44 protein-coding genes (1 of these 44 running past the window's edge) are annotated in these 50,065 nt (G+C 40.7%); 25 read left to right on the top strand and 19 right to left on the bottom strand.

All coding sequences use genetic code 11. The features are described 5' to 3' along the window. The first annotated feature begins 192 nt into the window (after nt 1-192). From C8P65_RS06535 to C8P65_RS06500, 8 genes are all read left to right on the top strand, one after another. On the top strand, nt 193-522 hold the full coding sequence (locus tag C8P65_RS06535) for a hypothetical protein (protein WP_107782115.1): 330 nt from the start codon (nt 193-195) through the stop codon (nt 520-522). A gap of 127 nt (nt 523-649) precedes the next feature. Next, on the top strand, nt 650-2,071 hold the full coding sequence (locus tag C8P65_RS06530; RefSeq protein ID WP_107782114.1) for an L-serine ammonia-lyase: 1,422 nt from the start codon (nt 650-652) through the stop codon (nt 2,069-2,071). 43 nt (nt 2,072-2,114) lie between these two features. Next, nucleotides 2,115-2,933, top strand: a complete 819-nt coding sequence (gene folP, locus C8P65_RS06525; protein ID WP_107782113.1) for a dihydropteroate synthase — start codon at nt 2,115-2,117, stop codon at nt 2,931-2,933. Continuing rightward, a complete protein-coding gene (cdaA, locus tag C8P65_RS06520) occupies nt 2,930-3,706 on the top strand; it encodes a diadenylate cyclase CdaA (protein ID WP_009388915.1) in 777 nt (258 codons plus the stop codon). Before folP ends, cdaA begins: the two co-directional genes overlap by 4 nt. Before the next feature lie 19 nt (nt 3,707-3,725). Continuing rightward, the gene (locus tag C8P65_RS06515; RefSeq protein ID WP_107782112.1) at nt 3,726-4,865 is read left to right on the top strand and encodes an AAA family ATPase; all 1,140 of its coding nucleotides are present in this window, start codon (nt 3,726-3,728) and stop codon (nt 4,863-4,865) included. Next, nucleotides 4,862-5,950, top strand: a complete 1,089-nt coding sequence (locus C8P65_RS06510; RefSeq protein WP_107782111.1) for a CapA family protein — start codon at nt 4,862-4,864, stop codon at nt 5,948-5,950. The genes C8P65_RS06515 and C8P65_RS06510 overlap by 4 nt, the downstream gene beginning before the upstream one ends. 86 nt (nt 5,951-6,036) lie before the next feature. After that, entirely contained in the window at nt 6,037-8,121 is a 2,085-nt protein-coding gene (locus C8P65_RS06505) for an alpha-L-fucosidase (protein WP_107782110.1), read from the top strand. A 2-nt stretch (nt 8,122-8,123) separates the two neighbouring features. After that, complete coding sequence (locus C8P65_RS06500; RefSeq protein ID WP_107782109.1) at nt 8,124-9,002, top strand: CPBP family intramembrane glutamic endopeptidase; 879 nt, start codon at nt 8,124-8,126, stop codon at nt 9,000-9,002. A gap of 57 nt (nt 9,003-9,059) precedes the next feature. Here the strand turns inward: C8P65_RS06500 and C8P65_RS06495 are convergent, their stop codons facing one another. From C8P65_RS06495 to ffh, 6 genes are all read right to left on the bottom strand, one after another. Beyond that, nucleotides 9,060-9,653: a lipoprotein signal peptidase gene (locus C8P65_RS06495; RefSeq protein WP_107782108.1), complete on the bottom strand. Its 594-nt coding sequence runs from the start codon at nt 9,651-9,653 to the stop codon at nt 9,060-9,062. Between the two features lie 9 nt (nt 9,654-9,662). Beyond that, nucleotides 9,663-10,685 carry a uroporphyrinogen decarboxylase gene (gene hemE, locus C8P65_RS06490; protein WP_107782107.1) on the bottom strand — a complete coding sequence of 341 codons (1,023 nt, stop codon included), beginning with the start codon at nt 10,683-10,685 and terminating at the stop codon, nt 9,663-9,665. Nucleotides 10,686-10,756: 71 nt separating this feature from the next. Next, nucleotides 10,757-11,506, bottom strand: a complete 750-nt coding sequence (gene tpiA / locus C8P65_RS06485; RefSeq protein ID WP_009388922.1) for a triose-phosphate isomerase — start codon at nt 11,504-11,506, stop codon at nt 10,757-10,759. Nucleotides 11,507-11,598: 92 nt separating this feature from the next. Next, nucleotides 11,599-12,483: a bifunctional methylenetetrahydrofolate dehydrogenase/methenyltetrahydrofolate cyclohydrolase FolD gene (gene folD / locus C8P65_RS06480; RefSeq protein WP_107782106.1), complete on the bottom strand. Its 885-nt coding sequence runs from the start codon at nt 12,481-12,483 to the stop codon at nt 11,599-11,601. A gap of 27 nt (nt 12,484-12,510) precedes the next feature. After that, nucleotides 12,511-12,942 carry a DUF2750 domain-containing protein gene (locus tag C8P65_RS06475; protein ID WP_107782105.1) on the bottom strand — a complete coding sequence of 144 codons (432 nt, stop codon included), beginning with the start codon at nt 12,940-12,942 and terminating at the stop codon, nt 12,511-12,513. A gap of 26 nt (nt 12,943-12,968) precedes the next feature. After that, entirely contained in the window at nt 12,969-14,297 is a 1,329-nt protein-coding gene (gene ffh / locus C8P65_RS06470; RefSeq protein ID WP_107782104.1) for a signal recognition particle protein, read from the bottom strand. 224 nt (nt 14,298-14,521) lie between these two features. Between ffh and C8P65_RS06465 the strand changes: the two genes are divergently transcribed. The 4 genes from C8P65_RS06465 to C8P65_RS06450 are packed head-to-tail and all read left to right on the top strand — an operon-like array spanning nt 14,522 to nt 19,656. Continuing rightward, entirely contained in the window at nt 14,522-17,344 is a 2,823-nt protein-coding gene (locus C8P65_RS06465) for a TonB-dependent receptor plug domain-containing protein (RefSeq protein ID WP_107782103.1), read from the top strand. A gap of 5 nt (nt 17,345-17,349) precedes the next feature. Beyond that, complete coding sequence (locus C8P65_RS06460) at nt 17,350-18,477, top strand: BT_3987 domain-containing protein (protein ID WP_107782102.1); 1,128 nt, start codon at nt 17,350-17,352, stop codon at nt 18,475-18,477. Between the two features lie 8 nt (nt 18,478-18,485). Then, complete coding sequence (locus tag C8P65_RS06455; protein ID WP_107782101.1) at nt 18,486-18,854, top strand: ribosomal maturation YjgA family protein; 369 nt, start codon at nt 18,486-18,488, stop codon at nt 18,852-18,854. A gap of 10 nt (nt 18,855-18,864) precedes the next feature. Beyond that, nucleotides 18,865-19,656: a TatD family hydrolase gene (locus C8P65_RS06450; RefSeq protein WP_107782100.1), complete on the top strand. Its 792-nt coding sequence runs from the start codon at nt 18,865-18,867 to the stop codon at nt 19,654-19,656. A gap of 46 nt (nt 19,657-19,702) precedes the next feature. On the opposite strand, the gene C8P65_RS06445 is transcribed toward C8P65_RS06450, so the two are convergent. The 13 genes from C8P65_RS06445 to purE all read right to left on the bottom strand — a co-directional run bounded on the left by C8P65_RS06445 (nt 19,703) and on the right by purE (nt 34,116). After that, a complete protein-coding gene (locus tag C8P65_RS06445) occupies nt 19,703-19,948 on the bottom strand; it encodes a chaperone modulator CbpM (protein ID WP_107782099.1) in 246 nt (81 codons plus the stop codon). Nucleotides 19,949-19,950: 2 nt separating this feature from the next. Beyond that, complete coding sequence (locus tag C8P65_RS06440) at nt 19,951-20,835, bottom strand: DnaJ C-terminal domain-containing protein (RefSeq protein ID WP_107782098.1); 885 nt, start codon at nt 20,833-20,835, stop codon at nt 19,951-19,953. A gap of 393 nt (nt 20,836-21,228) precedes the next feature. Continuing rightward, entirely contained in the window at nt 21,229-21,867 is a 639-nt protein-coding gene (locus C8P65_RS06435) for a WbqC family protein (RefSeq protein ID WP_107782097.1), read from the bottom strand. Next, the gene (gene lepB / locus C8P65_RS06430) at nt 21,867-23,405 is read right to left on the bottom strand and encodes a signal peptidase I (RefSeq protein ID WP_107782096.1); all 1,539 of its coding nucleotides are present in this window, start codon (nt 23,403-23,405) and stop codon (nt 21,867-21,869) included. The genes C8P65_RS06435 and lepB overlap by 1 nt, the downstream gene beginning before the upstream one ends. A gap of 31 nt (nt 23,406-23,436) precedes the next feature. Then, nucleotides 23,437-24,243 (bottom strand): HAD family hydrolase, encoded by an 807-nt coding sequence (locus C8P65_RS06425; protein WP_107782095.1) that lies wholly within the window; start codon nt 24,241-24,243, stop codon nt 23,437-23,439. A gap of 74 nt (nt 24,244-24,317) precedes the next feature. After that, nucleotides 24,318-25,022: a 4-hydroxy-tetrahydrodipicolinate reductase gene (dapB, locus tag C8P65_RS06420; RefSeq protein WP_107782094.1), complete on the bottom strand. Its 705-nt coding sequence runs from the start codon at nt 25,020-25,022 to the stop codon at nt 24,318-24,320. Between the two features lie 18 nt (nt 25,023-25,040). Continuing rightward, nucleotides 25,041-25,829, bottom strand: a complete 789-nt coding sequence (locus C8P65_RS06415) for a C40 family peptidase (protein WP_107782093.1) — start codon at nt 25,827-25,829, stop codon at nt 25,041-25,043. A 64-nt stretch (nt 25,830-25,893) separates the two neighbouring features. After that, nucleotides 25,894-28,341 (bottom strand): replication restart helicase PriA, encoded by a 2,448-nt coding sequence (gene priA, locus C8P65_RS06410; RefSeq protein WP_107782092.1) that lies wholly within the window; start codon nt 28,339-28,341, stop codon nt 25,894-25,896. 14 nt (nt 28,342-28,355) lie between these two features. Next, nucleotides 28,356-29,255, bottom strand: coding sequence for a YihY/virulence factor BrkB family protein (locus tag C8P65_RS06405; protein ID WP_107782091.1), 900 nt, complete (start codon nt 29,253-29,255; stop codon nt 28,356-28,358). A gap of 190 nt (nt 29,256-29,445) precedes the next feature. Further along, entirely contained in the window at nt 29,446-30,111 is a 666-nt protein-coding gene (ung, locus tag C8P65_RS06395) for a uracil-DNA glycosylase (protein ID WP_107782089.1), read from the bottom strand. Then, nucleotides 30,108-32,033, bottom strand: coding sequence for an amino acid ABC transporter substrate-binding protein (locus tag C8P65_RS06390; protein WP_107782088.1), 1,926 nt, complete (start codon nt 32,031-32,033; stop codon nt 30,108-30,110). The genes ung and C8P65_RS06390 overlap by 4 nt, the downstream gene beginning before the upstream one ends. 54 nt (nt 32,034-32,087) lie before the next feature. Next, on the bottom strand, nt 32,088-33,638 hold the full coding sequence (gene guaA, locus C8P65_RS06385) for a glutamine-hydrolyzing GMP synthase (RefSeq protein WP_107782087.1): 1,551 nt from the start codon (nt 33,636-33,638) through the stop codon (nt 32,088-32,090). Continuing rightward, nucleotides 33,631-34,116, bottom strand: a complete 486-nt coding sequence (gene purE, locus C8P65_RS06380) for a 5-(carboxyamino)imidazole ribonucleotide mutase (protein ID WP_107782086.1) — start codon at nt 34,114-34,116, stop codon at nt 33,631-33,633. Before purE ends, guaA begins: the two co-directional genes overlap by 8 nt. Nucleotides 34,117-34,687: 571 nt before the next feature. On the opposite strand from purE, the gene C8P65_RS06370 reads away from it, so the two are divergent. From C8P65_RS06370 to C8P65_RS06310, 13 genes are all read left to right on the top strand, one after another. Continuing rightward, nucleotides 34,688-36,304 carry a CTP synthase gene (locus C8P65_RS06370; RefSeq protein ID WP_107782084.1) on the top strand — a complete coding sequence of 539 codons (1,617 nt, stop codon included), beginning with the start codon at nt 34,688-34,690 and terminating at the stop codon, nt 36,302-36,304. Between the two features lie 23 nt (nt 36,305-36,327). Then, on the top strand, nt 36,328-38,148 hold the full coding sequence (gene yidC, locus C8P65_RS06365; protein WP_107782083.1) for a membrane protein insertase YidC: 1,821 nt from the start codon (nt 36,328-36,330) through the stop codon (nt 38,146-38,148). 194 nt (nt 38,149-38,342) lie between these two features. Then, nucleotides 38,343-40,286 carry a glucosamine-6-phosphate deaminase gene (gene nagB / locus C8P65_RS06360; protein ID WP_107782082.1) on the top strand — a complete coding sequence of 648 codons (1,944 nt, stop codon included), beginning with the start codon at nt 38,343-38,345 and terminating at the stop codon, nt 40,284-40,286. Between the two features lie 184 nt (nt 40,287-40,470). Beyond that, nucleotides 40,471-42,228, top strand: a complete 1,758-nt coding sequence (locus C8P65_RS06355; protein ID WP_107782120.1) for a hypothetical protein — start codon at nt 40,471-40,473, stop codon at nt 42,226-42,228. Between the two features lie 2 nt (nt 42,229-42,230). Further along, nucleotides 42,231-43,325, top strand: a complete 1,095-nt coding sequence (locus tag C8P65_RS06350) for an OmpA family protein (protein WP_107782081.1) — start codon at nt 42,231-42,233, stop codon at nt 43,323-43,325. A 148-nt stretch (nt 43,326-43,473) separates the two neighbouring features. Continuing rightward, complete coding sequence (locus C8P65_RS06345; protein WP_107782080.1) at nt 43,474-44,124, top strand: phosphatidylserine decarboxylase family protein; 651 nt, start codon at nt 43,474-43,476, stop codon at nt 44,122-44,124. A gap of 8 nt (nt 44,125-44,132) precedes the next feature. Continuing rightward, nucleotides 44,133-45,200, top strand: coding sequence for a CapA family protein (locus C8P65_RS06340; protein ID WP_107782079.1), 1,068 nt, complete (start codon nt 44,133-44,135; stop codon nt 45,198-45,200). Nucleotides 45,201-45,296: 96 nt separating this feature from the next. Further along, nucleotides 45,297-46,016: a YebC/PmpR family DNA-binding transcriptional regulator gene (locus C8P65_RS06335; RefSeq protein WP_009388952.1), complete on the top strand. Its 720-nt coding sequence runs from the start codon at nt 45,297-45,299 to the stop codon at nt 46,014-46,016. A 159-nt stretch (nt 46,017-46,175) separates the two neighbouring features. Further along, on the top strand, nt 46,176-47,645 hold the full coding sequence (gene guaB / locus C8P65_RS06330) for an IMP dehydrogenase (protein ID WP_107782078.1): 1,470 nt from the start codon (nt 46,176-46,178) through the stop codon (nt 47,643-47,645). An 11-nt stretch (nt 47,646-47,656) separates the two neighbouring features. Further along, the gene (locus C8P65_RS06325) at nt 47,657-48,985 is read left to right on the top strand and encodes a TrkH family potassium uptake protein (protein ID WP_107782077.1); all 1,329 of its coding nucleotides are present in this window, start codon (nt 47,657-47,659) and stop codon (nt 48,983-48,985) included. 59 nt (nt 48,986-49,044) lie between these two features. Next, a complete protein-coding gene (locus tag C8P65_RS06320) occupies nt 49,045-49,701 on the top strand; it encodes a potassium channel family protein (protein ID WP_095914688.1) in 657 nt (218 codons plus the stop codon). A gap of 14 nt (nt 49,702-49,715) precedes the next feature. Further along, nucleotides 49,716-50,003 carry an ATP-dependent Clp protease adaptor ClpS gene (locus C8P65_RS06315; protein ID WP_009388956.1) on the top strand — a complete coding sequence of 96 codons (288 nt, stop codon included), beginning with the start codon at nt 49,716-49,718 and terminating at the stop codon, nt 50,001-50,003. A 28-nt stretch (nt 50,004-50,031) separates the two neighbouring features. After that, on the top strand, nt 50,032-50,065 hold the 5' portion of the coding sequence (locus tag C8P65_RS06310) for a 3'-5' exonuclease (RefSeq protein WP_009388957.1). It continues 743 nt past the right edge of the window; only the first 34 of its 777 coding nucleotides appear in the window; the start codon lies at nt 50,032-50,034; its stop codon lies beyond the right edge, outside the window.

Below are 50,065 nucleotides of genomic sequence, written 5' to 3'. Positions count from 1 at the left end.
TACTTAAGCCTTTTTTCTCTATTTCTTCTATGACAGCTCTCTTAAAGCAATCACTGTACCGAACTATCTCTGCTCGCCCTTTTGTCATATTTTTTTCCTATTTTAGTGTAAACCTATTTTAGGATATGACAAATTTTCCCTATATATTTATATCGCCCAAAAGGTAAAAAAGAATTAGAAGTTATAAGATAAATGAAAGGCACTTACTATAAAACTCCCATAGACTTCAAGGGACTGATAGAGAAGCGCGACCTTGCCAAGACCACCTTAGAGACCTCCATTGACCAGCAACTCTTCCTACTGGCTACCACAGCTTGGGGAGAGTGTAAGTTTGATGAAGGCTTTGGCACGGGCTTTTGGGAAGCAGATGTAGCTCGCTTTGATGAAAGGAATGCTTCAGAGCACCTGCAACATCTCTTAAGCCTTATCAGGGAGGAAACAGCTGCCTTTTCAGCTATTGGAAATGAATATGCTATAGAAGAAGAACTCAAACAAATAGGACAAAACTTAGCTTTTATCTAATAAAAGACAATCGCAATACTTAATAAAAATAAGTATTGCGATTTCTGCTGTAATAAACCGGATAACAAATTTGCTAATTCATAATTGTTTTGTACCTTTGCACGATTGATTTTTTTGACCATAGAAAATGGAACAGATAAGCGTTTTTGATATGCTAAAAATAGGTGTAGGCCCCTCGAGCTCGCATACCTTAGGGCCGTGGCGAGCGGCTGAAGCCTTCGTAAAAGAACTAAGAGAAAAAAACTACTTGCTCAATACTAAGAAGTTATCAGTAGACCTCTATGGGTCGCTTTCGCTTACAGGTAAAGGACACGCTACTGACCTCGCTGTGATGTTAGGGCTTAGCGGTGCCGACCCCGAGTATGTGCCTATAGAAAGTTTAGACGTTATCATTACGGCTATTACTAATAACCAAGAACTGTATTTGGGCAATGAGCTTATTGTAAAATTTAATCCTAAAGAGGATATAGTATTCAATAGAAATTTTCTGCCTTTTCACGCTAATGGGCTTACTTTTACGGCTTCGGGTGATGATTTTAGCTATCAATCGACTTTTTACTCGGTAGGAGGAGGCTTTATTGTTAAAGAAAATGCTTGTGAAGAGGAGCAAACCAATAAAAAGAATGTTCCTTTCCCTTTCCCTATAGATAAAGCAGAGGAATTGTTGCATTATTGCGGTTCAGAGGGTAAGAAAATATCGGAAATAGTATATGAAAATGAAAAAGCACTCCGCACTGAAGAGGAGATAGACCACGAACTATTGCGCATCTGGAATACGATGTTAGAATGTACCTACATAGGTTGCCATACTGAGGGGGTATTGCCAGGGGGATTGCACGTGCGTCGCCGCGCTTATGACATTCACAAAAACCTGATAGGGGTGGTGACTTACGACAGTCCGAAGAGTTGGATAAACTCCATTAAAAAAACGGATATTAAGTTTAGAGAAATACTGAAGTGGGTGAGTTGTTTTTCATTGGCAGTAAATGAGGTAAATGCGTCGTTAGGGCGGGTGGTAACAGCTCCGACCAATGGTAGTGCGGGGGTAATACCTGCAGTGTTATTGTACTACATCACTATTGAAAATCAGCAGGCTACAGAAGATGCTATCAAGCAGTTCTTATTAGTAGCGGGCGAGATAGGCAGTCTTTTCAAAAAAGGAGCTACCATTTCAGCAGCTATGGGAGGCTGTCAGGCAGAGATAGGCGTATCATCGGCTATGGCAGCAGGGGCTCTATGCGAGCTATTAGGCGGTACCCCAGAACAAGTGTTGATAGCTGCCGAGATAGCGATGGAGCACCATTTGGGACTGACCTGCGACCCTATAGGCGGCTTAGTACAGATACCCTGCATAGAGCGCAATGCTATGGGGGCTATAAAGGCTATTAACGCTGCCGAATTGGCGATGACAACTGACCCTAAAAACGCTAAAGTGCCTTTAGACAAGGTAATTAACACGATGTGGCAGACGGCTAAGGATATGAATTCTAAATACAAAGAAACTTCGGAAGGAGGCTTGGCCGTAGCGGTAAATATTGCGGATTGCTAGGCGAAAGACGAGAGACGAAAACATTAACTTTAACTAATAGAATATGACGATTAATTGCAAAGGTGAATTAGTGTCGCTTGCTTATCCACGTGTGATGGGTATTCTCAATCACACGCCCGATTCGTTTTTTGAGGGGAGCAGGGTAACTGAAAAGACGTTGCTAAATAGGGCAGAGGAGATGCTTATTCAGGGGGCTGACTTTATAGATGTTGGAGGGTATAGTACGCGCCCTAATGCAGCTGAGGTATCAGAAGAAGAAGAGTTAGCGCGTGTGATACCTGTAGTGCGTCAGCTAATAAAAGCTTTCCCTAATATACTGATTTCGGTAGATACTTTCCGAAGCGAGGTAGCTCGTCAGTCCGTTGCTGAAGGCGCAGCCATTATCAACGATATATCGGCAGGTGGATTAGACCCTCAGATGCTGAAAGTGGTAGCTGAAGCGCAAGTGCCCTATATAGCGATGCATATGAGAGGTACGCCCCAGACAATGCAACAGCACACGGATTACAATTATATCATTACCGATGTACTTTATTATTTTTCGGAGCGCAAGACTGCTATGATGGAAATGGGCATCAACGATGTGATAATAGATGTGGGGTTTGGTTTCTCGAAAACCTTAGATCAGAATTACGAAATTTTGAAGCATTTAGAGCGTTTTCAGATACTTAAAGCCCCTCTGTTAGTAGGGCTTTCGCGCAAATCGATGTTGTACAAACTACTTGATACTGACCCTGCTGGAGCCTTAAATGCTACCACTATAGCCAATACGATAGCCTTACTAAAAGGGGCGCACATCATACGCGTACACGATGTGAAAGAAGCCAAAGAGTGCGTGAAAATTATCAGTAAGATACGATGAAACTATTTGATATTTTAGACTTTACTATTGCCGATGCGATAGATATACTGCTGTTTGCGGCTTTTCTGTACTATGTATACCGACTTATCAGAGGTACGGTAGCTATCAATATTTTTATGGGTATCGTGATGATTTACCTATTATGGAAAATCACCGAAGCCTTGCAGATGCAATTGCTTAGCAGTATATTAGGGCAGTTTATAGGGGTGGGGGTATTTGCGCTGATAGTGGTATTTCAGCAGGAAATCCGCCGCTTTTTGCTCACTATAGGGTCTACTAATATCACGGCACGCAATAAGCTGCACCGCATATTTCACTTTTTTAAGCAGAAAGAGAGTCTGCTAAATGTAGAAGGTTTAGTAAGCGTATGCCATAAACTCGGCACAACCCATACAGGGGCATTGATAGTGATAGAGCGCAGTGTGCCTTTAGACTTTGTGATAGCTACAGGCGACAAGATGAACTTAGAGCTATCGGGGCCTATTATTGAGAGCATTTTTTATAAAAACAGTCCGCTGCACGATGGGGCTATCGTTATAAGGGGCAATACTATTGTGGCTACACGGGTTATTCTGCCCGTAGCAGCTGAAGATACGTTGCCCAAACACTACGGCTTGCGCCACCGTGCCGCAGTATCTATCACCGAAAAAACCGATGCTACTGCCTTGGTAGTATCAGAAGAAACGGGACATATATCGTACTTTAAGAATGGCAATTTTGTAAGATTTGCCAACGAAGAGGAACTTATAAAAATGATACAAGAAGACAATTAACTCTATTTTTTAATTTACTATGAAGATAAAAGAATCAAAATATTATCACCCTGTGAATGTGCTACAGGTAGATAGCGATGACCATATAGAGCTGTATGACAAGTACAAACTGCTTACTTTTACGAATCCTTATCGCGGACTATTAGACGACCTGATGGCACGTATTTACTTTGGAGGTGATGACCTTGTGATACATAGAGATAAACTAAAACACTTTGTAAAATGTACTGATTATTACACTTTTGAATACGCTTCTAAGCAAAATGAGCTTTACGAATCGGAGGAGTGTTATTTTCACCCTACTTTAGAGGTTTTTCTGTTGATAGACAAGAATTTATCGAATGAGTACGACAGTCAGATTTTTGAAGATGGGCTTTATAAAGTCAGTTCGGTGTATTACGAAAATACTAATCCTAAGACAAAAGAAAACCTCAATAAACTATTTGAGGATTATATAGAAAAATACGTTTCAAAAGAATCAAAAGTATCTATATTGTTGAAAACATCGCGGGGTATAGACATTAAAACGCATACTATTAAGCCTTATCGCATTGATTTTGAGACAATGTATAATGATGACTTTGCAGAGGTACATCACCACGTAAAGAATGCTCTTACGAATGAAGATAAGGGGGTGGTACTCTTTCACGGTATTGCAGGTTCGGGCAAAACCAATTACATCAAATGGCTTACGAGTCAGATACCCAATAAGAAATTTATTTTTGTACCTACCTCGATGATAGCCTCACTTACTGACCCTGCTTTTATAGGCTTGCTTATTGAGAACAAAAATTCGGTATTAGTGCTTGAAGATTGTGAGAACTACATAGCTGAGCGTACCTCCTTTAATAGCAATACCGATGTGGTATCGTCTATACTTAATATAGCTGATGGAATGCTTTCGGATGTGCTTGAATGTCAGCTTATTTGTACTTTTAACTCAGATATATCAAAAATAGATGCTGCCCTACTCAGAAAGGGTAGGCTTATAGCAGAATATAAGTTTAAAGAGCTGACCGTAGAGAAATGCAATAAGTATTTGCAATCAACAGACAGAGATTTAGTAGTAGAAAGGCCTTATTCGTTAGCTGAATTGACCAATATAGACTCTAAAGAACTAAAAGCAGATAACAAACAATCTAAAATAGGCTTCAAATGATACGATTACTACTTATAATACTTGTTTTTCCTGCTTTTTTGACAGCACAAGAAGCCGGCAATCGACTTTCTTTGCTCTTTATGGGCGATGTGATGGGGCACGGGCCTCAGGTAGAGGGGGCTTATGATGCTAAGACTAAGCAATACGATTATGAACCTGTATTTGCCAAAATAAAGCACAAATTTGCAGAAGCAGACTTTGCGATAGCTAATTTAGAGGTTACTTTGGGAGGCAAGCCCTATAAGGGGTATCCGCAGTTTTCATCGCCTGATGCCTTGGCGGTAGCTTGCCAAAATAGCGGAATAGATGTGCTGGTGACGGCCAACAATCACACCTGCGATAGAGGCAAAAAAGGAATTATCAGAACCTTAGATGTGCTCGACTCGCTCAAAATAGCTCATACAGGCACCTTTAGAGATAAAGCGGAGTTTGATAAGCATAACCTGTTGGTGCTCTCTAAAAATGGCATCACAGTAGGAATACTAAACTACACTTACGGCACTAACGGCTTGCCTGTACCAGAACCTACCATAGTAAATCGCATCAACCTACCCCAAATGAAAGAAGATATAGAGCAAGCTAAAAAGAGAGCTTTAGATAAGTTGATTGTCGTAATTCATTGGGGGATAGAATACCAACAGCACCAAAATACTCAGCAAGAGGCTGTGGCAAAATTTTTGTTTGACAATGGGGTAGATATTATTATAGGTGGACACCCCCACGTACTACAGCCAATGTACTACACTGCCCAAACAGGGCTTCATAAAGAGCAATTTGTAGTTTATTCGTTAGGCAATTTTGTATCGAATCAGCGCAAAAGTCCTTCAGATGGAGGGGCAATGGTATCGCTTACCTTATTAAAAGATGCTCATACTACCAGAATAGTAAAAAAAGGTTATCATTTAGTATGGGTAAATAGGACAAAAAAAACTAATGGTAAGTATCTTTTTGAGATACTACCTTGCAAAGAATATGAAGAAGATAATTTTAAAGACCTTACCGAGAGTGCTAAGGATAGTATGAATATTTTTATTAATAATTCGCGCAAACTTTTCAAAGGAAATATTTTGGTAGAAGAAAAATAAAAATAATTTGTAAGATTGCAAATAAAATACTACTTTTGTCGCTCTTATAAACCATCTCTTAATTAAGAAGTTTAATAACCATAAATATGAAGAAATTTATACTATTAGCCTCTGCGCTAAGTTTGTTTGCCTGCAAAACTACACAAAAAGTTTCTACCCCTCAGGCAGTAAATCCTATTCCTACCGCTCGCCAATTAGCGTGGCAAGATTTGGAATACTACGCTTTTATTCACTTCAATATGAATACCTTTACTGATATGGAGTGGGGTACAGGGGGTGAAGACCCAGCCCTATTTAACCCTACTGAATTAGATGTAAATCAATGGGTGAAAGTGATAAAAGAAGCCGGAATGAAAGGGGTTATCATAACTGCTAAGCACCACGATGGGTTCTGTTTGTGGCCTTCAAAATATACAGAACATTCGGTGAAAAACTCTCCTTGGAAAAATGGAAAAGGCGATCTTGTGAAAGATTTATCGGAGGCGTGCCGTAAGGTAGGGCTAAAATTTGGAGTCTATTTATCGCCTTGGGATAGAAATCACGCAGAGTATGCTCGTCCGGCATATGTTAATTACTTTCATAACCAGCTGAGAGAGTTGCTTACTAACTATGGCGAAATATACGAAGTGTGGTTTGATGGTGCTAATGGAGGTACTGGCTACTACGGAGGTGCTAACGAAAACAGAAAAATAGATGCTAATACCTATTACCAATGGGATAAAACATATGCTATAGTGCGCGAACTACAGCCTCAAGCTACTATTTTTGGCGATGAAGGTCCAGATATACGTTGGATAGGCAATGAAAAGGGTTATGGTACCACTACTAACTGGAATCCATTTACCTCTAATCCTGCTTTAGAAGGAGCTCCTCGTTTTAAACACTTAGGTGAAGGTGATGAGAATGGTGTGAATTGGATACCTGCTGAGGCAGATGTATCTATCAGACCAGGTTGGTACTACCACGCACGCGAAGACCATCAAGTACGTCCGCTCGAGAAAATGGTAGATATTTACTACGCTTCAGTAGGAAGAGGATATAACTTTTTGCTTAACTTACCAGTAGACAGACGCGGACTCGTACACGAGAATGATATCAAGAGATTGATGGAACTCAAAAAAGTGATAGAAGCAGACTTTGCTGATAACTTAGTAGGTCAAGCTACTGTAAAAGCTAGTAATGAACGCAAGTCTTTTAGTGCAGCAAACGCTATTGACAGTAATAAAAATACTTATTGGGCTACAGAAGATGGGGTAACCAATGCTTCACTAGAATTCACTTTTAGCAAGCCTACTACTTTCAATAGATTTTTAGCACAAGAATATATAGCTTTAGGACAACGTGTTAAGAATTTTAAGATAGAATACGAAAAAGACGGACAGTGGCAGCCTATAGATGCACAAACTACTATTGGTTATAAACGCATCTTGCGTTTTGATCCAGTGACTGCTACTAAATTTCGCTTTACTATATTAGACGCTAAAGCAGCTCCTCTTATTAGTAATATAGGGATTTATAATGCTCCTCAGTTGTTAGTTACACCTATGGTAACGCGTACTAAGGAAGGCTACATTAATATGAAAGCTGCTGATAAAGCAACTGAGATTTACTATACTCTTGATGGTTCGACTCCTACTGAAAAATCAATGCGTTATGGCTCTCCTTTCGCGCTTGCTAAACCTACTACCCTTAAAGTAGTTGCCTTCGACCGCAGTAGAAACCAATACAGCGAAGTAGCTTCTCACTCTATAGAGGTAGCTAAAGGTCTATGGAAAGTAATAGCTACCAGTGCTAAAGAGGTAAAAAATACTGACAGAATAATAGACGAAAGCACCACTACTTGGGGTTATCAGAAGAAAGAAAACGCTACTCCTGCTATTACTATAGATTTGGGTGAAACCTTGTCGTTGAGTGGCTTTACTTACCTGCCATCACAAGATAGATGGGCTGAGGGGACTATCAGTCATTATGTGTTTGAAGTGAGTACTGATAACGTGCATTGGAAGAAAGTATCAGAAGGTGAGTTTGGCAATATAAAGAATAACCCTATAGAGCAGCGTATTGTATTTTCTTCTAAAGAAAAAGCACGCTATATTAGGTTAATAGCTACTAAAACTGTAGATAATTCGAGCATTGTATCTTACGGAGAAATTGGTGTTATAACGCAGTAAAAATGTATCTCAATAACGCAAAATTATCATTAAGCCCTAAATGGCTTTATATTATAGTTCCAACCCTGTTCTTTGCATTTGCAGGGTTGAACTTTTTAGTGTCGCTACTATTTGATACCTCACCTCTTATCAAAGCAGAAATTGCCTCTAAAGGCGAACTAATGTACCTTGCTGAGAATTTGTTAATTTTTGCTATATTCTTAGCAGTGTTGCTCTTATGGGTTAAGTACGTACATAGACAGCCATTAACGGCTCTAATTACTGCCCGCCCTAAAATAGATTGGAAGCGATTTTGGTTTGCTTTTGTTTTATGGGGAGTGGTAACAGTAGGAGTAACGTTGATAGATTACGCTATACACCCGGAAGCGTATGTATGGAATTTTCAGTGGATGCCTTTTCTGAAGTTATTGGTGATAGTAGTTCTTATGATGCCTTTGCAAACAGGCTTTGAAGAGGTCTTTTTCAGGGCTTACTTAATGCAGGCAGTAGGGCTTACAGTGCGCAATGCGTGGTTGCCATTAGTGTTTACCTCAGTTACTTTTGGACTGATGCACCTTGCTAATCCAGAGGTAGAGAAATTAGGTTATATGCTTCTTATTTACTATATAGGTACGGGGTTCTTCTTAGGAATTACTACCTTAATGGATGACGGCATAGAGTTAGCGCTTGGCTTTCATACGGCTAATAACCTTTTTACAGCACTTTTAGTTACTTCAGATTGGACAGTATTTCAAGTCCCCTCTCTATTACGTGATGTATCAGAACCTACCTTAGGGCTTACTTTATGGGTACCATTATTAATCTGTTTCCCTTTAATGCTTTATATTTATGCTAAGAAATACCATTGGAAAGATATAAAGAAACATCTTATAACTCGATAAAAAATAAAAAAGAGCTGCTCATTAGGGCAGCTCTTTTACTTTTAAGGTGATACCTTTTTAGTTTTTGAATATCTTCTTATGGAAAATAATCATCAGTCCTACAGCTATACAAATAGCAGAATCAGCTACGTTAAATATAGGCTCAAAAAAGCGGAAACGCTCGCCGCCCCAAATGGGCATCCAATCAGGAAGTACTGTGTCAATAATCGGAAAACAAAACATATCTACTACCTTTCCGTGCAATAAAGTACCATAAGGATTGGGTGAGAAAAGCGTAGCTATATTGCCATAGCTATGGTCGAAAATAACCCCATAAAATACGGAATCAGTGATATTGCCCAATGCACCTCCTAAGATTAGAGAGATAGATATAATAAGCATCTTAGGTTGTTTTTTCTTTATGGCAGAAACCAACCAATAGCCGATACCTACTACGGCAACAATACGAAAGAGCGTCAGTATAAGTTTGCCGTATTTACCTGGTATTTCTTTACCCCAAGCAGCTCCGTCATTCTCAGCAAAGGAGATTTTAAACCAACTAAATACTGTTACCACTTCATCAAGAATGAAGTGTGTTTTAATGTATATTTTGCTCCATTGGTCAATGAGGAGCACTAATAAGATAATAAGAGTAGCGTGTTTTAACTTCATAATCTTTTCTTAACAATATTCTTTTACAGCTTCCACAAAGGCAATAGCATTTTCTACTGGTACATTAGGTAGAATACCGTGTCCTAAATTAGCTATGTACTTATCCTTTCCGAAAGCATCAATCATTTCTTTTACTTTTTTCTTAATATCAGCAGGCGAAGAGAGCAGGCGAGAAGGGTCGAAGTTACCTTGTAGCGCTATCTTTCCTCCGGTTAGTTCTCTTGCTTTTTCAGGGCTGCACGTCCAGTCAATACCTAAGGCAGCGGCTTTAGAGGCAGCCATTTCAGGCAATGCAAACCAGCAGCCTTTGCCAAATACAATTACTTTAGTCAGCGGCGCTAGGGCTTCAACTATCTGATTAATGTATTGCCAAGAAAAAGTACGATAATCTTCAGGCGAGAGTACGCCCCCCCAACTATCGAATATCTGCACAGCATCTACCCCTGCTTTTACTTTTTCTTTCAGGTATAATATAGTAGTATCAGTTATTTTCTGTAACAACTGATGCGCTGTTTCAGCATCGGTAAAGCAAAGCTCTTTAGCCGTAGCAAAATCGCGAGAGCCAGACCCTTGTACAGCATAACAGAAGATAGTGAAAGGAGACCCTGCAAAACCAATCAGAGGCACACGATTGTTAAGTCGCTGTTTGGTAAGCTTTACTGCCTCAAGTACATAGCCCAATGTTTCTTCAATGTCAGGTATAATCACTTGAGCCACATCTTTGGCTGTGCGTACAGGATTAGGGAGCCAAGGTCCTACGCCTTTTTTCATTTCTACCTCAATATTCATCGCTTGAGGTACGACTAAGATGTCTGAGAATAAGATAGCAGCATCTACGCCTACAATATCAACTGGTTGTACTGTTATTTCGGCTGCTAATTCAGGAGTTTTACAGCGTGTAAAGAAGTCGTATTTATCGCGTAAAGCTCTAAATTCAGGCAAATATCTACCTGCCTGACGCATCATCCACACAGGAGGGCGTTCAGTGCTTTCGCCATTTAGTACGCGTAGAAATATATCGTTTTGTAACATTTTTTGTTAGGTGTAAAAAAGAAGAGGCTGCCCGAAAGGTTTTTGGGCAGTCTCTTCTGCATAATAATAACTTAAATACTTTTGATGATACTGATGAAATCATCAGCTTTAAGAGCTGCCCCTCCGATAAGTCCGCCGTCTACATCTTCTTTAGCAAAGATTTCTTTAGCGTTATCAGGTTTTACGCTGCCACCATATAAGATAGACACGCTATCAGCTACGTTTTTGCCGTATTTATCAGCAATTGTTTTGCGAATAAAATGGTGAATTTCTTGTGCTTGCTCCGGACTTGCAGTTTCGCCAGTGCCGATAGCCCAAACAGGTTCGTAAGCCAATACGATATGTTGCCAAGCCTCAGCAGGTAGATGGAATAATCCATTCTTTATTTGGCTACCTACTACATCAAAATGCTTGTTTGCTTTGCGTTCTGCAAGCTCTTCACCTATACAGAATACCACACGCATATTGTGTTTTAGGGCGGTATCTACTTTTTTAGCAAGACTTTCGTCTGTTTCGTTGAAATAAGCACGGCGTTCAGAGTGACCTAAAATAGTAGTTTTCACTCCGATAGCATTTAGCATTTCAGCAGATATTTCGCCTGTATAAGCTCCGTTTTCAGCGAAGTGCATATTCTGAGCGATAACTTCTATAGCGCTACCTTTAGCAGCTTCTACTGAAGGGATAAGGTTTACAAAAGTAGGGGCAATCATCACCTCTGCATCAGTTTGAGGTACTTTTTTCAATAGGTCTGAAATAAGGGCTAATGATTTGTTTACATCATTATTCATTTTCCAGTTTCCTGCTACAATTTTTTTTCTCATATATAATGAATTTTTTATTTTCAGGTGGTAAGTGTTGTCTTGTGGCGCAAAGATACAAAATAATTATCAATTGGCAATTACCAATTTGCAATTTACTTACGACTCTCTCTCCACTTACAAGCCAACAAGGTGTTTTTCAGTAGCATAGCTATCGTCATAGGGCCTACGCCACCAGGTACAGGGGTGATGTAGCTAGCTTTATTTTTCACTTCATCAAAAGCTACATCGCCTACTATACGGTATCCTTTAGGGGCATTATCGTCTTGCAGACGTGTAATACCTACATCTATCACGGTTACCCCTTCTTTTACCATATCGCCTTTGAGGAACTCTGGTATTCCTAACGCCATTACTATGATGTCAGCTTGACGAGTAAAGTCAGCAAGATTAGGAGTGTGACTGTGGGTTAGGGTAACGGTAGCATTGCCTTGAGCACCTTTCTGGCTGAGCAAAATACTGATAGGTCTACCCACTATATGCGAACGCCCTACTACCACTACGTGCTTGCCTTTGGTAGGTACTTCGTAGCGCTTAAGGAGCTCCATAATACCAAAGGGAGTTGCAGGTATAAAAGCCTCCATATCAAGGGCTATTCTACCAAAGTTAGCAGGGTGAAAACCATCTACATCTTTCTTAGGGTCTACAGCTAAGAGTATTTTCTGCTCATCGATATGCTTAGGCAGTGGCAATTGCACTATATAACCATCAATATCAGCATTAGCGTTGAGCTTGTCTATTTCTTTTAAGAGCGCTTCCTCTGTTATGTCAGCAGGCAGTTTTACAAGGGTAGAAGCAAAACCAACCTGTTCGCAGGCTTTTACCTTGCTGTTTACGTAGGTAATACTTGCGCCGTTGTCGCCTACTAATACAGCGGCTAAGTGAGGTACTTTCTTACCAGCTGCTTTCAGTTGTTTTACTTCTTCAGCAATTTCTTGCTTGAGTGCTTCCGAGGTCTTTTTTCCATCTAAAATAGTCATTTTTATTATAGTATTTAGTTGTTAATGTTATTGTTCGCCTATCATTTGCAAAGCCTCTTTTACTTGTGCTAAAGACTCAAAAGAATCGCTAAAAGTAGTAGAGGTTTTTGTTCTTTCTATTTCATCTATAAGAGCTTTTACAATCTCTGTAGGTATGTATTCTTCACCGCCCGATAGGTCAGCTTTAAAGCCTATTCCCACAGCCATTGTCTCTACCTGCATACCAAAGCAAATTTCGATAAATTCTTCTAAGGTAGCTGATTGCAGTATGCCGTCTTTCCAATCTTCAGTTTTGCAAGCCAAAGCAGCGTCTTTGTCCTCAAAAAAGAGGGCAACCGGAATAGCCTCGTTAGTCTCTTCTATATAAAAAGATACTGAGCTACACATAGCGAACGATTCGTCTACTTCTAAGTAGAACACCTCCTTGTTCTTTACTACGGTTTCTATAAACTTTTTCATAAACAGTAATTTTTTATCATTAGGTTTTATCTCATTCCCTGCATCATTTGCATCATTTTTCTACCGCCGCCGCCTTGCATCATCTTCATCATTTTGCTCATTTGCTCAAACTGCTTCATCAGTTGGTTCACCTCCTGAAGCTCACGACCACTACCTTTAGCGATACGTTTTTTCCTGCTCATATCTATAATGGCAGGGTTGCTGCGCTCTTTAGGGGTCATTGAGTGAATGATAGCCTCTATATGCTTAAAGGCATCGTCTTTTATGTCGAGGTCTTTCACCGCTTTGCCCACCCCTGGTAGCATACCGAGTAGGTCTTTCATACTACCCATACGCTTTATTTGCTGTATTTGCTCAAGGAAGTCATCAAAGCCAAATTGGTTTTTAGCAATTTTCTTCTGTAGTTTGCGAGCCTGTTCTTCGTCAAATTGCTCTTGGGCGCGTTCAACGAGCGAAACCACGTCCCCCATACCGAGTATACGGTCAGCCATACGGTCAGGGTAGAACACATCTATAGCGTCCATTTTCTCGCCCGTACCTACGAACTTGATAGGCTTATTTACTACTGATTTGATAGTGATGGCAGCCCCTCCGCGGGTATCACCATCTAATTTAGTAAGGATAACCCCGTCAAAGTTAAGAACATCATTAAAGGCTTTAGCCGTGTTTACCGCGTCTTGCCCTGTCATCGCATCTACTACGAAGAGCGTTTCGTGAGGTTTGATAGCTTGGTGAATGTTTGATATTTCGTTCATCATCTGCTCATCAACTGCCAAACGACCTGCCGTATCGACAATCACCACGTTCAGATGATTTTCTTTAGCGTAAGCCAAGCCTTTCAGAGCGATATCTACAGGATTGTTATTGCCTTTATCTGAAAATACCGGTACGCCTACCTGCTCGCCCACTATGTGCAGCTGGTCTATCGCCGCAGGGCGGTACACGTCGCAAGCCACTAAGAGGGGCTTTTTGTTCTTTTTGCTTTTCAGATAGTTAGCCAATTTTCCAGAGAAAGTAGTCTTACCCGAACCTTGCAACCCCGACATTAATATCACGGTAGGATTGCCCGACAGATTTACCCCAGCGGCATCACCTCCCATCAGTTGGGTAAGTTCATCTTTTACGATTTTCACCATCAACTGACCAGGTTGTAGGGTAGTAAGCACCTGCTGTCCGATAGCTTTTTCTTTTACGGTATTGGTAAAATCTTTAGCTATTTTGTAGTTTACGTCGGCATCTAATAGCGCACGACGAACCTCTTTAAGGGTTTCGGCTACGTTAATTTCGGTAATTTTACCGTGCCCTTTGAGGTTATGCAGGGCTTTCTCTAATTTATCGCTTAAATTATCAAACATTTTATTCTATTTTAAAAGTGGGGCAAAGATAATAAATAAATACGAAATACGAAATACAAGAGCCTAAAATTTACTTTTATTCTTTGCTCATCCTTCGCTCATCCTTCGCTCAAGGCTCGAATTGTGTGTTTGAACTAAATATTTATGATCATATTTTTCTTTTTTTCTTGTTTATTCGGAAAATTTTTGTACATTTGTAGCGTGTACTTAAAAATGCTAAGATTATGAAAAATAAAGTACGATGGTTAATATTTTGTTTGCTATGGCTTTCAGGGGTGGCGCAGGCGCAACTCAAATTTGTTAGCGGAGTAGTCAAAGAGGCTGACGGTACGCCTTTAATGGGGGTATCGGTAGTAGTAAGAGGTACTGCCTCTGCAAAAGGAGTAATTACTGATGTAGATGGTAAGTACCAGCTAAAAGTGCTTGCAGGTAGTACCTTAGATTTCAGTACGATAGGCTTCCGAAGTGTGAGTAAATTAGTGCCTAAAATCAATGCTGCTGAAATTACGATGAATGTAGTGCTACCAGAAGAAGAAATATGTTTTTACCCAGCACCTCCTGAGGAAAAAATGATAGCATTAGGTATAGAAAAAACTAGTAATATACCTTATAAAATAGAAGCTTTCACTCAGAAGTACATCAGTCAAGGGCAAAGCGATAATGCCTTAAGCTCTTTAGACGGAATGGTCGCTGGACTTAATGTGCAGCGCACTGCCTTAGGGGTGGGCGAGCGTAGGGTGATGATGCGCGGCATGCGCTCCTTGTTTTCAGATAATAATGTGCTCTATGTGATAGACGGAGTGCCATACGACCAGCCTTCAGATCTCAATCCAGAAGACATAAAAGAGGTGCGGGTACTTATGGGCGCTTCAGCTTCAGCACTCTATGGTGCATCGGCCGCTAACGGAGTGGTGCTTATACAAACCCAAAAACCTCAAAACCGAGATATTAGAGTGCGTTTATCATCTTCTCTTCAGTTTGAAAATGCGTATGATTTGCCCCAAATGCAAAACACTTATGGCAATGAGGCAGGGCAATACACCTCGTGGGGACGCAAGCTCAGTACCCCTTCGTCTTTTGATGCCAAAGATTTCTTCCGAACAGGCTATCAGGCTATGACGGCAGTCAATCTCTCGGGGGGTAGTATCTCTAACCGTACTTATGCTTCGGTGGGGGCATTGCAGACTAAGGGGGTAGTACCCAATACGGCATACAACCGCTATAATATATGGGTGCGCAACGTTAACGAGTTGCTTAATGAAGATATAGTGTTAGACCTCACAGGGGGGTATACCCACCAGTTTCAGCGCAACCAAGTGGGGCACGGCATCGCTTCCAACCCTATTGCGGGGCTTTATCTTTACCCCAGAGGCGAAAACTTTGCCCAAGAGCGTTATTTCGAACGTTATGACCCCGCAGCGGGCTACGCTAAACAATATTGGTATGCGGGGTCAGGCACAGCTGATACGCCTGCCGATATGGGCGAGAATATACAAAACCCCTATTGGGTAGCCTATCGCAATGTGCGTCCTGAGAGCAAAGATCGCTATTTTTTGTCGAGCAAACTGTTTTTCAACATCAGTAATAGATTGAGTCTTACTACACGTTTCAGCTTAGATAATAGCTACTATAAGCACGAGGACAGGCATTATGCTTCTACCTTACCAGCTTATGCAGGCGAAAATGGCTATTATGCCTCAGAGAAAGAGAGTACCCAACAGCAATATGCCGATGCCATACTCAAATATGTAAGTACGATATACGGACATTTACAGTTCACTACCTATGCAGGGGCTATCTATCAGGCTACGGCACAAAACAGAGAGGGGTATGGAGGCAATTTGCTTTCTCCCAATAAATTTAATATAGCAAATATAACTCCTTCACAACTGAGGGCACTCCCTAACCACCTTGATTATCAGCAGAAGAATGGGGCTGCCTTTCTTTTGGCTGAAGTCTGGTGGAAATATATACAGCTAACCGCTTCAGGGCGAGCTGATTTCTCATTATCTCACCCTTATGCTAGTAGCAAAGCTGTCATAAGTCCATCAGTAGGCTTGTCTACCAGCTTGCTCAGAATGTTCGACTTAGATATTAAGTATTTGCTAAATGCTAAAGTATGGGCATTTTACACTGAAGTAGCAGCCCCTCTTCGCTATAAAGGTTGGAATGAACGCATCTTCCTCCCCGAAAAACTACAGCCTGAACGCACCCGCTCTTACGAAGCAGGTATTAGCACGAGTTGGTTGAATGATCAGGTAGGGCTAAATGCTGCTGTGTACCGCACTCTCACCAGCAATCAGTTAGTGCCAACAGCTATGCCGTATGGTTCTGTATATACCTATCAATGGGCGCAGGCAGGCGAAGTAGAAAACCAAGGTATAGAGTTATCGGCTATCTATAGAAATAATTCTAGCCTTTTCAGATATCGATTGGCTCTCAATGCTACTGCCAACCGCAATAAGATAACGCAATTAGGTACAGAACAAGTACTAAATGATTATTTCAGACTGCGTGAGGGCGACCAGATAGGCGACTTATACGATACCAATGGCAAGCGCTTAGGTAGTACCAATCCCGATTGGCTTTTTGGGTTAAAAGGAGCTATGACTTACAAAAATTGGGATTTTGATTTTTGGATAAAAGCGCGTTTAGGGGGTGAAGTGTTATCAGATACCGAGCGCTATTTAGACCGTTATGGGGTTTCACAAGCTTCGGCTACAGCACGCGATACCGAAAACGATCTTTTAGGTATTCCTGCGCCCTATTATTTTCAACACAAACCTACTGAAAAGTATGTGTATGAGGCTACTAACTTACGCCTACAACGCTTAGCACTTACATACCATTTCAATAAGATTTCTATGATAAAAGGCTTTAGAGACTTTAGCCTGTCACTCATAGCTGACAATGTGCTGATGCTCTATAACAAAGCTCCTTTCGACCCAGAGTTAGTATCAGGTACGGGCACTTATGAGGCTGGTTACGACCTATTTATGTTGCCTAGTGTAAGGAGTTACGGACTAAAGGTTAATTTTCAATTCTAAGTGTTATGAAAAAAGTATTTATATATATAGCTTTGGCAGCTACTTTAGGGGCTTGCCAAAATGAAGGAGACGATGTCACTCCGGCACCTCCTACACGTCAAGCATTGTACTTAGACGGTAGTAGCACTCGTGAGGTCTATGTGATACCTTTCCAAGAAAATGAAATAAAGGTGCTAAAAGCTAAGCTATTGCAGCCTTCAGAAGAGATAACAGCCGCTACCATAGTAGTTGGCGATGCTCAGGCTCTCACCGACTATAATGCGCAATACGGCACTGCCTATAAGTTGTTGCCTAAAGCGACCTACAAAATAGATGATAATGTGATATTCGACCGCAACGACCGTGAGTCGGCTATAAACTTATTAGTTGAAGGACTTACTTTTGCCGATGAAAATGAGGTATATGCGTTGCCACTACAGCTGTTAGGCAGTAAGAACCTACCAGTGTTAAACGGACAAGACAGGCTCTTGCTTATTGTCCGTCAAGAGGTAAGGGCTAAAATACTGCGTATGGGTACCACAAATGCTACTAAATCAGGGTTACTTAGAGAAAAGCTCCCCCGCTGGACGTTAGAATTTACGGTAAATCTGCCTACTATAGCCGATAATACGCCTCTGATAACTATTAATGACACGCTATCAGTAGGCTTTATGGCACAACAATTACGAGTAAACTGGGCTGAAAGAACACTAACTGTTTCTAAAGAGCGTTTGCAGGCAGCCGCTAACAAATGGTATGCCCTTTCAGTGAGCTATGATAGCCATACGCTTAGGGTATATGTCAATGGCGAACTACTTGCTCAAGAGCAAATAAAGGGTGAGTATTTGTCTCTCAATCAGCTGACGATAGCTGGTAGTGAGCAACTTATCAGAGAAGTTCGATTTTGGCAGCGAGCTCTTACTCCACGTGAGGTAGTTGATAAGCTATGGCACCTACAGCCAGCGCACTCTGATTTGCTGTTTTATCTACCTTTGAATGGAAAGAAGAAAGAACCTTATACTAAGCAAGTAACCGATGATGAGACCTTCCTTTGGGACTGGTCAGCTTATGGAGGTTTAAATATGCCCATACCTGCAGGGGCAACCTTTGATAATTACAGAGGAATGGGGTATGCGTTTCCTAACAACGACTAACATTTAAAATGAGAATAAAATTTAACAAGAAATACGCATTATGGGCATTAGCCTTATTAGGTATAGAATTTCTCATTGCTACAGTATTCAGTCGCATAGGTTTCATAAGGGGCTATATAGGCGATGTATTAGTGGTGATATTATTGTATTGCTTAGTACTTTCGGTAGTAAAAGTTAGAAACAAGAGCAAGCTGATAGGTGCTATTTTTCTTTTTGCAGTATTAGTAGAAGTATTGCAATATTTTGGAGTAGCTACTTATTTAGGATTTACTAAAGGAAGTTTAGGGTATATCATATTAGGCAATCACTTTTCGTGGGGCGATATACTAAGCTATACCATAGGCTGCCTCATTTTGCAATTAACAACTCGTAATTAATTAAAAAGAAATGTATATAGATATAGGTATCAATCTCACTAATAAGCAGTTTGCAGGTGAGTATGATGAAGTAATAGATAGGGCAATAAGTGCTGGGGTAGAGCAGATACTACTCACGGGTACAAGTGTGCGAAGTAGTAAAGAAGCTTTGGCTTTAGCTAAAGAATACCCTGAAACGTTATTTGCTACTGCGGGCATTCACCCCCACGATGCTAAAACGATGAACACCGAGAGTATAAAGATATTAGCGGCATTGCTCAAAGAGAAAAAGGTAGTAGCAGTAGGCGAGTGTGGTTTAGACTTCGACCGCGATTTTTCGCCTCGTCCAGTGCAAGAAAGCTGTTTTCACGCGCAATTGTCATTAGCTGAAGAGGTACAAAAACCGCTCTTTCTTCACGAACGAGCAGCTTTCGATCGTTTCATAGCCATACTTAAGGAGCACTCTTCATTGCCAGAAGGGGTAGTGCATTGTTTTACGGGACAATTAAAAGAGGCAAAAACTTATTTAGAAATGGGGTATTACATAGGTTTTACGGGTGCTATAACCGATATGCGCAGATTTGCAGCTTTAGAAGAAGTAGTACGTTATGTACCTTTAGATCGTATGCTTATAGAGACGGATGCACCTTTTATGATGCCTAAGAATGTACCAACGCGTCAGTTGTTATACCATCAGCAAAGACGCAATGAGCCCGCCTTTTTGCCATATGTAGCACAAACTATTGCACACTACAAAGGAGTTCCCTTAAAAGCAGTAGCCGATAAAACTCGCGAAAATTCAGAAACTCTTTTTAAATTGTAATAATAAAATAATAAGGAGTGAATGACAATTCACCCCTTATTATTATTTAATGTTTAAGTGCTTCTATCTGTTGGAGTAGATGATGAATAATTTCGAGGCCAGCCATATTTACCTCTAAGTCGTAATGCCAGTTAGTAAAGCGCTCGAAAGCAGTAAGCTGGTCGTAGTGCAGATAGGTAGTGTTATCAATTACCTCTGTTTGTATAAGTCCGCTTGATACGAGGTCGTTAAAAAATGAGATTTCTATATTGTACAAACGGATTATTTCCTCTTTAGATATTCTTTCTTCCATAACTATGAATTTTTAAGTTGTTCGAATAATGCCTTTTGTTTATCGGTGAGATTCTGGGGCAGAGTGACGTGGTAACTAACGAATAGGTCTCCAAAAGCTCCTTCTTGTTTGTAGATAGGCATACCTTTACCTTTTAGGCGTACAGTAGTACCGTTTTGGGTTTCAGCAGCTACTTTCATTTTCACTTTGCCGTTAAGGGTTTCAATTAGCACTTCGCCACCGAGCACAGCTGTATAAAGGTCGATATTAACAGTGGTTTTTAGGTCGTTTCCATCACGTTCAAACTGATTATTAGGTGTTATGTGGAAAGTAATGTATAAATCGCCGTTTGGTCCACCATTATACCCCTGATGTCCGTGTCCTTTTAGCTTTATTTGTAGCCCCTCATATATTCCTGCTGGTACAGTAATACGTATATTCTGACCGTTTACTGAAAAAGTACGTTGTTGAGTAACTGCGGCTTCTCGCAAAGAAAGCTCCATATCGGCATAGATGTCTTGTCCTTTAAACTTGCCCGCTGCTCTACCATACCCACGACCAAAGCCTTCTGTACGACCGCCAAACATATTGCGGAAGAAATCCGAATAGTCACCTTCTTGAAAGTCGCCTTGTGCAAAGCCTCCAAACCCACCTTGTGCTTGTTGTTGGGCTCTTTCGTATTCTTCGCCGTGTTGCCAGTGTTCACCATATTTATCATATTTAGCACGGTTTTCGGGATTAGAAAGTACTTCGTTTGCCTCGTTAATTTCTTTAAACTTTTGTTCGGCATTCTTATCGTTAGGGTTCATATCAGGGTGATATTTGCGCGCTAACTTCCGATATGCTTTTTTGATTTCATCTTGAGTAGCTGTTTTACTAACCTCTAAAGTTTTATAGTAATCTATCATACGTTATAATTTTGAATCAATGCAAAAGTACGAAATAATTACCAATTGACAAATAAAAAAAGCTCTCTAATTGCTTAGAGAGCTCTTTTCACAATGCATATAAATACTACTACTAACTCCAAAAGAAATAATAACTTTAGTCTTTGAAAAAGTATTACAATAAAAGTAATATAGTTTTTTTCATAAGTTTTTGTTTTATAATACTTTTTTCAACATCCTATTTCATTTATTGTACTGAAAATACTGTGCCAAACTATTTTTTAATGTTGTTTTATTTTGTAAGTGTTTAAATATCAGATTTGTATAGGTATTTATTGAGTTAGCAATCTTGTGTTGTAAAATGTGAAAGTTGTGTAATTACACGCTTCACTTCGTGTAATTACACAACTTTGTTTATAAGTTTATCGTACCTATACTTACATTGTTTAAGTAATCGAGAGTGTTAGGGCCTTCGTGAAATAGCAAATCTAACACTGATAGATTCTTTATAAAACCGTGTTTATCTGAAAATATCTGGTGATAGGGCTCCATAGTTACATCAACTTCTTTCTTAGCACTACTTAAGTAGCGATAGTCTTTCACAGCTTCGGGCTGCGCTTCGTAAGTACTCGTTTTATCAAAGTTGATATTTACCAATAGGCAGGCCAAAATGGTTTCTATGGTGTCTATATTTACATCTAATAAGTAGGTATAAGACTTCTCAAAGATACGCACTAAATCGTCTTCGTAATATTCAAAATAAGGCGAAGTGCGATAGGCGGTTTCTAAGCTCTTCCAATGTAGGTGTTGCCAAGGGAAATGGTTTTCTACCTTCACATCTTTGAATAGCTGTCTGCCATTTTCACCTCCTACGTGTTTAATGGGTAGATTTAAGGCTTGTTTGCCATTAGCACCATAGATATAAGCTCTATTTCTAAGCGTTTGCTTCTGATAATTATCAGATACTTCTAACACGCACGGATAACTGAGTATTAGGTGAAATTGTGCTATTGAAGGGAAATAAGTAGGGTGTAATAATACTTGCTCTGTCATTATTCTTTTACTTTTTTCTTTCGTAAGAAGTTGTAGCCTGCCCATCCGCCTAAGAGTAATAGAACTACCCAACTGTATGATACGGGCTCTCCTTCTCCATTCACAGTGGTAAAGAGGCGTTTCCAACGAATTTTGTTAAATCCACTTTGGTTTTTATCGAGGCTCATCCAGATGAGTACGGGCTTGCCTACGATATGGTCTTCTGGCACAAAGCCCCAGAACCTACTATCTTCTGAATTGTGGCGGTTATCCCCCATCATCCAGTAATAATCCTGCTTAAAGGTGTACGAACTCGCTTTTTGTCCGTTAATATAAATCTCTGTTCCTCTTACTTCCAAAGTATTGTGTTCGTACTCTTTGATAATGCGCTTATACAGCGGTAGGTTATCTACTGATAGTGCTACACTTGCTCCTTTAGCAGGTATGGTAATAGGGCCATAATTATCTTCATTCCAAGGGAAAGCAGGTGAATGAGGGAATATAGCAGGATTATAGCCTTTGTCGTTGATGTTGCGAGTTACCGATACTATGCCTGCACTTTTAGCTAAGGCTTGCGCTACCTCGTCAGTGAGTGAGGTGAAAATATAGGTGTTAGCAGCTATCATTCCCGAAGGGTCAGTTACACCAAATTGTTGGTACATCAGCTGTGGCGAAAGGTCTATATTGGGCTGAGTTACTACTATATAAGAGCTTTGCAATTTAGCCCTTACAGGATAGATTTCTTTTTTACCATTTATCCAAACATCGCCGTCTATGATTTGCAGTTTATCACCCGCTACGGCTACGGTGCGTTTTACGTAGTTAGATTTTTTGTCGATAGGCTTATCGATGTGTATTTTAGAGTTGTCGCGGAAGTATTGTACTGTGTCGGTAGGCCAGTTGAACACCGTAATATCATTGCGCTCTACTTTCTGAAAAGCAGGTAGGCGCAGGTAAGGTAGCTGAGGTACTTTTAGGTATGATTTAGTGCCTATTATTGGTATAGAATCGTGTACCATCGGTAGGGATAGAGGGGTCATAGGGATGCGCACTCCGTAGTGAAACTTGCTCACAAAAAGAAAATCGCCTACTAATAGAGTTTTCTCTAATGATGAGGTAGGTATCATATACGGCTGAATGAAGTAGGTGTGGATAGCTGAAGCTGCTACTACAGCAAAGAGAGTGGCGCTAATCCAAGTAGAGACATTTTTCTTAATCACCTCATAGTCTTTTCCTACATATACTACTTTTGGTTGGTACATCAAGTAGGCAGTAAAAAGCCCAAGGGTGACAACTGATAAGAGGGTATAGCGTTTTTGACGGTAACCAAATACGTGTAGCCACTCGTAGTTCATCACTATTGCCATAATGTTGCCTATCACAGGTAGGTAGAGTAGAAATACCCACCACCAAGGGCGTTCGATGATTCTTAAAAATATCACCGTATTATAAAAAGGTACAAAGGCTTGCCACCCTTTGTAACCTGCTTTTTCATATCCTTTCCAGAAGAAAAGTCCGTTTAGCAGTTGTACTGCAATTAAAATGTAAATGTATATCATATTAATTATGAATTATCAATGGTGAATTATGCTATAATTTCTCTAAGAAAGAGGCAACCCCGTCTTTAGAATGGTGGTCTGTTAGATGTTTGGCTACAGCTTTTACCTCATCGCGGGCATTGTCTACGGCTACCCCACAACCTACCCCTTTGAGCATCTCTAAATCATTATAGTTATCGCCGAAAGCTATAGTCTCGTTTAATGATAGGTGGTATACCTCGTCTAATACAATTTTTACCCCTGTAAGTTTAGAAATACTAATGTCAGCAACCTCTATATAGGTGTCTTTAGCTCTGTATATCTGCATAACAGAGGCATATTTTTCATTCAATAGCTGAAACATTGACTCTATAAGATTCTTTTCACCCATTAACATTAATTTATGGGCTCCTTTTTGCTCGGCTTCCCACCTTGATAAAACTTCTCGGTTAGGGCGTATTGTAGGACTTACTAAAGTATTGTTTTCTTCGCGTTTTGCCCATTGGTCGTATTGGGGGGCATACCATTTATTATTGCGATAAAAACTGATGTGTATCTCTCCGCCAAACTTTTCTTCATTAATAGTAACAATTTCCTTTAGGACAGGGTAGGGTATGACTGCGCTATGTAGTACCTTTTCGCCGTTGAGCACCAACCCTCCGTTATAAGCGATAATCGGTAACCCTTCTATACCTAAATCCTTCTGCAGGTGGTACATTTGGTCAGGCATCCGAGAGGATACTAGTATGAAAGGAATAGTATTTTTCAGTCTTTTTACTTGCCTGATGGTAGCTTCAGAGAGGGTGCGGTCTCCATTTAGCAGAGTACCATCTATATCCGAAAAAATGATTTTATACATAAAAATTGTAAGTTGTTATTTTGCACTGCAAAGATAATGCCTTTTTTCTTTTGAGAAAGCAGTTAGGCTTAAATTTATTTTAGATTTAGAACATCTTTCATAGAATAAGTGCCTTTTTTGTTGAGTAGCCATTCGGCAGCTATTACAGCACCTAAGGCAAAACCATTGCGGTTGTGGGCAGTATGCTTTATCTCTATAGTGTCTATATCGCTGCTATAAGTTACTATATGGGTACCAGGGGTATTGCCGATGCGTTTGGCTTCTATTGGTATAATGTTTTCATCAGCAGTAGTACCCAATTGCCAAGCGGTCTTATCGGTTTCGGCTATAATACCTTCAGCAAGGGTGATAGCGGTTCCGCTGGGAGCATCTAATTTTTGTGTGTGGTGAATTTCCTCTATGCTGATGTGGTAATCGTTTAAGGAAGCCATCAGTTTGGCTAAGGTTTGATTGAGAGCAAAGAAAATATTTACTCCTACACTGAAGTTTGAGGCGTATAAGAATGCCGTATCGTGAGTTTTGCATAGGGCTACCGCCTCATCATAATGAGCTAACCAACCAGTAGTGCCCGCTACCACGGGTACGCGGTGGCGCAGGCAGTTGCTGATATTAGCAAAAGCGCTGTTAGGAGTGCTAAACTCTATGGCGACATCGGCTTGAGTGATGTCGTAATCAGTGTGGTCGTTATCTATTTTGAGTACAATTTCGTGTCCTCTTTTAAGGGCTATCTGCTCAATAGTTTTGCCCATTTTGCCATAACCAAGAAGTGCTATTTTCATTTGTTTGATTATTAGTTGTTAGTCTTTAGTCGTTAGTCTTTCAGATGCCATTGTGCGCATTGTTCTGAGTTGGTGAGTATAATTGCGCAGTTCGCTGTTGAAAATACCGATGTGGTCTAAACGGTCTATCCGTACTTTGCCGTATGAATGAATGATTTTATTGTCGCCCAACAATATGCCTACGTGTATGATATTACCTTCTTCATCATCAAAGAAAGCTAAGTCGCCGGCTTGACTCTCTTCTATAAAGCTGATAGCACTTCCGCAAAGCGCCTGTCGGTCGGCAGTGCGGGGTAGGTGTATACCGTTTAACTTGAACACCATTTGCACTAATCCAGAAGCGTCTATGCCAAAAGGTGTTTTGCCACCCGATAAGTAGGGAACATTTAGATACTCTAAAGCTGTAGCTACCACGCCCTTATTTGATGGTCGCTGAGTAGATTGAGAAGTGTGCAACAGATGGTTATGTGAAAAGGTAGCCCCTTTGGGAATGTGCAGAAAAAGGTCATCTCCGGTCTTTAGGCGGAGATTTGTAAGCCATTTATGAGCGTATTTGTCTTTCTTTTTTAGCGACTTGCGGTAGTCTTTATCCGATATTTCGGTAATTTGGTTGTTGTCTACCCATCCTTCAGTGTTGTCAAAGAGTAGCCGTATATAACTCCAGCTGTTGTGTTTTTCTAGCACTTGTAGCAACTCGCCAAAGAGCAATTGCGTTACCATTTCAGCCCCTTCATCAGGAGCTAAGCGCACGGGCACTACGCTTAAATGGCATATCCCGTAGGGTGTATCTAAAATCTTCATATTCATCACGTTTGCAAAAGTAATAAAATATTGACAATTAGCAACTAATCATTAGTAAAATATTCACTTCTTACACCAAATAACTTATTCTTATCGCTCTAAAACTACCTATAGACTGTAGCGATACTTCTGTACGCAAAATTAGTGCTTTTAGTTGCCGTATGGAGGCTTTTTGAGCATCAATTTTTACTAATATTTCTTTTATATATTCATTGCGAATGCGCGGTATAGCAGGAAATTCGGGTCCTAATACGCTTACACCTTCTTGTACTATCTTCTCTCTTAAGGCTTTGGCAAACCAATCGGCTCCTTCGCTTACGCGGTTGAAGTCAGTATGCCTAAGTGTGATTTTTATCATTTGTATTAGCGGTGGATAGCCAAAGGCAGTTCGTTCCTCTATTTGGTGTTGGTAGAGCCCTCTGAAGTCGCTGCGCAATACCTGTAGTAGTACCGGATGCTGAGGGTTATAGGTCTGGATAAGCACGCGCCCTTGTTGGGCACTACGTCCTGCACGCCCTGATACTTGCATCAGCAGTTGAAAACTCCGCTCATACGCCCTATAGTCAGGGGAGTGGATAGCAGCATCGGCATTCATAACCCCTACTAAGCCCACATTGGTAAAGTCCAAACCTTTGGTAATCATTTGGGTACCTACCAAAATTTGGGTTTCTTGCTGTTCAAAATCTGATAATATTTTCTCATAACCGTATTTGCCATTGGTGGTATCTTGATCCATACGATCGATGTGAGCGTTGGGGAATAGTTCTGATAACTCTTTGCTGATTTGCTCCGTACCTACACCTTTGGTTTTCAAATCAATACTTCCGCAGGCTACACAGGTTTTATACATCGGTATGCTATAACCACAGTAGTGGCAGCGCAACTGCTGACTGCCTTGGTGAAAGGTTAAACTTACATCGCAGTGAGGACATTGAGGTATGGTGCCACAATGAGTACACTGCACTATAGGCGCATAGCCTCGTCTGTTCTGATAGAGCAACACTTGTCGCCCTTCGCTCAACGTTTGCTCTATAGCCTTTATCAGCGCATCGGAGAAATGCCCCGTCATTTGCTTGCGATGTTGCTTGTCCTTTAGGTCGATGATTTCGATAAGAGGTGGCATATAGTTAGCATACCGTTCGCCTAAATAAGCAAAGCCATATTTTTGTTGCTTTACGTTATACATACTTTCTACCGAAGGAGTTGCACTACCCAGCAGGGTATGCGCTCCAAAAAAGCTTGATAGCATAATAGCCGTATCGCGGGCTTGTAGGCGTGGTGCTGGGTCGAACTGCCGATAAGAACTATCGTGCTCTTCATCTATCACCACTAAACCTAAATTTTGAAAAGGTAGGTATACCGATGAGCGCACCCCAACAACCACTTGCGCTTTAGGGTGGTTATGCAATATGTTGTTCCACACCTCGACCCGCTCATTGGTGCTGTATTTAGAATGGTATACTGATAGGTGTTGCCCAAAGTGCTTTTTTAATCGATTGATTAAGTGGACTGTCAGTCCTATTTCGGGCAGTAGGTATAGTGCTTGTTGCCCTCTCTCTAAGCATTCTTTTATCAGGCTTATGTAGAGTTCTGTCTTGCCAGAAGCAGGCACGCCTTGTAGCAAAACGGTTTTCTTTTCAGTGAATTGTTGTTTTAAAGAAGCGAGAGTCGTCTGTTGTGCGGCTGTAAGTTTTCTTTCTGTTGAAGTTTCATCATCAGCAAAACTCACACGGTCTTTTTGTAGGTAATATTCTTCAAAAATGCCTTTTTCGACAACCGCTTTGAGTATTGGAGCAGATACTTTGGCTATTTCTATAAGTGTATCGGCTTTCAGAGGTGTTTTTTCTTTGTTGATATGGGTGAAATACGCCATAATCAACTGTTTTTGTTTCTGAGCTCGCCCTAATATTGTTAAGGCTTCTTTTAGTCCCGCTTCTGTTTGATAAGCAGGAGCTAATCGCACATACTTAATAAGCTTTGGTACGTACTTTTCAAAAATCTTTTCGGAAACTCTTGCTGCTCCTTTTTCTACTAAACTCTTTAGTACTTTTAGCGTCTTTTTCTTAGGAATTATACGGCTTACCTCACTGCCTGTTAGAGCTGTTTTATAATGTAGCGCTTCGTATACCTGCCATTCGTCATCGCTAAAAAGCTGGCTGTCCATCTCTTTTTCGTCTATTTCTATGATGGTTTCACTTTCTAATATAAAAGCAGTAGGTAGGGCGGCTTTCATCACCTCGCCCAAGGTGCACATATAGTATTGGGCTATCCACTGCCAGAGGGCGAGTTGTCGCTCGGTTACTATAGGGGTTTCGTCTAATATATAAGCTATATCTTTAGTTTCGTATACGGGTTCGTTAGTATGTATTTCGTATGCGATAGCGGTATAGACTTTCGTTTTGCCAAAGGGTACCGCTATGCGCATTCCCTTTTTGAGGAAAAGCGCTTCTTGCTCATTGATACGATAGGTATAGAGCTTATTGAGCGAAAGGGGCAATATGACATCTACGAAATACATCAATTTAGGAGACTTTAGTTTTTCTTTAGTTTTAGTAGGGTAGCATTCAGCTCAAAACCGAGCAAAAGAATATTGGAGTTTATCCAAATATAGAGTAAAAAGATAAGTAATGCCCCTATTGAGCCGTATAATTGGTTGTATTGGGAGAAGTTTTCGATATAAATACCAAAAAGATAGGTAGTAACCCCAAAAAGAATTGTAGTAAAAGTAGAACCTACTGAGAAAAACTTGCTTTCTTTTCCTTCTATAGTGCCAAAATAGAATAAAATAGAGGTAGCAATGTAGGTCATCACCGCTACAAAAACTAATTTTGATATTTTTAGTAGGGTTTCGTTGTCGGTCAGGAAGTTTATTTCTTCTAAGTAAGGCACTAAATAGATTTCGTACCCCATAAAGGTAATCACTACGAAGAGCACTAATAAAGATAAGATGATAGCCACCATTAGGGCGTATAGGTACTGTTTGACATAAGTACGGGTTAGCTGTATGTGATAAGAGAACTCAAACCCGCCAAAGATGGCCATAATACCATTGGTCATCAGGAAGATAGAGAGAAAGAAAACAGAAGATAGTAAGCTACCGCGCCTTTTTTCGGCTATATCGAAAAAGATGTCTGAGAAAAACTGATGAGTACCTGGTGGGAGGAGTCCGTCTATAAAAATCCAGAAATCTACCTGAAAGTGGTCGATAGGAATATAGGGGATAAGGTTGAGTATAAACAGCAGAAAAGGAAAGATGGCTAAGAAAAAGCTATAGGCAATGGCACTTGCCCTATGGGTAAGCGTCCCTTTGATAAGTCCGGAAATGTACAGTTCTAATAGGTCATACAGCGAAAAGGCATTCTTAGACAGCGGAATGCTCTTTAAAAACTGAATCAGATGCCTAATGATAGGCAGGGATAAAAGCCATTTCATATAGTTTTTAAATGATGTTTAAAAAAGTTATTTCTTTTTCTCTAATAAATTGCCAATCCACCAATAAGGCAACACTACTAATAAGAAAGCTAGTAGCCAAAAACCCATCAGTAGCAATAATACAAAAAGTAAAAATCCAAGGAAAGGGAGCATCATAATTAGCAAATTAGTTAATTAGCGAATTAGTAAATTACCAGATAATTTCGTTTTTGCCGTTAGCCTTTAGGTAGGCATTGGCTTGGCTAAAATGTTTATTGCCAAACCAGTAACCGCGATTAGCACTTAGGGGCGAAGGGTGTCCTGCCGTTAATATACAATGCTTAGTAGGGTCTATAAGTTTAGCTTTTTCTTTAGCATAGCCACCCCAAAGCATAAATACTACGTGGTTGCAATGTGCTGATACCGCTTTTATCACTGCATCGGTAAAGGTCTCCCACCCTTGTTTTTGGTGACTGCCAGCACTATTAGCCCTTACAGTAAGGGTAGCATTGAGCAGTAATACCCCTTGTGAAGCCCAGCGCTCTAAGTTGCCGCTAAGAGGGTAGGGGACACCCAAATCGGTGTTGAGCTCTCTGAAAATATTGACCAATGAGGGAGGGTGCGGAATACCATCGTGCACAGAGAAGCACAATCCGTTGGCTTGCCCTTCTCCGTGGTAAGGGTCTTGCCCAATAATCACTACTTTTACCTCTGGTAGCGGACAATGGTTAAAAGCAGAAAATATTTGTTGCCCCTTAGGGTAACAAATATTTTCTGAGTATTCACGTTTTACGAACAGCACTAACTGCTCAAAATAAGGTTTGCTAAACTCTTCTTGCAATACCTCTTTCCAACTTTGATGAATACTTACCTTCATAATACCTGTTTTATTTCCATATTGTCGTATTGTACTATATACACGCCTTGGTTTTCGAAACCACCGCCTTTGTAGGCATTCTTAAAGTAAGCGAACTTGTTTTCTAAGAATGAAGTTTCGCCTATACGTGTACTTGCACTGTTGAAATTACCTGAAACACCTAAACGCAATACAGCGTCCATAGTTAGGTCGAAGCCTCTGATAGCGTATTTGCTAGGTAGTATACCATAGGTTTTTAGGTAGCGAGATGAGAAACTATCGCTGCCATTAGCATATTTATTCACCGTTGGGTAGGTGAAATGTAAATCAGATAGCTGATTGTTAGACAGGCTAGTAGAATCAAAAACAGAGCCGCGCTCTAAAGTAGTAAGTGTTATTTTAGGAGCCACATTGTTCTTTTTTACCTTTAGAGCATTGTGCAGTAGTCGTACTGCTAAAGATACATAGCCTATATCATTGGATTGTAGTACCACCACGTTCTCTTTGCTATAGTTGAGCGCATTGGCAAAACCATTAGCTGACATTTCGGTTACTACCTTAGCATTAGGGAAAGTACGCTCTAACTTCTCGCGTAGGGTAGCGTTTTTGCTGTCTGCCAAGATAATCATATTCTCATCAGCATACGTTTTGTTTAGATAGTTTATCATCTGCCCTTGTAGTGCGTCATCGCTAGGGAGTGTTTGGTATACATTGGAGTTTAGGGCAATATTTTTATTAGCTAAAGGAGCTAATAGCGCGGTATTACTATTGTTTAGCAAGCCAGCCAAGGCATTAAATGATTTGGTAGTGAAAGGGCCTATCACCAATTGTGAAGCCTGTACACTAGGATTGCTAGCTATTTTCTTTAGGTCGCCCTCGCTATCGAATACATTTACTTTGAATTTGTAGCCCATTTTCTGCAGAGAGTCTAAAGCTATTAGCGCTCCTGAATAGAAATCAGTTGCTACAGGGGTGATTTTGTTATCACTAAGGCGTGCTTTTAGCGCTTGGTTTTTGTCGCTACCACTGATATCTGATACTTTGAAAGGCAAAATGTACGAAATCTCTTTGACATTAGCTGGTGAGGAGGCAGAACGCAATGTACTGTTAGAGTTCTCAAAGCTGTAGTTCGTCATCGTGAAAGCACTACTCTTATAACGGTCGTAATTTTCCTTTGGCACCCATATTTGAGCATCTGTTTTTAGACCGTCTTTTAGCGCAGGGTTTAACTTGATAAGCTCAGCTTCTGAAAGCCCGAATTTGCGCTCTAAGCTGTAGAAGCCTTCTCCTTTTTCTACGAAGTAAAGCACTAAATCTTTATTGTTGCTTTCGGTAGTATTTGGAGTAGGTTCTGAACTATCTACGGCTGAGGCAGGTACCCATATCTCTTGCCCTTCTTTTAGGCTGTTAGGGTTGAAGCCTTTCTCTTTCTTGTTGATACGCTCTAACTCTTCTACACTTACATTGTGGTTTTTAGCTATTTTCCACAGTGTTTCTTGCGGTTTAACTACATAGCGTTTTTGTCCCTGAACACCTTTTTGTACCATTTCGGGGGTCTTGCTAAATAGCGGAATAGTTATGCGCTCATTTTCCATTAGCTCACGAGAGTAAAGCTCTAGGTTATAGCGCTTTAGATCGTCAATCGTGATGTTGTATTTTTGTGATAAACCAAAGAAAGTTTCCTTAGGTTGTACCACGTGAGAGGTGAACCCTACAGGACGCTGGGTGCTGTAGTGTTTCACTTTGCTAACTGGAATGTTGATGGTAGTACCTTTCTGTATACCATCTTTTACGCCAGGGTTGAGTTTTAAAATGTCAGCAGGCGAAAAACGGTAGATTTTGGCTACACTTTCGATGCTCTCATAGTTGCTCGCCGTATGCTTGGTTTGAGCATAACTAAAGGCGCAGCACAGTAGGGTGGTTAGTGTTAAAAAACGTTTCATAGTGATAATTAGGTAATTATGAATTCTAAATTCTGAATTATAAATTATAAAATGCTATTCCCATTCGATAGTGGCAGGCGGTTTAGAACTGATGTCGTACACCACACGATTTACGCCTTTCACCTTATTAATGATAGTATTAGACACTTTTTGCAGGAACTTGTAAGGTAGGTCTACCCAGTCGGCAGTCATACCATCTACGCTTTCTACGGCACGGAGAGCTACTACTTTTTCGTAGGTACGCTCATCGCCCATTACCCCTACGCTATTGATAGGAAGTAATATAGCTCCAGCTTGCCATACCTTATCATATAATTTTTCTTCTTTGAGGGCATCTATAAAAATAGCATCTACCTCTTGTAGTACAGCTACTTTTTCGGGGGTGATGTCGCCCAATATGCGTATAGCTAACCCAGGGCCTGGGAAAGGATGTCTGCCTAATAGTTCGGGGTCGATGCCTAAGGTGCGTCCTACGCGGCGCACTTCATCTTTGAAGAGCATTCGCAGGGGCTCTACTATCTTTAGCTTCATATAGTCGGGCAGCCCACCTACATTGTGATGCGATTTGATAGTAGCTGAAGGGCCTTTTACAGATAGCGATTCTATCACATCGGGGTAGATAGTACCTTGTCCTAACCATTTAGCATCGGTTATCTTATGGGCTTCATCGTCAAACACCTCTATAAATACACGTCCTATAGTTTTGCGCTTTTCTTCAGGGTCGGTTTTGCCTGCTAAAGCAGAAAGAAAACGCTCAGAAGCATCTACTCCTTTTACATTTAAGCCCATACCCTCGTACTGCTTGAGCACGTTAGCAAACTCGTTTTTGCGCAACAATCCGTTATTGACGAATATGCAGTGTAGCTGACTGCCGATAGCTTTGTGCAACAATACAGCAGCTACAGTGGAGTCTACCCCTCCTGAAAGCCCCAATATTACTTTTTCGCTCCCTACCTGCTCTTTGAGGTTAGCAACAGTCATTTCTACAAAGTTATCGGGTGTCCAATTAGGGGTGATATGTGCTATTTTGAATAGGAAGTTGCTCAATAGTTTAGTGCCATCTATAGAATGCGATACTTCGGGGTGGAACTGTATAGCATAAGTGTCTTCGCCCTCTATGCGGTAGGCAGCATTGGCTACATCGGCAGTGCTGGCTAAGCATATACCCCTTTCGGGTAGTTGTTTGATAGTATCGCTGTGGCTCATCCACACTTGGCTGCCCTGACTGATGCCCTCGAATAGAGGGTCGTTAGTTGGGTTGATATACGATAGGTGAGCGCGCCCATACTCTCTGATATTAGAAGGAGCTACCTCGCCACCGCCGAAGTGCGCTAAGTATTGTGCCCCGTAGCAAACAGCTAAAAGCGGTTTTTTGCCCTTGATAGCCGATAAGTCGGGGTGCAAGGCTTCGGCACTGCGCACTGAATAAGGAGAGCCCGAAAGAATGACAGCGGCAAAGCTATCGATGTCCTCAGGCAAGTGGTTGAAGGGGTGTATTTCGCAATACACATTAAGCTCTCTTACTCGTCTGGCTATTAGCTGGGTATATTGAGAGCCGAAGTCTAATATCAGTAGGCGTGCGCCCTGAAAGGTGTTATTATTCATCGTTAAGAGTTGCCGCAGCAGTTAGTACGGCTTGTTTTAAACTTTCTTTGTAATTGATAATTTTATCGAGTAAAGCAGGCTGCTGAGAAGCTAAAATTTGAGCCGCTAAGATACCTGCATTCTTAGCCCCATTGAGGGCAACGGTAGCTACAGGCACTCCGCTGGGCATCTGCAATATAGAGAGAACAGAGTCCCAACCATCTATAGAATTACTACTTTTTACAGGTACGCCTATGACAGGTAGAGGCGACATAGCGGCAAGCATACCAGGTAAGTGAGCAGCCCCCCCTGCTCCTGCTACAATGACATTGAAGCCCCTGCGATGCGCATTGGTGCCAAAATCCATTAGTTTTTCAGGAGTACGGTGTGCCGATACTATATCAACCACGGTTTCTATGCCGAAAGAACGGAGTATATCGACTGCCTCTTGCATCACGGGCAAGTCGCTTTTGCTCCCCATTACAACAGCTACTTTCATTTAGTATATAAATAATTTGCCGCAAAAGTAATACAAAAAAAATAAAAAAACAAATTATTTTTTGTTAGCTTTAGGAAGGGCTGAGAGGAATGGGAGGAATGGGAGTGCTGATAATAGCTTATTTTTCTGGTTTTGTTGCGGATTTGATAATAAGTTTTGTTGGGGCTTCCTGTATTCTTCCTATATCTATTATATATCCTTTCTGTACTGAAGATATAATTTCAGTATTTTTTGTTAAAAGTGAAAAATATTAGGAATTTTGCAGGTGGGACAAGAGGGACGGGTGGGACAAGTGAGGCAGGTGGGACGAGTGGGACAGGTGGGACGAGTGGGACAGGTGGGACGAGTGGGACAGGTGGGACGAGTGGGACAGGTGGGATGAGTGGGACAGGCGGGACGAGTGGGACAGGTGGGACGAGTGGGACAGGTGAGACGAGTGGGACAGGTGGGACGAGTGGGGCAGGTGGGATGAGGGGATTATGGGGAGAAAGAATAGGTGAACGAAGAGTTAATGATATTTATTTTTTGTAGTTTTGCTTTTTATTCGTAATTTTGCGGCAAAATAAATGAAATGGCAACTAAATATATATTTGTAACGGGAGGCGTTACGTCTTCTTTAGGCAAAGGTATTATCGCAGCCTCACTGGCTAAACTATTGCAGGCTCGTGGCTATAGGGTTACTATTCAGAAGTTTGACCCTTATATAAATGTAGACCCGGGGACTCTGAACCCTTACGAACACGGCGAGTGCTTCGTGACCGAAGACGGCGCTGAAACCGACCTTGACTTAGGACACTATGAACGTTTCCTAAATGTGCATACTTCGCAGGCTAACAACGTAACTACAGGACGTATCTACCAAAGTGTTATAGAAAAAGAAAGACGAGGCGAGTTTCTCGGTAAAACTGTACAGGTAGTACCCCACATTACCAACGAAATAAAAGAACGCATACAAATACTTGGCAAGACAGGCGAGTACGATATTGTTATCACCGAGATTGGTGGTACTGTAGGCGATATAGAATCACTACCTTATATAGAGTCGGTGCGCCAACTATTATGGGATTTGGGTGAGCATAACGGCATTGTTATTCACCTTACTTTAGTGCCTTATCTCGCTGCGGCTGGTGAGCTTAAAACAAAACCTACTCAGCACAGTGTGAAAATGCTGATGGAAAGCGGTATACAAGCCGATATATTGGTCTGCCGTACTGAACACGAACTTTCTGATGAGCTTCGCTATAAGTTAGCCCTCTTCTGCAACGTAAAACGCGAGGCGGTAATACAATCAATAGACGTTTCGACCATTTATGATGTACCTAACCGAATGCTTTTAGAAGGGCTTGATAAAGTAGCTCTTAAGAAGTTAGACCTCCCTTACAAAAATGACCCAGATTTGACCCAATGGAACGCTTTCTTGCAGCGATATAAAAACCCTAAACACCGCGTGAAAATAGGTTTGGTGGGTAAATATGTGGAGTTGCAAGATTCGTATAAATCAATCTTAGAGGCGTTTATACATTCGGGAGCCGCTAATGAGGTGCGTGTGGATGTAGAAAGCATTCACTCTGAACATATCAACGAGGAAAATATAGAAGCTAAATTAGGGCATTTGGACGCTGTATTAGTAGCCCCAGGTTTTGGAGGACGCGGTATAGAAGGCAAAATAAAAGCTATAGAGTACGTACGCGAACACAATATTCCTTTCTTAGGTATCTGCTTAGGTATGCAAATGGCGGTAATAGAATTTGCTCGCCACGTAGCAGGACTTAAAGGAGCTAACTCTACCGAAATGGACGAGCATACGCCTTACCCTGTGATTAGCCTAATGGAAAGTCAGAAGCAGATTACGCACAAAGGAGGTACGATGCGCTTAGGTGCTTGGGCTTGCGAGCTAACCAAAGGTAGCAAGATATATGAAGCATATGGCAAAGAACAGATTTCGGAACGCCACCGCCACCGCTATGAGTTTAACAGCGACTACCGCGAGACCTTAGAAAAAGCGGGACTACAATGCACAGGGATAAACCCTGATACGGGCTTAGTGGAAGTGGTAGAACTGCCTACTCACCCTTGGTTTGTAGGGGTACAGTACCACCCAGAGTACAAGAGTACGGTAGCTAATCCGCATCCGCTCTTTATTGCTTTTGTAAAAGCTGCTTTAAACAATAAATTGAAAAAGAACTAAAAAACGATAATTATTATATTTATATGGAAGAAAAAAAGTTTGACCTGAAAAGCATCATAGGCTTTGTGCTTATATTTATCTTGCTGCTATGGGTAATGAATAACAACCGCCCAACCCAAGAAGAGTTGGCAAAACGCAAAGCTGAACAAGAACAAGCCGCTGCTGCTAAGAACCCACAAAACAATACAGCAACTGCTGCTACGGCTGACTTAGGGGCTTTCGCTTATGGCAACGCTCAAGCAACTGCTAAAGACGGAGTGACCATAATTGAGAATAAAGATGTAAAGCTGACTATTAACAATAAAGGTGGAGACCTAAAAGAGGTATTACTCAAACAATTTAAGACGTATGAGTCGATGCCGGTGTACCTAATAAAAGATAAGAACGCTATTTTTGCTCTCAATTTTAAAACCACACAAGGGCAAGAACTCAATACCCAACAGTTGTATTTTGAGCCTTCACTAAGTCAGAAAGACGGAAAGCAGCTCCTTTCGATGAAGGTCAAAACAGGCGAAAACAGCTATTTAGAATATGTGTATACGCTGCCAGCAGAGGGCTATATGGTAGATGTAGCGGTGCGCAGTCAGGGGCTTTCGGGAGTGCTAAACACTCAAAACCCTATAGAGTTAGTATGGGGACTGAAAGCACGCCGTATGGAAAAGAGCGTAACCTATGAAAACCGCTATACCCAATCGGCTATTAGGTATGCTGACGACAAAATAAACCGTATGAGCCAAGGAGGTAATAGCGGTACTAAAGAAGAGCAAGTGAGCTGGGTAGCCTATAAACAACACCTATTTACTTCGGTACTCATTTCGGACAGCGCTTTTGCTAATGGCGACTTTCTGTCGTATAACATCGCTAATGAAGAGAGCAAAGATGTGAAATACACTAAAAACCTTAAAAGTACTTTTCCGCTCAAGACTAAAGGTGGTGAGCTAAGCGAATCGTTGCACTTCTATTTTGGTCCTAGTGACTACAATGTACTAAAACAATATAATGATAAATATGAGCTTACAGAACTCATTCCTTTAGGATGGGGTATCTTTGGTTGGTTGAACAAGTGGCTCTTTATACCGCTGTACAACTTCCTTGCTAACTATTTTTCAGTAGGTTTGGTAATTATACTAATGACTATTATAGTGCGCTTATTACTATCGCCTATAGTGTACAAATCGTATGTATCGCAAGCTAAAATGAAGGTGCTACGCCCTGAGATAGAAGAGATTAACAAGAAATACGAAGAGCCGATGAAACGCCAACAAGAAACAATGGCACTCTACAGCAAGGCGGGTGTAAACCCTATGAGTGGCTGTATTCCTGCCCTCTTGCAGTTGCCGGTGTTCTTAGCCCTCTTCAACTTTTTCCCTACTGAATTTGGGCTTCGCCAAAAGAGTTTCTTATGGGCAGAAGACCTTTCGTCATACGATGCGATATTTGAGTTGCCATTCTCAATTCCTTTCTACGGCAGCCACGTGAGTCTGTTCCCGTTATTGGCTTCAGTAGCTATTTTTATCTACTCAATGATGACAATGGCACAGACGGTACAACCACAGCAACCAGGTATGCCTAATATGAAGTTCTTGATTTACTTATCGCCTGTGATGATGTTGTTCTTCTTTAACAACTACGCCAGCGGACTCAGCTTGTACTACTTTGTGTCTAACTTGCTGACTATCCTTATTATGTTGGCTATTAAGCATTGGATTCTTGACGAAAAGAAGATACACGCACAGATACAAGAAAACAAGATGAAGCCTAAGAAAGAAAGCAAATTTCAGGCTAAGATGCGTGAGATGATGGAGCAGGCAGAAGCTCAGAGAAAAGCGCAACAAAGAAAATAATAGCCAGAGGCGAAAGACGAAAGGCGAATGCGAAAAACTAAAGACGAAATACGAAAAAGAATTGCTCGTATTTCGTCTTTTGTGTTTCGTATTTAAAATGTGATAAATAATTCTTAAAATTATTTGCTTAATTCATAAAAGTATTGTACTTTTGCCGTGTCAAAACTTGTAATAAAAAAATCATTATCAACAAAATGAGAACACATATTAAAAAAGAAGTGTCATCGATTGCTCATCACCCAGCAGGGTCTGTTGAGGAAACTCGTTTTGAGAAGATAGACAATGTAATCTTCTCTAATTCTGTAACTGCTTCTGTGAGTGTGGCTCGCGAAATAGCCGACCTCATTAGAAAAAAACAACAAGAGGGAAAACCTTGCGTATTAGGTTTAGCCACAGGTTCTTCGCCAGTGAAAGTGTATGACGAATTGGTACGTATGCACAAAGAAGAAGGGCTTAGCTTTAAAAATGTTATTACCTTTAACTTGGACGAGTATTATCCTATGGAAAAACAAGATATCCAAAGTTATTGGTACTTTATGCACGAACATCTGTTCAACCATATTGATATTCCTAAAGAAAATATCAATATACCTGATGGAACCGTTTCGCACGAAGAATTGCAAGCTTATTGTGCAGGTTATGATAAAAAAATAGAAGAATGTGGCGGTATTGACTTCCAGCTTTTGGGTATAGGTCGTACAGGTCACATTGGTTTTAATGAGCCAGGCTCTAACCGCAATTCAGGAACCCGTATCATCACCCTTGACCATATTACTCGCTCTGATGCTGCTGAAACTTTTCACGGTATAGACAATGTGCCACGTCAGGCTATCACTATGGGTATTCGCACAGTGATGAAAGCGCGCCGTATTGTACTATTGGCGTGGGGAAGCAGCAAAGCTTCTATCGTAGCGAAAGCAGTAGAAGGTGATATTACTTCGGAAGTGCCTTCATCTTACCTACAATTGCACGAAAATACTACTTTTGTGCTTGACGCAGAAGCGGCTTCAGCTCTTACTCGTATCAACACTCCTTGGCTCGTGACTGATGTACAATGGAACGAAGACCTTAAAGCTAAAGCTATCGTATGGCTATGCGAGCACTTGGGCAAAACGATACTTAAACTTACCGACTCTGACTACAACGAAAACGGTATGTCTAAACTTCTTGCGGAATCAGGCCCAGCTTACGATTTGAATATTGCGATGTTTAACCGCCTACAACACACTATCACCGGTTGGCCAGGAGGTAAACCTAATGCTGATGATACTAACCGCCCTGAACGCGAACACCCACACAAAAAACGCGTTATTATCTTCAGTCCGCACCCTGATGATGACGTTATCTCAATGGGAGGTACTTTTGACCGTTTGGTATCACAAGGACACGAAGTACACATCGCTTACCAAACTTCAGGTAACTTTGCCGTATCAGACCACGAAGCGTTGAAATTTGCTGAAGTGTTTAAAGATATAGTAAAAGAAAACAAAGGTGAAGTAGCTGTACTTGATGAGATTATCAGCAATATTACTAATAAGAAATCTAATGAAATAGATACTTTATTAGTACGCCAACTAAAAGGTAATATACGTCGCCACGAATCATTGGCAGCTACTCGTTACGAAGGCGTACCTGATAAACACGTACACTTCCTTAACTTGCCTTTCTACGAAACAGGAGGCGTGAAGAAAAACCCTATAGGTGAGGCAGATATCAACATTATAATGAACCTTATAGAAGAGGTAAAACCACACCAAATATATGCAGCTGGTGACCTTGCTGACCCGCACGGTACTCATAAAGTGTGCTTAGACGCTATTTTTGCAGCGCTTAAGAACTTGAAACACAAGGATTATATGAAAGACTGCTGGGTATGGTTATACCGCGGCGCTTGGCACGAATGGGATATACACGAAATAGAAATGGCAGTGCCTATGAGTCCGGCGCAAGTGCTTAAGAAACGTCAGGCTATCTTCTTCCACCAATCGCAAAAAGATGGTGCGATGTTTCAAGGAGATGACTTGCGTGAGTTCTGGCAACGTGCAGAAGCGCGTAATAGCCAAACGGCGCAACGCTATCGCAATTTAGGTTTGGCAGATTATGAAGCTATAGAAGCGTTTAAACGATACTTTTTCTAATTTGACAATTATAGATGAGATAAAAAAGGCAGTGCAGTGATGTGCTGTCTTTTTTTGTTTATAAAAATAAAATTTTAGTGGCTATAGTTGTAGAAGTGAAAAATATTCGTACTTTTGCGAATTGATTAACTTAAAATCAGTAATAACTAAAAAAACTTACTATAATAAAAATAATTTAAAAACGATGAGAAAAACTTTTTTTAATTTAGGTATTCTTGCTCTTTTATCAACATCGGTGGGAGCGCAAGTGAAGGACATTAGCTTTGCAGTAGCCCCTACAGGTGATTATGTATGGTGGCAAAAGAAAACCGCTATCACTAATGGCTTTATGGCAGGTGGCTATGTAGGCTTCGGCTTCGGTAGAAATATAGAATTATTGGGTTCGTATAGACAAGCAATGGGAATGAAATCGACCCTTGCGGGTTATGACGCTCCTACTGCTATTAGCAATGCTTTTGAAGCTAAAGATGTGGCAGTACACAGATGGGGAGGCGAACTGAAAGGGAATATACCCTTAGCGTACTCTTTTCAGCCTTATGTTACTTTAGGGTCAGGAGTGCAGACTATTAAAGCTAATGACTTAAGCCAAGACCAAGTGTATTTTGGGCTAGGATTAGGGGCTAAGTTTAACCTTGCCCGTCGCCTTACGCTGAACGTACAAGCTAAAGCAACTCGTTTTAGCTTTGACCCTAGCAACGTGCTTTATAAACCTACAGAAGCTAATACTTCTGCTTATAACACTTGGATAGATAATAACGTAGAAGAGGAAAATCATTTAGCGTGGAGTGTAGGCGCAGGGCTACAGCTTTACTTAGGAGGTCGCAACCCTAATCAGCTGACAGCCTTAGACCAAGCGTATACTAACTTGAAGAGCTTTAAGGTGGTAATAGAGCCTACTTTGGGTTACTTAAACTTCAATAACGATAGTAATCTACGCGATGCTTACTTTGGAGGTTTGGCATTAGGGGTAGACTTTACTGAATACATAGGTATTAGAGGGTATTACTACCGTGCTATGACTGATGAAAAGCTCTCTGCTAATTTTGAAAACCTATCAATATACGGAGGTGATTTCTTAGCACGCCTAAATGTAGCTAGTGGCGTAGTGCCTTACGTACAAATAGGTGCTGGTTATATGAAGATAGGCGATAATTATGTAGGCAAAGTAGCAAGTGTAGCTAATAAATCGGGTATTTTTGCTAAAGGAGGGGTAGGTTTGGCTATACCTTTAGGCAAACGCGTAGAGCTTTTTGGCGTTGCTAACTTGCTTTACACGACCCATAACGAAGATGTAAGTACCGCATTGAGCTCTGTGAACAAACTAAAAAGCAATGTATTTTACAATGCAGGGCTACGTATTAAATTGGCTAAGTCAGTAGAGAGAGAGTTATACGAGCAACAGTTGGGTGCTGCTGAAGCTGCTACTGTTCCGGTTTCGGTAACTACCACCTCTGCAACTACAACAAATGCGGCTTCTACTGTTTCGCCTGAAAAACGAAACTTAGCTTACTACAATAGCCAAATAACTGCTGTAGAAAAACAAATACAGTTGGCTTACCAAAACGGTGATACCGCTAATGCTAACCGTCTGCTAAAAGAAAAACAACAATGGGAAGACTTAAGAAATACATACGTAGCAGAACATTTGCCTTACCCAGTAGCAGAACAAGTGCGCTTAGTGCGTATGACGCCTGAAGAGCTACAACAGCTTATTGATAGTGTAGTGAAAAACATTAGAGAAGGCGAAGGTAAAACACCAGAACAGCGCATAGACCGTTTAGAAAAATTGCTTTTAGAAACCCAAGCAGCGAGAGAAGAAGTGCAAAAGGCAAAAGACGAATTGCAAAAAACGACTGACGAAGTGCAAAAAGCAAAAGATGAATTGCAAAAAACGACAGACGAAATACAAAAGGCAAAAGTTGGTGCGCCAGCAGCGAAATAATTATGAAGTATATCTATCAGATTATAGGGGGGCTATTGTTATGTGTGCAAACCATAAATGCACAGATAGCACCTACCCCAAAAAAGACAGAGATAGTAATGACGGTAGATGAATTGCGATATCTTTTAGAACAAATAGGGAAGGCAGAGCTGACTACCCTTAGAGATAAGCAGTTAGACAGTATGCTATCGGCTGTGAATTATAAGACAGAACAAATGTCATCTACTTCGGTAGTTATAAATGAGTATCGGTTAGTAAAGGCAGCAGCAGTAAGTCCTACGGTAGTGGGAACCACTAGTAGTACTATTATCAGCCGTACGGCAAGTAATACTGCTATCGCTCGTACAGCAAGTAATACTACTATTGCTCGTACAGCAAACCCTGCAGTAGTTCGTACTGCTACTAATACTGCTATAACTCAGCGTTCTGTAGTGCCTGCAGCTGTGGTTCAAACACAGACTACTGCTGCGATAGCTCAGCAGTTAGCCCAACTATCGGGTACGGTAGAACAGCTGCGCAAACAGCAGCAATTGCTCTTAGCTACTTTAGCAGCCAATACAGGAATGGTAGCGGCTAAAAGTAATATTGCCCCTACCGCTGCCAATGCTCAGGCTACCGCTGTAGGCACCCAAGCCACTGTAGCTACTACAACAGCTACTACGGCAACAGCAGGCTATGCCCCTATAGTAGTGCAAAGTGTAACAGCCACAGGGGTACCTATACAGATTTCGGCAGAAAAACGCAGCGAATTAGAACAGCTATTGGCTGCCTATGGGCATAAGAAAGCGTTGCTCTATTTCGCTAATAATAAAACGATACCTTTAGCTTATGACCCTACAATAATAGACGAGATGGTAACGATGCTACAAGCGCACCCCGAACTATCCATACTCTTAGAAGGGTATGCGAGTGCCGTAGGGAGTGCTGCCTATAACAATGTGCTCTCTATGGAGCGTGCTGTAGCTGTTGCCCAGATACTAAACGCTAAAGGGATAAGCAACGAGCGTATACTGACCGCTTTTAAAGGAGTAGACCCACAAGCTACTCCTGCACAAGCACGTCGTGTAGAGCTACGAGTGGTTATCAGAAGTTATTAATAAAACAAAATATTAAAAAAGGAAAAAAGCAGTGCCTCGTTGCGCTGCTTTTTTATGTTGAAAAATGCAGATGCGCTGATAAAATATTAACCATATTTTTGGGTATAAATAAAAAGTGTTTTATCTTTGCCGCAAATATTAGAATATTATGTTTCACAAAGAAGGATTTAAGATTATCTTGGTTAGCTTTGCTATTACAGTAATAATAGCCTTGATAGCTCATTATTGTATTGATATAGAATGGCTTAAGCTATTGGTGCAATTGGTAGCTTTTGTCTTTTTGATAGCTATACTACAGTTTTTTAGAAACCCTAAACGCCTCACGCCTAAAAATGAGGCACATATTATCGCTCCTGTAGATGGTAAGGTGGTGGTAATAGAAGAAGTGTTTGAAAAAGAATACTTTAAAGATAAACGTTTACAGGTGTCGATATTTATGTCGCCTTTAAATGTACACGTAACGCGTTATGCTTTAGGAGGTAAGGTAACCTATAGTAAATATCACCCTGGTAAGTATTTAGTAGCGTGGCACCCTAAGGCTTCTGAAGAAAATGAACGCACTACAGTAGTAGTAGATAACCCTGTGTTTGGTGAGGTGCTATACCGACAAATAGCAGGAGCTTTGGCAAAACGTATTGTCAATTACGCTAAAGTAGGTGATACAGCAGTGCAAGGTGAAGATGCGGGCTTTATAAAATTTGGTTCGCGTGTAGATGTGTATTTACCTTTGGGAACTAAAGTAAAAGTTCAGTTAGGTGATAAAGTGAAAGGAGGCGTACAAGTGATTGCCGAAAAATAAGAAAGACGATGAAAAAAATACTTCTATTATTAGCAGCTATATTTGTGGGGACTGTTTACGCACAAGCTGATACTCAAACAGATACGACCTCAGTAGTAACAAAGGATACTCTTACTATTGTGGCAGTAGGTGATGTGATGATAGGCTCAGCTTTTCCCGCAGGCAATCTGCCACCAGATGATGCTAAAAATAGCTTTAAGCAAGTGAAACCTTATCTGAAAGGTGATATAGTGTTTGGCAATTTGGAAGGAGCTATTTTAGATGAAGGCAATTCAGAGAAATGTAAAAACTCAGAAGCAGGTACTTGTTACGCTTTTAGGATGCCAGACCGCTATGGTGATATACTAAAAGAGGCTGGTTTTAACCTTATGAGTACCGCTAATAATCACGCAAACGACTTTGGTGAGAAAGGGCGACGCAATACGGCTAAAGTATTGGACAATGTAGGGATTTACCACGCAGGGCCTGTAGAAAATAAGTCGGTAGTATTTGAAAAAGACGGAGTGAAGTACGGTTTCTGTGCCTTTTCGCCCAATAGCAATATGCTGTCAGTAAACAATATAGCTCAAGCAACTGATTTAGTAAAGGAACTCAGAGCGCAGGCAGATATAGTTATTGTTTCGTTTCATGGAGGTGCTGAGGGGTCTAAACATACCCGCGTACCCCGAACTAATGAGTTCTTCTACGGTGAAAATAGGGGAGATGTGCATAAGTTCGCTCACTCAGTAATAGATGCAGGAGCAGATATAGTATTGGGACACGGACCCCACGTTACACGTGCTGTGGAGGTGTACAAAGGTAAGTTTATCACCTATAGTATGGGCAACTTTAATACTTATGGACAGTTTAACCTGCAAGGTGTTAATGGAATAGCCCCCCTCTATCAGATAAAAATAGATAAGAACGGCAATTTTATATATGCAGATGTCATCTCTACAAAGCAAACTAAAGGAATAGGCTTAGAGTTGGACGCTGAAGGTAGGGTATTTCAGGAAATAAAGAGGCTTACAGGGCTTGATTTTCCTGAAGCACAATTGCAATTTGAAGAAGGAAAAATAAGACAATTAGTCAATTAGGCAATTTGCTAATTTGCCAATTTGTCGATTTGTCAATTAGTAAATTAGTATAGAAATTATTATCATTAATAATTAAACAATTAATCATTAAAAAAGATGGGAAGAGCATTTGAATTTAGAAAAGCCCGTAAGTTTAAACGTTGGGCTGCAATGGCAAAAACATTTACCCGTATAGGGAAAGACATCGTAATGGCAGTGAAAGAGGGAGGTCCACACCCTGAAAGTAACTCGCGACTACGTGCCGTAATACAGAATGCTAAGGCAGCTAATATGCCGAAAGAAAATATAGAACGCGCTATAAAAAAAGCAAGTGAAAAAGATACCGCTAACTATAAAGAAGTACTTTTTGAAGGCTATGCACCACACGGTATAGCTGTGCTGATAGAAACTGCTACTGATAATAACAACCGTACCGTGGCGAATATACGCAGCTACTTCAATAAATGCAATGGTACATTGGGGACTTCGGGTTCGGTAGAATTTATGTTTGATCATACGTGTAACTTCCGTATCAATGCTGAAGGTATAGACCCTGAGGAATTAGAACTTGAGATGATAGATTTTGGAGCTGAAGAGGTATTTGCTGACGAAGATGGTATTCTTATTTATGCTCCTTTTGAGAGTTTTGGAGCTATACAAAAAGAGCTTGAAAGTAGGAATATAGAAATTCTTTCATCAGGTTTTGAACGCATTCCACAGGTTACCAAAGAACTCACTCCTGAAGAACAAGCTGATGTAGAAAAGCTATTAGAAAAGATAGAAGAAGATGATGATGTTCAAAACGTCTATCACACTATGAAGGAAGCGGAGGAGTAATTTATTAATTAGCAAATGAAAATGAATAATATATAAAAAGAGGCTACTATTTTTAGGTAGCCTTTTTTTGATTTTAAGAAATTAAACAATATTTAAAATTTGGTGCGTATATAAAAAAGATGTATATTTGCACGCAACTAATTTTCTTTTTACTAAAAAATGGATTTTCAAGACAAAATAATCAGTGAGGGGCTGACATATGATGATGTGCTTCTCATTCCTAATTATTCGGAAGTGCTACCACGTGAGGTTGCCATCACTTCTCAGTTTACGCGTAATATCACGCTAAATGTGCCTATTATTTCGGCTGCTATGGATACTGTTACCGAAGCAGCAATGGCTATCGCTATGGCTCGCGAAGGTGGTATAGGAGTACTGCACAAAAATATGACCATAGAAGAGCAAGCTAAGCAAATAAGAAAGGTAAAGCGTGCTGAAAGTGGTATGATAATTGACCCTGTAACCCTACATTTAGATGCTAAAGTAGCTGATGCTAAGCGCTGTATGAAGGAGAATAACATAGGGGGGATACCTATAGTAGATGACAATGGTATTCTAAAAGGTATTGTAACTAATCGCGATTTGCGTTTTGAGCAGGACAATACTCGCCCTATAGTAGAGGTGATGACTGCTAAAAACTTAGTGATTGCTAATGAAGGTACCTCTATGAAAGAGGCTGAAAAGATATTACAACGCAGCAAAATAGAAAAACTACCTGTAGTAGATAAGAACTATAAATTGGTTGGGCTTATCACTTTCCGCGACATTGCTAACTTGCAAGAGAAATCGATGTCTAACAAAGATAGTATTGGTAGGCTACGTGTGGCAGCTGCTTTGGGGGTAACCGCAGATGTAGTAGAACGCGCTGAAGCCTTAGTGCAAGCCGGTGTAGATGCTGTAATAATAGATACTGCCCACGGACATACTAAAGGAGTAGTTAATGCATTGAAAGCAGTAAAGAGTAAGTTTGCAGATTTAGATGTAGTAGTAGGGAATATAGCTACTGCTGAAGCAGCTCTCTATTTGGCTGAAAGCGGCGCTGATGCCGTGAAAGTAGGAATAGGGCCAGGTTCTATATGTACTACTAGGGTAGTGGCAGGGGTAGGTTATCCGCAATTATCGGCAGTGATGAACGTAGCTAAAGCCCTAAAAGGCAAAGGAATACCTGTGATAGCTGATGGAGGTATCAGATATACAGGCGATATAGTGAAAGCTATCGCTGCAGGCGCTCATAGTGTAATGCTCGGTTCGCTATTGGCAGGTACGAAAGAATCACCAGGAGAAACCATCATTTTTGAAGGTAGAAAGTACAAATCGTATAGGGGAATGGGCTCTGTAGAGGCTATGAACCAAGGTAGTAAAGACCGCTATTTTCAGGATGTGGAAGACGATATTAAGAAATTAGTGCCAGAAGGTATAGTAGGACGTGTGGCCTATAAAGGAGAGTTACAAGAAAGTATGCACCAATTTATCGGAGGCTTGCGTGCAGGTATGGGCTATTGTGGAGCTAAAGATATAGAAACACTGCAAGCTGTGAGTAGATTTGTGCGTATTACAGCCAGTGGTATTGCAGAGAGTCACCCTCATAATATCACTATTACTAAAGAAGCACCTAATTACTCAAGATAAAAGAATAACCGATGTTAAAGAAAATATCGCCTTATAGCCTGATAATGCTTTCGTTTGTAGGGTTGATTATCATCGGGGCACTCCTATTGAAACTGCCTTTTTCGCATTATCCTGATAAAGAAGTTTCTTTTTTTGAGGCTCTTTTTACGGCTACTTCGGCGGTAACAGTTACAGGCTTATCAATAGTAGATATAGGAGCTGTCTATACAGGTTTTGGGAAGTTTATACTGTTGATACTCATACAGTTTGGAGGGTTAGGTGTGCTGACTATCTCGTCAGTATTCGTTTTGCTTATCGCTAAACGCATAGGTTTTTACACGAAACGTTTGGTGGCAGAAGGGCTGAACCATAACAAGATGTACGACATTTATACAGTAACTAAGCGAGTGGTTTTTATTACTCTGCTATTTGAGGCAATAGGAGCGGTGCTATTATTTGGCTCGTTTATACAAGACTATTCGTTTTTTCAGGCGCTGTTTATGTCGGTATTTCATTCGGTATCCGCTTTTTGCAATGCCGGTATAGCACTTTTTCCTCATAGTTTTGAGGGCTATACTTACAATGTATATGTGAATTTAATTATCGCTTTTCTGATTATTTTTGGGGGGGTAGGCTTTACCACTATCATTCAGGCAGGCGAGTATTTGCAGCATAAGCGCAGACGGCTTGATATTAATTCGCAGTTTTCAATACTGATGACGATAGTGCTACTATTAGCAGGTACTTTGCTGTTTTTCACTTTAGAGTATAAAAACTATCATACTCTTTACGGCAAAGGATTGTTTAACCAGTTGCTCATCAGCTTTTTTCACTCAGTGAGTTTGCGTACAGCAGGGTTTGACACTATACCGTTAGAGCACTTGGGTAGTGCTACTATTCTTTTCTGTGTAACTTTTATGTTTATAGGAGCCTCGCCAAACTCTACCGGTTCGGGGGTAAAGACGACTACTATAGGTATATTGTTTTTGGGAATTAAGACGGCACTGCTTAACAAGAACTACATAGAGTTCTCTAAAAGGCGTATTTCGTGGAAACTTTTTAACAAAGCCTCTGCTTTAGTATTTATTGCGATGATGTATGTGCTGATAATGATAGTAGTACTGGCAAGTATAGAGCCTCATTTTGAATTTACTAAAGTGGCATTTGAGCTTATTTCAGCTTTTAGTACTTGTGGACTTTCTACTGGTATTACGCCTTATTTAAACAAAACTTCGCAGGCTATACTGATGTTTACGATGTTTTTGGGTAGGGTAGGCCCGCTTACTATTGCTTTAGCCCTTTCGCGACCGCGTGCTGAAGGCAACTATAAATACCCGAAAGAGAATATATTAATAGGATAATGAGGCGATTTGTCAATTTGCTGATTCGTCAATTATCAATGCGCTAAGGATTAACAAATATGAAGAATTTTTTAGTGATAGGTTTGGGAGAGTTTGGTAAATCGGTGGCTAAGACGCTGTATCGCAACAAGGCTACTGTACTGGTGATAGATGCAAGAGAAAACCTGATAAAGCAAGCCCTTAACGAAGGAATTATAGAAGAGGCGATAATATTAGACGCTACTGATGAAATCGCTTTAAAAAAGGTAGTACGCGATGATTTTGATACTGCCTTTGTGAGTGTAGGTGATAATATACAAGCAAGTATCCTTATCACCCTGCAACTCAAAGAATTGGGAGTGAAAAATATTATTTGTAAAGCAGTAAATCACACCCAAGAAAAGGTACTATATAAGATAGGAGCTACCCAAGTGGTTTTCCCAGAGGAATCAATGGGAGAGAAGGTAGCTTACTCGGTTTTGAGACCTACTATTATTGAGTATTTCAAATTTGCAGAAGATTATTTTATTTACGAGGTGAAAGTGCCGAAAACGTATGTTGGAAAATCACTAATGGAGCTGAACCTACGGCATAAGTACGAGATAAATATATTGGCAGTAAAGCATTCTGATGGGAAAATGAACGTCACCCCTGACCCCAACATTAAGCTTAATAAAGATGACTTGCTGATAATTCTCTCGAGAGAGAATGTGATAGATAGGGTGACAAAAACCTAAAAAAGATTAGTATTATGCCGTTTATCAGTCATTTAGAAGAAACATTAGCCGAAACCGATGTACTTGAACTACAAGATGAGGAGTGCCGTATCATCTTATACAATGATGATTACAATACGTTTGACTACGTAATTGATACTCTTGTGCAGGTGTGCGGTCATACTTTTGAACAGGCCGAGCAATGTGCTATTATCGTTCATTTCAAAGGGAAATGCGATGTGAAAACTGGTAGTTATGACTATCTGAAGCCTCTTTGCGTGGCTCTTTTAGATGCTGGGCTTTCTGCTGAAATAGAAGAATAAAACAACCTTAAACACTGAACAAAATACTGTGGAACTAAAATTATCAAAACCTATCTGTTTTT

The organism is Capnocytophaga leadbetteri (assembly GCF_003054025.1).
Taxonomy (GTDB): domain Bacteria; phylum Bacteroidota; class Bacteroidia; order Flavobacteriales; family Flavobacteriaceae; genus Capnocytophaga; species Capnocytophaga leadbetteri.
Note: the sequence above shows the minus strand (reverse complement) of the source record. Positions and strands in the feature narration are given on the sequence as shown.

Excerpts from the sequence above, each read along its gene's own strand:
- C8P65_RS06445 (WP_107782099.1), bottom strand. The coding sequence starts at position 19,948 with ATGGAAGAAAGAATATCTAAAGAGGAAATAATCCGTTTGTACAATATA.
- ung (WP_107782089.1), bottom strand. The coding sequence starts at position 30,111 with ATGAAGGTAAGTATTCATCAAAGTTGGAAAGAGGTATTGCAAGAAGAG.
- C8P65_RS06465 (WP_107782103.1), top strand. The coding sequence starts at position 14,522 with ATGAAAAATAAAGTACGATGGTTAATATTTTGTTTGCTATGGCTTTCA.
- C8P65_RS06505 (WP_107782110.1), top strand. The coding sequence starts at position 6,037 with ATGAAGAAATTTATACTATTAGCCTCTGCGCTAAGTTTGTTTGCCTGC.
- C8P65_RS06350 (WP_107782081.1), top strand. The coding sequence starts at position 42,231 with ATGAAGTATATCTATCAGATTATAGGGGGGCTATTGTTATGTGTGCAA.
- dapB (WP_107782094.1), bottom strand. The coding sequence starts at position 25,022 with ATGAAAATAGCACTTCTTGGTTATGGCAAAATGGGCAAAACTATTGAG.
- C8P65_RS06425 (WP_107782095.1), bottom strand. The coding sequence starts at position 24,243 with ATGTATAAAATCATTTTTTCGGATATAGATGGTACTCTGCTAAATGGA.
- cdaA (WP_009388915.1), top strand. The coding sequence starts at position 2,930 with ATGAAACTATTTGATATTTTAGACTTTACTATTGCCGATGCGATAGAT.
- C8P65_RS06460 (WP_107782102.1), top strand. The coding sequence starts at position 17,350 with ATGAAAAAAGTATTTATATATATAGCTTTGGCAGCTACTTTAGGGGCT.
- nagB (WP_107782082.1), top strand. The coding sequence starts at position 38,343 with ATGAGAACACATATTAAAAAAGAAGTGTCATCGATTGCTCATCACCCA.
- C8P65_RS06440 (WP_107782098.1), bottom strand. The coding sequence starts at position 20,835 with ATGATAGATTACTATAAAACTTTAGAGGTTAGTAAAACAGCTACTCAA.
- C8P65_RS06405 (WP_107782091.1), bottom strand. The coding sequence starts at position 29,255 with ATGAAATGGCTTTTATCCCTGCCTATCATTAGGCATCTGATTCAGTTT.
- yidC (WP_107782083.1), top strand. The coding sequence starts at position 36,328 with ATGGAAGAAAAAAAGTTTGACCTGAAAAGCATCATAGGCTTTGTGCTT.
- C8P65_RS06340 (WP_107782079.1), top strand. The coding sequence starts at position 44,133 with ATGAAAAAAATACTTCTATTATTAGCAGCTATATTTGTGGGGACTGTT.
- C8P65_RS06435 (WP_107782097.1), bottom strand. The coding sequence starts at position 21,867 with ATGACAGAGCAAGTATTATTACACCCTACTTATTTCCCTTCAATAGCA.
- hemE (WP_107782107.1), bottom strand. The coding sequence starts at position 10,685 with ATGTTACAAAACGATATATTTCTACGCGTACTAAATGGCGAAAGCACT.
- C8P65_RS06455 (WP_107782101.1), top strand. The coding sequence starts at position 18,486 with ATGAGAATAAAATTTAACAAGAAATACGCATTATGGGCATTAGCCTTA.
- guaA (WP_107782087.1), bottom strand. The coding sequence starts at position 33,638 with ATGAATAATAACACCTTTCAGGGCGCACGCCTACTGATATTAGACTTC.
- C8P65_RS06335 (WP_009388952.1), top strand. The coding sequence starts at position 45,297 with ATGGGAAGAGCATTTGAATTTAGAAAAGCCCGTAAGTTTAAACGTTGG.
- guaB (WP_107782078.1), top strand. The coding sequence starts at position 46,176 with ATGGATTTTCAAGACAAAATAATCAGTGAGGGGCTGACATATGATGAT.
- C8P65_RS06390 (WP_107782088.1), bottom strand. The coding sequence starts at position 32,033 with ATGAAACGTTTTTTAACACTAACCACCCTACTGTGCTGCGCCTTTAGT.
- C8P65_RS06450 (WP_107782100.1), top strand. The coding sequence starts at position 18,865 with ATGTATATAGATATAGGTATCAATCTCACTAATAAGCAGTTTGCAGGT.
- tpiA (WP_009388922.1), bottom strand. The coding sequence starts at position 11,506 with ATGAGAAAAAAAATTGTAGCAGGAAACTGGAAAATGAATAATGATGTA.
- C8P65_RS06370 (WP_107782084.1), top strand. The coding sequence starts at position 34,688 with ATGGCAACTAAATATATATTTGTAACGGGAGGCGTTACGTCTTCTTTA.
- ffh (WP_107782104.1), bottom strand. The coding sequence starts at position 14,297 with ATGTTTGATAATTTAAGCGATAAATTAGAGAAAGCCCTGCATAACCTC.
- folD (WP_107782106.1), bottom strand. The coding sequence starts at position 12,483 with ATGACTATTTTAGATGGAAAAAAGACCTCGGAAGCACTCAAGCAAGAA.
- C8P65_RS06315 (WP_009388956.1), top strand. The coding sequence starts at position 49,716 with ATGCCGTTTATCAGTCATTTAGAAGAAACATTAGCCGAAACCGATGTA.
- lepB (WP_107782096.1), bottom strand. The coding sequence starts at position 23,405 with ATGATATACATTTACATTTTAATTGCAGTACAACTGCTAAACGGACTT.
- C8P65_RS06530 (WP_107782114.1), top strand. The coding sequence starts at position 650 with ATGGAACAGATAAGCGTTTTTGATATGCTAAAAATAGGTGTAGGCCCC.
- C8P65_RS06515 (WP_107782112.1), top strand. The coding sequence starts at position 3,726 with ATGAAGATAAAAGAATCAAAATATTATCACCCTGTGAATGTGCTACAG.
- purE (WP_107782086.1), bottom strand. The coding sequence starts at position 34,116 with ATGAAAGTAGCTGTTGTAATGGGGAGCAAAAGCGACTTGCCCGTGATG.
- C8P65_RS06500 (WP_107782109.1), top strand. The coding sequence starts at position 8,124 with ATGTATCTCAATAACGCAAAATTATCATTAAGCCCTAAATGGCTTTAT.
- C8P65_RS06475 (WP_107782105.1), bottom strand. The coding sequence starts at position 12,942 with ATGAAAAAGTTTATAGAAACCGTAGTAAAGAACAAGGAGGTGTTCTAC.
- C8P65_RS06415 (WP_107782093.1), bottom strand. The coding sequence starts at position 25,829 with ATGAATATGAAGATTTTAGATACACCCTACGGGATATGCCATTTAAGC.
- C8P65_RS06510 (WP_107782111.1), top strand. The coding sequence starts at position 4,862 with ATGATACGATTACTACTTATAATACTTGTTTTTCCTGCTTTTTTGACA.
- C8P65_RS06345 (WP_107782080.1), top strand. The coding sequence starts at position 43,474 with ATGTTTCACAAAGAAGGATTTAAGATTATCTTGGTTAGCTTTGCTATT.
- folP (WP_107782113.1), top strand. The coding sequence starts at position 2,115 with ATGACGATTAATTGCAAAGGTGAATTAGTGTCGCTTGCTTATCCACGT.
- C8P65_RS06355 (WP_107782120.1), top strand. The coding sequence starts at position 40,471 with ATGAGAAAAACTTTTTTTAATTTAGGTATTCTTGCTCTTTTATCAACA.
- C8P65_RS06325 (WP_107782077.1), top strand. The coding sequence starts at position 47,657 with ATGTTAAAGAAAATATCGCCTTATAGCCTGATAATGCTTTCGTTTGTA.
- C8P65_RS06320 (WP_095914688.1), top strand. The coding sequence starts at position 49,045 with ATGAAGAATTTTTTAGTGATAGGTTTGGGAGAGTTTGGTAAATCGGTG.
- C8P65_RS06495 (WP_107782108.1), bottom strand. The coding sequence starts at position 9,653 with ATGAAGTTAAAACACGCTACTCTTATTATCTTATTAGTGCTCCTCATT.
- priA (WP_107782092.1), bottom strand. The coding sequence starts at position 28,341 with ATGTATTTCGTAGATGTCATATTGCCCCTTTCGCTCAATAAGCTCTAT.
- C8P65_RS06535 (WP_107782115.1), top strand. The coding sequence starts at position 193 with ATGAAAGGCACTTACTATAAAACTCCCATAGACTTCAAGGGACTGATA.